This is a genomic window from Hoeflea sp. CAU 1731 (genome assembly GCF_039888615.1).
Classification (GTDB): domain Bacteria; phylum Pseudomonadota; class Alphaproteobacteria; order Rhizobiales; family Rhizobiaceae; genus Flavimaribacter.
In genome coordinates this window covers 171,861-229,007 of the sequence record NZ_JBDQQS010000005.1, presented here as the reverse complement: position 1 = coordinate 229,007, position 57,147 = coordinate 171,861, and the positions used below count along the sequence as shown (strand labels likewise).

The following is a 57,147-nucleotide window of genomic DNA, read 5'->3' as shown; positions in this document are numbered from 1 at the left end:
TTGAGACGATCATCTGGGCGACCGGCTTTCGCAGGGACTATTCCTGGATGCAGGTTCCGGTGCTCGGCCGCCACGGCGAAATCGAAAACGCCTCAGGCGCCACAGCCGCGCCCGGCCTGTTCGTGCTTGGCCTGCCCTTCATGCGCCGCAGGGCGTCGACATTCATCGACGGCGTCGGCCGCGACGCCGAATATCTGGCTCCGCTCATTGCGAAGCAACTCAACCATCCGGCCGGTTCACTGGCCGCGTGAGGGAAAGATCATGACCTTATTCGTTCCGCAGGGATTTGCCGCAATCCGTGAACTGCTTGCGGAAGGATGCCCGCTCATTTCCGGGCATCCGGACCGGACCCTTCGCATCGGACTTCTCAACCTGATGCCGAAGAAGAAGATCGCCGAGCGCCAGTTCGCCCGGCTGCTTTCGGCCGACAGTCGCAATATCGAACTGGCGCCTCTGCACATGGCAAGTCATCAGGCGCGCCATTGCCCGACCTTCTACCTGAACAGGGTGTACCGGCCGGCGACAATCGGAACGATCGCGAGACTGGACGGTCTGATCGTAACCGGCGCGCCAATCGAGCATCTGGAGTTTTGCGATGTCGACTACTGGCGACAGCTGGCCGCCATCCTGGACTTCGTGCGCGCCTCCCACATGCCGGCCCTGTTCATCTGCTGGGCAGCGCAGGCGGCACTCTACCGTTACCACGGGATCGCCAAGAAGCCGCTGGAGGAGAAGGCTTTCGGCGTATTTCCTCAACACATCATCGAATCAGGATCGGATATTGCCGCCGGTCTCGGCCCGGTGTTTCCAACACCGGTGTCGCGCCATACGACGGTCGAGCCTCTCGACATTCTGAAACATCCAAGATCCTTGAAACTGGTCGCTGGTTGCGACCAGACGGGCCCGGCGCTGGTGGAAGACCGGATGACCCGGTCCGTCTACATGTTCAATCATCTCGAGTATGAAACGGACACGCTTTACAAGGAATATCGTCGTGACCGGCTGTCGGGACAAAGTATTAGAGAGCCGTTGGACCACTGTAATGTTGCAAGCACCAGAAAAATCGGCGACAAGACATGGGGAACTACAGCACGCCGCTTTTTCACCAACTGGCTCGACAGAGTCGCGGAGCACGCCTGTCTCACGCACCGGATAAAGACAGACAGGAAGATTGCCTGACCAAGCGGTTGTGGTGGAAACTGTTGACGTGATTGGCGGATGTGCTTCCATCCGCAACGCGGCAACTGACTTTGGCCATCGAGCAAAGGCACCGGAAGAATGTCTGACAAAACGCTTTTTGAGAAGTACGGTGGATTCTCAAGCGTAAGCAAGGTGGTCCTGGCTTTTTACGACACTCTGCTCGACAGCGACGAGATCGGCCCGTTCTTCGACGATATCGACATGTCGCGCATGGTGGACCACCAGACCAAGTTCATATCGTCGCTGCTCGGCGGACCGGCGTCCTATTCGGACGTGCAGCTCCGCCAGTTCCACAGAAATCTGGACATCACCAACGCCCATTTCGACGAACTGAAAGCCGTATTGGAGGAGACGCTCGCCAATCACGGTTTTGAACCGGCGGATGTCCGGATTGCTCTCGAAGCTATCGAGGCGCGTAGAGAACTGATTGTGGATTAGTCAATGTCAATCGAAGCCATCAACGAACAGCTGCTGCGCGCCATCGGAGTCGGGGTCGCCCTGCTTGGCAGGAAAACCCTGCAGTTTCATTTCCACAACGACACATTCGAGGAATGGTTCGGCAACCCGAACGGCCCGGCGACTTTGCAGGACATATTCACCGATTTCGACGTCGAGGAACTGAACAAGAGCCTGAACGAGACGGGCCGCTACACGACCGAGGTCAAGTTCAAGAAGAAGCGGCGAACCATGGTGATCGCTCTGGATTTCACCGCGACCGAGGATCGCGAGCCTGAAATCGCCGTGCTCGTTTGCCAGAACATCACCCGCATACGGGAACTGGAATCGATGATCGATTCCTATTCGATGATGGTCGAGCGCAATACCCGCGAGATCAAGCGCGAGAAGGAGCAGGTCGAAAAGCTGCTGCTCAACCTGATGCCGCGCTCCGTCTACGAGGAATACAAGACCTTCGGGGTGGTCACGCCGCAGCTCTACGAACCCGTTTCGGTATTGATGCTGGATTTCGTCGGCTTTTCGGAAACCGTGACGACGCTCGACCCCAGCGTTACCGTGACCGAACTCAACGACATTTACAGCTCATTCGACCGGATCGGCGAGCAGTTCGGCTGCGAGCGCATCAAGACGATCGGCGACGCCTACATCACGGTCGCGGGACTGCCCGATCCGACGCCTGACCATGCCCGCGCCACGGCCAACGCCGCAATCCGTTTCGTGCGTTATCTGGAGCGGCGCAACGCCAGCCATCCGCACCAATGGCAATGCCGCATCGGGCTCGGCACCGGCTCCGTTGTCGGCTCCGTCGTCGGCATTCAGAAATATGTCTACGATATTTTCGGTCCGGCGGTGAATCACGCCACCATGCTTCAGAGTTTCTCCGACCCGATGCAGATTAGTGTCCAGGACGAAATGGCGCGCGCCCTCAGCGAGCAGTTCGAACTCGAGAATATCGGCGAAAAGTCGATTTCCGGCATGCCGGACCAGCCGGTATGGCGACTTTTGGACAACCGCAAGGGCATTTCAGCCGCGGGATGACGCGTTTTGGCTTTCTCAGACCAGATCGCTGCCGACGCCGTGATGCACCCGAAACACGTTTTCCGGATCGTATTTGCGCTTGATTGCAAGCAGTCGGCCGTAGTGCGGTCCGTATAGCGCCTGTTTCCAGCCCGCTTCGAAATAGTCGCATTCGTTGAGATATGCGCCGCCTCCCGGCGTGGCTTCGCGCAGCAATTCCATGGCGGATGAGATGCGGCGGGCCTTTTCGCGTCCACTGTCGATATCGGGTTCATGGTCCGGCATGTCCGGATAGCGCCCGGATTGGCGCGTGGCGGAAATGACCAGGGCGCCGGCTTCCAGCGCGGCCGGGTGAATGGCCGTCTCCCTCTCGCGCTCCATCACGTCCGCCGGAACGCCGGCCAGCCCCTTGTTGACATGCAGGCTCAGGCTTGCGAAGCGCGACGCCTGCAGGAACAGCGTCGCGAGTTTACTTGGATTATCGAAGAGCTTCAGAGGGATCCAGCGCGACTGGTAGGCGTCGATGAAAGCGGCCGCTTCTCCGCTGTTCGATTTCCACCAGAAATGACCGGGCACTGCGCCCGGCAGTTCGTCGATGACGATGAAATCCGGGTCTGTTTCTTTCCAGTAGTCGATATTCCAGAGATCCTTGAAGGGATGGCTTTGATAGGCCATTTCGCTTGTGAACAAGTCTGGATGGTGCGCGAGTTTGTCAAGCAGCGGCCGCCAGACGGCTTTCGCCTCCTCGACGCTCATATCGAGCCACGTCATGAAGATGTCGACGGAGTTGTCCGGATTGACCCTGATCTGTTCGCCCCAGTGGGGATTGTTCAGATGATCGGGAAAGAAGTCGAACAGCAGCTTCAAGAGCTGGTGAAAGGCAAGGTCTCCGTCAGCCTTCAGACTGCCCTGCACGAGACCCATGATTTCAGGCATGTCATGGGTGCGGTAGAACACCTTCGTGACGATGCCGAAGGTGGAGCCGCCTCCACCGCGCAGCGCCCAGAACAGATCCTCGTTCTGGTGGGCGTTCGCCGTCAGTATTTCACCGTCCGCGGTCACGACCTCATATTGCAGCACGCCGCCGGCGCCTGATCCAAATCGTTTGGAGAAACTGCCGTAACCGCCGCCCTGGACGAAGCCTCCGGCGGCGCCGACGCTGGTGCAGCCGCCGCCCTGAACATAGCGGCCGTTGGCGCTTGCCGCCTGGTAAACGTCGACCCAGAGCGCGCCGGCTTCGGCGCTGATCGCCGGCAGAGCCTCGACGTCTTTCGACGCGCCTTCCGGTTTGAAGCTCTTGATGAATGTCACGTCCCGCATGTGCACGGTCCAGACCAGCAGGGAATCGGGCGCGCAGTTGCGGCCTAGATAGTCATGTCCGGCGCCCTTGACGACCAGTTTGACCCCGTTGTCACGGGCGAAGTTGACCGCAGCTGCGATGTCCTTCGCCGAGTTCGCGGCGACCGCATAGGGACTGACGACCGTTTTCCATGCGTCGAGCCATCCGTTCGTCTGAGTGGCGCCGGCGTGACGCTGGGCGAAAAACGGATTCTTCAAATTTGCGAGCATTGTCGAACAGTCTTCGCCAGCGGGGTCGATCGCGCAGGCTTCATACGGCGACGGCACCGGCAGCAGCCGGCCGCCAACCGCCTTGGAAAGCGCGTCCCAGGCGTCCGGCTCCGGCCATTCGGACGCCATCGCCGGCAGGAGCCCGAGCGCTGAAGCGCCCGACAGGCTCGCAACGCAGTTCATGAGGGTTCTGCGTGTTAGGCGCATGGATTTTCCTTTCACGGGCGAACAGATTCCCGCAAGCTACCATGGTAACGCCTCGACACAATCAATATATCCGAAAGCACACATTCTTCGTTAATCGCGCAAAGCCCAACATAAGCTTGCACTTTCTCTCGCGATACACGTATAGTTTGAAGCGCATGGTAATTCTTGGGAGGAGTTTACATGTACGCGAAACTGTTGTGCAGCGTGGCGCTGGTCGCTACGCTTTCCGCGCCAGCTATGGCCACGGATACGGACTATTCGGGCGTTCTTTCGAAGATCAGGTTACCGGACGGATTCAAGATTTCGATCTTTGCCGAAATGCCCAAGCCACGCGAAATCGAAGTGGGTAAACCGAACGGCGTGATCTATGTCGGGTCGCGACACGGCCACATCTATTCCATGGTCGACAACAATCGCGACGGTGTCGCAGACGAAGTTCGCGAACGGGTCAACGGGCTTAATGTGCCCAACGGCGTCGCCATGCAGGATTCGATGCTCTATGTCGGCATGCAGGACAAGATCGCCATGTGGCCCGTGCCTGCGGAATTCGACACTGCGTTGCCGCTGGATCCGCTGATTCCGATCAATGAAAACATGACCAGCGAGTTTCTGCACGGCTGGCGCTACATCGGCTTCGGGCCAGATCGAAAGCTTTACGTATCCCTTGGCGCGCCCTGCAATATTTGCGAACTCACCGCCAATACCGGCAAGATCGTGCGGATGGACCCGGACGGATCCAACTGGGAAGTCGTCGCTGACGGCGTCCGAAATTCCGTCGGTTTCGACTGGCATCCGAAGACGGGCCAGCTCTGGTTTACAGACAATGGCGCCGACGGTATGGGCGACAATATTCCGGCGGACGAACTCAACGTCGTCACCGAAATCGGTCAGAATTTCGGCTTTCCCTATGTTGGCGGACAGGACACGAAACTTAGCGGGTTCGAAGACAAGGAGCCGCCAGTGCCTTTAACACCGCCCGTGATCGACTTCGGCGCGCACACCGCCAATCTCGGAATCGAATTCTATGAAGGCGACATGTTTCCGGGCGAGTACATGAATGACGCCTTCGTCGCCCAGCACGGTTCCTGGAACAGAACCGTGCCGGACGGCTATCGCATCATGCGCGTGAAATTCGATGATGACGGAAACGCGACTGGCACGGAGGTGTTCGCTGAAGGATGGCTCGATGGAGGCGCGGCCGTTGGCCGGCCGGTCGATATCGAGGAACTGCCCGACGGTTCCCTCATCGTCTCCGACGATTTCGCCAACGTCATCTACCGGATCACCTTTGGTGACTAGATCGTTTCAGGCAGGCCTGCTGTTGCTGGCCTGCCTATGTTCATCGGCGGAGGCGCAGGACGCCGCCGCCGGTCGTGACAAAGCAATGGCATGCACGCCATGCCACGGCCCGGACGGAATAGCCGTCGCCCCGAACGCTCCGCATATCGCGGGTGAAAACGCGGCCTATCTGACGTCCCAGCTCAAGGCATTCAGAAGCGGCGAACGACAGCATGAGCAGATGTCGATTATCGCCGCCGACCTCACCGACGAGGACATCGCGGACCTCGCGCGCTGGTTCTCGATGATAGAGATCACTGCGAAAGTCCCGGATCTTGACTGACCGGCTGAGCTAACGCTCAATGCCAAAGATCCCGTATGAGAAAGATGCGAGGTCGCGGCTTAAATTCCGGTCGGCCCGCAGGAAATGGAAAGCACGATCAGGAGTTACGCCTGTCGCCGCGGCGACTATGTCGACGCGCACCTCATGGCGCGACTTCGATCGCAGTATTCCTTAGCCTCCGGACCTATCCTTCCGATCTATTTCCGGTCAGATCGCCAGATATTCGTTGCGCAGTTCCTCATTGTCGAGAACCTCGCGCGCGCTGCCGGAAAAGACCACTTCTCCCATATCGACGATCACCGCCTTGTCGGCAAGCTTGAGGGCCGCCACGGCGTTCTGTTCGACGATGATGGTCGTGATGCCCAGTTCCTTGATCTGCCGCACGATGGATTCGATCTCCTGGACGATGACGGGAGCCAGACCTTCATAGGGTTCGTCGAGAAGAAGCAGCTTGACCTCGCGGGCCAGCGCGCGGGCGACGGCGAGCATCTGCTGCTCGCCACCGGACAGGGTGGTGCCGATCTGCGTGCGTCTTTCGGCCAGCCGAGGGAAATGCTCGTATATGCGTTCGAGCTCCCAGCCCTTTGGCTCTGCGACCTGTGAAAGGACCAGGTTTTCCTCGACCGTCAGACCGCCAATGATGCGCCGGTCCTCGGGAACGAGCTGGATGCCGAGCTGGGCCGCCTGCCAGGCCTTCTTGTCGTGAAGACTTACGCCGTTGAGATAGATTTCGCCGCGCTGCAAGGCCGGGTCGTCAACCCTGGCGATGGTGCGCAATGTCGAGGTTTTTCCGGCGCCGTTGCGGCCGAGCAATGCGAGAATCTCGCCCTCGTTCAGTTCAAGCGAAATGCCCTGAACGATGTAGGATTCGCCGTAGTAGGAATGTATGTCCCTGACGATGAAAAAAGACTGGCGGGTTTCCGACATTGAAACTTCCGTCCCCTGGAACTGGGTCTCATTGGTATCTGTTCTCGTCAACATGTCAATGCGCCCCGCCCAGATAGGCTTCCTGCACGACCGGGTTGCCCTTGATCTCCTCCGGCCTGCCGGAGGCAATGATCCGGCCCTGCGCGAGCACGGATATCCGGTCGGCGAGCGAGAAGACCACATGCATGTCGTGCTCGATGATGACCTTCGTCATGCCGCGCTGTTTGATCGTCTTCAGAAGATCGACCGTCCGGTTGGTGTCATGCCGTGACATGCCGGCTGTCGGCTCATCGAGCAGCAGAAGTTTCGGCTTCTGGATCAGGCACATGGCCAGCTCCAGCCTGCGCTTGTCGCCGCGCGACAAAGATCCGGCTTCCGCGTCCTTGAACGCGGCGAGGCCGACCTCTTCCAGGTTTTTCTCCGCATCGACGCGAATGTCCCCCTCAAGACGAAGCTTTCTGAAGGGGCGCAGCTTGAAGGCGCCGTCGCGGCTTGCAAAGGCCGGGATCATGACATTGTCGAGCAGCGACAGGTCCGGAAAGATCTCAGGCGTCTGGAACACGCGAGAAACGCCGAGCTGGTTGATCTCGTAAGGCGTATGGCTGTCGAGAACCTCTCCGTCGAAGACCACGTGTCCCTTGTCAGGCTTGATGCGCCCGACGCAGACGTTCAGCAGGGTCGACTTGCCGGCGCCGTTCGGCCCGATGATGGCGTGGGTCTCGCCCTCGTCGACCCGAAGATCGACATCGCTGAGCGCGCGCAAACCACCGAAATTCTTGTGGACGTCGGCGACGTGGAGAACTGCATTGGCGACCATGTCGATTCCTCCCTATTCCGCCGGTTGCGCCACGGCGGCGCTTTCGGTCTTGGCCTTGCCGCCGCCGCCCCCGCCGATCCAGCGCACCAGTCTGCGCCAGCCTTCCATGATGCCGCCTGGCAGGAAGATGACGATCAGCATGAAGAGCACGCCAAGCGTGAGGTGCCAGCCTTCGCCGACGAACAGTCCGGTAATGGCCACGGCCGCATTCGCCAGCGGCTCGGGCAGGAAAGAAAAGGTCTGCTCGAGCGTGGCGTCGTTGAAGGCGGAAAAGATATTTTCGAAATACTTGATCAGCCAGGCGCCCAGCATCGGGCCGATCAGCGTCCCTGCGCCGCCGAGGATCGTCATCAGAACGACCTCGCCGGAAGCCGTCCACTGCATGCGCTCAGCGCCGGCCAGCGGATCGGTCACCGCCAGCAGCGAGCCAGCGAGTCCGGCGAACATTCCGGAAATGACGAAGGCCGTCTGCGTATAGGGCCGCGTGTTGAATCCGGTGTAATTCATGCGGTTCTGGTTTGACTTGATGCCGAGCAGGGTCAGCCCGAAGGGAGACTTGAAGATGCGGCGGCTGATGTAGAAGCAGATGATCAGCATCACGGCGCAGAAATAGAAGCCGGGATAGCCGCTCATGGACAGACCGAAAACGTTCGTCGAGGGCAGGCCTGAACCCGCCGGTCCGAACATACGGTCGATGATGCGGGGATCCTGCAGGGTCAGTTGCAGACCGGTTTCGCCGTTGGTGATCGGCGTCAGCACCGAATAGGCCAGATTGTAGCACATTTGCGCAAAAGCCAGCGTCAGAATCGAGAAGTAGATTCCGGAACGGCGCAGGCTCACATAACCGATCAGGAACGCGAAGATGCCGGAGAAAAGGATGCCGAAGGCGATCGCGGGCAGCACGTTCATGGTGAAGAGCTTAAAGGACCATACAGCGGCGTATGAGCCGACGCCGAGAAACGCCGCATGCCCGAAGGAAAGGTATCCGGTCAGGCCGAACAGGATGTTGAAGCCCATGGCGAAAATCGCAAAGATTGCGAACTTCTGGAGCAAGTCAGGATAATTGGCGCCGAGCGGCGTCAGCCAGAGCGGCATCAGCAGGATGACGGCTGAAAAGACCAGGAGCGCGACGGGTTCTCTGTCTAGTAGCTTTGTCATGGTCTAGTCCTCCATCACGCCTTCGCGTCCCATCAGGCCGCGCGGCATGGTCAGCAAAATGATGACGGCGACGAGATAGATGATGATCTGATCGATACCGGGAAAGATGCTCTTGATCTCGTTCATCGAGGCGAAAGACTGCAGTATGCCAAGCAGGAAGCCTGCAAGAACAGCGCCAGGCAGAGATCCCATGCCGCCGACGACGACCACAACAAACGACAGGACGAGAAAATCCATGCCCATGTGATAGTCGGGCGGCAGGATTGGCGTGTACATCACGCCGGCGAGCCCCGCCACGACTGCGGCGAGACCGAAGACGACCGTGAACCGTTTCTGGATGTTGATGCCCAAAAGCCCAACCGTCTCGCTGTCGCGCATGCCGGCCCTGACGACCATGCCGTAGGTCGTGAATTGCAGGAAGGCGAAGACGGCGCCGATGACAACGACGGAAAAGCCGAAATAGACAAGACGCCACCAGGGATAGACGATCGTGCCGGCAAGTCCGAACCAGGCGCCGATATCGGCGCTGCCCGATACGATTTCGGGAGCGGCCTGGGGAATCGGATTGGCCCCGAAATAGTGCTTGATGATTTCCTGAATGACGATAGCGAGGCCGAAGGTGACCAGGATCTGGTCGGCGTGCGGCCGCTTGTAGAAGTACTTGATCAGGCCGCGTTCCATGACCACGCCAATCAAAAGCATGACGGGTATCGCGACAATGATCGAGACAGGCACCGAGTAGTTCAGCAGAAAGCCGCCGAAATCTCCGAGCCAGGCCTCGACGTAAGGCGTGCGAATTTCGAGCGGCGTGCCCCACGCTGTTTTCTGTTCCGGGTCGAGAACCACGCTTTCAAGCGTGAGGAACTTGTTGAAGGTGACGGCGCAGAACGCGCCCAGCATGAACAGGGCGCCATGGGCGAAATTCACCACGCCCAGCGTTCCAAAGACCAGCGTCAATCCGAGAGCGATCAGCGCGTAGGCTCCGCCCTTGTCAAGTCCGTTGAGGAATTGAAGTAATAGTGCGTCCATCTCGAAAGCCTGTGCTTACGTCCCCGAGGCGAAATAGCTCGCCATATGGACCGGCCGAACGTGCGGCCGGTCCGATGTCATTGTGCGCAGTTCAGCGCGTCAGCACTTCTTGACGTCTGCCGGGCCAAGCTCTCCGCCGAAGATTGACGGGTCGTAGGTCACCTGATCGCGCGGAACGATCTTGACCACTTCGAGCAAGTCGAATTGCGACGACGGATTTTCGTTGCCCTTCACGACGAGCACGTCCTTGAAGCACTGATGGTCGGCGGCGCGATAGAGCGTCGGACCGTTGCCCATGCCGTCGAACTCGAAGCCTTCGAGCGCTTCGATGACCTGCGGCGGCGTGAAGGCGCCGGCCCGCTCGCATGCGTCGGCGTAAAGCAGCGTCTGGACGTAGCAGGTGTGCGCAGCCTGGGACGGCGGGAAGCCGTATTCCTGGCCGAACGATTTGACGAACGCCTGGGAGGCGTCGTCCTGCAGCGACCAGTTCCAGTTGGTCGTGCCAAGAATGCCCTTGATGTTTTCGCCGGCGCCCTGCGCCATCAGGCGGGAGAACAGCGGAACGACGATCTCGAAGTTCTTGCCGTTAACCTGCTTTTCGCGCATGCCGAACTGAACGGCCTGGGTGAGCGAGTTAACCATGTCCTTGCCGTAGTGGTTCAGGATCAGAACATCCGCGCCCGAGTTCAGGACCGGCGTCAGGTACTGCGAGAAGTCGCCGGCGCCGAGCGGCGTGCGTACTGCGTTGGCGGTGTTCCAGCCGAGGTTTTCGGTCGCGTTCTTGATCGACTCTTCCTGCGTCCACCCCCAGGTGTAGTCGGCCGTCAGATGGTAGGCCGTGCGATCCTTGCCGAGCTGTTCGGCGAGGATCGGACCAAGCGCCTGACCGGACATGTAGGCGTTGAAGAAGTGACGGAAGCCGAAACGCTTCTTGTCCTTGCCGGTGGTGTCGTTGGAGTGGGTCAGACCGGCCATGAAAATGATGCCGTTTTCCTGACACAGGCCCTGCACGGCGACGGCGACGCCGGACGAGGATCCGCCGGTGATCATGATGGCGCCGTCTTTTTCGATCATGCGTTTCGCCGAAGCGCGCGCAGCGTCGGACTTGGTCTGGGTGTCGCCGGTTACATATTCGACCTTCTTGCCCAGGATCCCGTTGCCCTTGAGCGCCTTGGACGAAAAGGTGTTGAGCATTCCGCCGTCGCCTTCACCGTTCAGGTGCTTGACGGCCAGCTGGTAAGCGCGCAGCTCGTCCGCGCCTTCGTCGGCGTAGGGGCCCGACTGCGGAACGTTGAACCCGAGTGTCACGGTGCCGCCCGTGGGCATGTTGCAGAATTCTTCGGCATAGGCGCCGCGCACGAAACTCATTGGCGCTGCCAGGGCGACACCCGATGCTGCGCCTGCCTTGAGCAGGTTACGGCGTGTCAATGCGATCTTGGACATACTATTCCTCCCGAATATCACTGAAAGACTGTTCTGACTCCCGACCAGAACTGCCGGAATGCTAACGCAATGTTACGAACCCGCAATAAGCCATTCGGTTATAAGACTTTAGTTGCATAGCCTTTCGTCTAATCGCCGCCATCAATGACAGGCCTTCGACGGGGAGAAACGCGCGGGATTAATCAGGATCAAGGCTGCGTCATATTTGCATGTTTAGATTTAGTCTAATTTCTGCTAGCGGTCTTTTTGGTCGCGGTATAAGCTATGGAACTGCCTGGGGCAGGTCGATCACACCCGGCCCAGTAACGAACCGGAGTACTTTGGTTAATGGACTATCGCGGCATCTTCCAGAACGCAGTCGATCAGCTGCACGCGGAAAAGCGTTATCGCGTCTTTGCAAATCTCGAACGGATCGCAGGCAGGTTTCCACGCGCCATTCACCGCTCTGGCGACACGATGCGCGAAGTCACCGTATGGTGCTCCAACGACTATCTCGGCATGGGTCAGCATGACTACGTGATTTCAGCGCTGTGCAATGCGGCCGGCAAAATGGGATCCGGCGCCGGCGGCACGCGCAATATTTCCGGCACTAACCATCCGCTGGTCGAGCTCGAGCACGAACTGGCCGATCTGCACGGCAAGGAAGCTGCGCTCGTCTTCACCTCCGGCTTTATTTCCAATGAGGCGTCGATCTCGACGATTGCAAGACTTCTGCCGAACTGCCTGATCCTGTCCGACGAACTCAATCACGCCTCGATGATCGAAGGCGTCAAACGGTCCGGCGCGGAAAAGAAGATCTTCCGTCACAACGACCTCGAGCATCTGGAAGACCTGCTGGCCAGCGCCGATCCGTCGCGCGCCAAGCTGATTGTCTTTGAATCCGTATACTCGATGGACGGCGATATCGCACCGATCGAGGCGATCGCCGATCTGGCGGACAAATACAACGCCATGACCTATATCGACGAGGTCCACGCCGTTGGCATGTACGGTCTGCGCGGCGGCGGCATCACCGATCGCGACGGCCTTGCGTCACGCATCGACGTGATCGAGGGAACGCTCGCCAAGGCGTTCGGCGCGCTGGGCGGCTACATCACCGGTTCCCGCGCGCTGATCGACGCCGTGCGCTCCTATGCGCCCGGCTTCATCTTCACAACGGCTCTGCCGCCTTCGATCGCAGCGGCTGCGACCGCCTCAATCCGGCATCTCAAGACCTCGCAGACCGAGCGCGCGCAGCACCAGCTCCAGGCGCGCAAGACGAAGGACGCCTTGAGCGACGCCGGACTGCCGGTCATGCCATCGGACACCCATATCGTTCCGATTCTGGTTGGCGACCCGGAACTCTGCAAGACGGCGTCCGACCGCCTTATGGACGTGCACGGCATTTATATCCAGCCGATCAACTACCCGACCGTGCCGCGCGGCCTCGAGCGCTTGCGCATCACCCCGAGCCCGTTCCACGACGATGTTCTGATCGCGGATCTGGTCAGCGCACTGACCGAGGTTTGGAACACGCTCGGAATTCCCTTCGCCGGCGAGGAGCGCACGGAAGACGCCCGCGTCGACGGCGTGGTCCGTCTTCCTGTGTCGAAGGCAGGCGGTTAGACCAATCCTCTGATCGCGATGGTGGGCGAAAGCCCCTCACACGGATAGCCGCGCCGGTCGGCCTGCCTCTTTGGGCAGCCCGATCTCTTCTAAATTCTTGAAATGAACTCGGCGAGCCGGCTGGCCGCCTCCTCGACCTGATCCTGACGACGCAGGAAACAGGCCCGGAAGAACTGTTCGCCGCCCGGCCCGAAACCGGTCCCGGGCGCAAGACCGACATTGGCCTCGTCGATGATGCGGTAGCTCGCGCGAGCCGTGTCTTCCAGACCGTCGATCGCGAAGAACGCATAGAATGAGCCTTCGGGCCTGACCATCCGCACCCGGTTCGTGGCGAGAAGCGCGTCGCACAACGCGTCCCGGGCGCATCGCGCGCGCGCCTTCTGGTCCTCGACATACCCTTCGCCTTCTTCGAGCGCCGCGACGCAGCCTCGCTGCATGAACTGCGCTACGCCGGACGTCGAATACTGGATGAGGTTTTCGAAGACCTGCCCGAGTTCGGCCGAGGCCTTGATCCAACCGACCCGCCAGCCCGTCATCGACCAGTTCTTGGAGAATGAGTTGACGAAGATGATGCGGTCATCCGTGTCAGCCACGTCGAGGAAGGACGGCGCGCGATGTCCGGCGTAGTAGAAGCGCGAATAGATCTCGTCGGCGATGATCCACAGGCCGTGGCGACGCGCAATATCGAGAATATCGGCAAGATTCTCGCGGCTCGCGACCCAGGCGCAGGGATTCGACGGCGTGTTGAGAAAAATCGCACGGGTTTTCGGCGTGACGGCGTCCGCAATACGCTGCGTTTCTAGGGTCCATCCTGTTTCGCCGAATTCGAGCGGCACCGACACCGGCGTGGATCCCGAGATGGCGAGCGCCGCCGATATGTTCGGCCAGGACGGCGTCGCGTAGACCACTTCGCTTCCCGGCGGACAGACCGCGGTTACGGAGAGCACGATCGACTGCATTCCGGATCCGGTGACAAAAAACGTCTCCGGATCGTGGCTGCCGCCGAAATGCCGCTCGTAGTAGCTGGCAAGCGCTTCGCGCAACGGCGGAATGCCGCGCTGCCAGGTATAGAAAGTCTCGCCGTTCTCGAGACCCTGGTTGGCGGCGCGGGCTATGAAGTCGGGAGTCGGCCGGTCACCCTCTCCAACCCACAGGGGAATCAGTCCCTCGCGATCGCGCCCGTAGTTCAGCACGGCGACGATTTGGCTTTCAGGCGCGTTGCGGGCGGGCGGGCTGAGGTGTTCGATCAATGACATCGGTTGTCTCCTGGCTGTCAGGCGATAGCCTGTCCAGTATCAAAAAACACGCCAAAAACATTGATGCGTCCATCCCGCCTCCAGATGGAGGCGGAAGCAAACGCTTCTATTTTTTCAAAAGGTCGCGGATTTCCGTCAGAAGCTGGACGTCCGCCGGCGGCGCGGCCGGTTCGGCCGGAGCCTCGTCCTGCTTCCTGCGGATCGAGTTCACGCCCTTGATCATCAGGAAAATGATGAAGGCCAGGATGACGAAATTGACGAGCACGGTCAGGAAATTGCCATAGGCGAAGACGGCGCCCTGCTCGCGCGCGGCGGCAAGCGTCTGCGCCGTCACGTTGCCGCTAAGCGGAATGTAGTAGTCGGAAAAATCGAAACCGCCGAAGATCGTCCCGACGATCGGCATGATGATATCGTCCGTCAGTGATTTGACGATGAGGCCGAAAGCCCCGCCGATGATGACGCCCACCGCCAGATCCATGACGTTTCCGCGGGAGATGAATTCCTTGAACTCGTTGAGCATGTCGTCCCTCTTCTTGTCTGCAATACAGCCAGCATAGCTGTACTTATCTACTATGCTTCCCTTCTACTTGAAAAATCATCTTATTGCTAAAGTTCTGATTCAATTTACCACCAGATTGCGCTTAGCACTATGTGCGCATTTGCGCCGGCATTGATTGCCGCTATTCTGGCGCGGAACGGCGAACGGCCGTTCGTAGCTGGATGGATTGGCCGGGAGGACCCTTGTGCCGGGCTGGGTGATCGTCACATCGGCGCTGCTTTATCTGCTGCTTCTGTTCGCCATCGCAAGCTATGGCGACGGCAGGGGCGTCACTGCGCGCACCGTCAACAGGGGCAGACCTCTTATCTACGCCTTGAGCCTTGCCGTCTATTGCACGTCCTGGACCTATTTCGGCGGGGTTGGCCTTGCGGCCAATCGCGGCCTGGAATTCCTGACCATCTATATCGGACCAATCCTCGCCTTCACGATCGGATTGCCTGTAATCCGGCGCATCATCAACCTCGCCAAGGCCGAAAAACTCACATCCATCGCCGACTTCATCGCCGCGCGGTACGGCAAGAACCCGATGGTGGCCGGCCTGGTCGCGATCATCGCGATCGTCGGCACGATTCCCTATATCGCGCTGCAGCTCAAGGCTGTCTCATCCTCGGTGACCATCATCGTCACGGATGCGCCGCTCGCCGGCTCCCCCGGCGGCGTTTTTCTGACCGATATTTCGTTGTTCGTGGCAATGCTGCTCGCCACCTTCGCAATCATCTTCGGCACGCGCCACACCGACGCAACCGAACACCAGAACGGCCTGATCCTGGCGATCGCCACCGAATCGGTGGTCAAGCTGCTGGCCTTTACCGCGGTCGGGCTCTTCGCCACGTTCTTCCTGTTCGATGGGCCAGGACACCTGATAGAGGAAGCGCGGCAGCATCCGGACGTCGTCGCAGCGCTCAGCCATCAGACCAGCCCGTCGCGCTGGATCGTGCTGACTATGCTGTCCACCTTCGCGATCATCATGTTGCCGCGCCAATTCCACGTCACCGTCGTCGAAAACCGGACGGACGACGAGCTGCGCACCGCGCGCTATCTGTTCCCGCTCTATCTGATCGCGATCAATATCTTCGTTATCCCTGTCGCCGTTGCGGGACTTCTGGTTTTCGACGGCCAGGGAAACGCCGACCAGTTCGTGCTGTCCTTGCCGCTGGCGAACGATCTGCGCCTGCTGTCGCTCGTCACCTTCATCGGCGGCTTTTCCGCCGCGACCGCCATGGTCATCGTCGCCTCCGTGGCGATCGCCATCATGGTGTCCAACGACCTTGTCATGCCGATCCTGCTTCGACGCAACATCATACGCAGCGACGGCGACAGGAGCGATTTTTCGGGCACGATCCTGAAGGTCCGGCGCACCGCGATTTTTCTTATTCTCGCGCTCGGCTACGCCTATTACCGTTCGGCTGATATCAACGCCGGGCTGGCGTCGATTGGCCTGCTCTCCTTCGCGGCCATCGCGCAATTCGCGCCGCCGCTCTTCGGCGGGCTGATCTGGTGGCGCGCCAATGCGCGCGGCGCGATACTTGGACTGGGCGGCGGCATTCTGATCTGGACCTATCTCCTTTTCCTGCCAAGCTTCGGCGGGCCCGACAACTCGCATATCGCCACTGCGATCCTGCATTTCCTTATCCCCGGCCTCGACGCCTTCTCGCCCGCCGAGGCCGACCCGCTGGTCAACAGCGTGATCCTCAGCCTTCTCGTAAACATCGCGCTCTTCATCGGCGGCTCGCTCAGCCGACCCGCAAAACCGCTCGAGCGCATCCAGGCCGGCGTGTTCATCCCGCAGCGTTCGGTCATCCGGCCGGCCCAGGGCGACTGGCAGACGAACATCACGATCGCCGACCTGAAGAACACCACAGCGCGCTATCTTGGCTCCGAGCGAACCGAACGGTCCTTTCACAGCTACGAGACCCAGCACGGCAAATGGCTGGAGCCGTCGGCGCCGGCCGACATGGATGTGGTGCGTTATTCCGAACAATTGCTGGGCAGCGCCATCGGGTCGGCTTCCGCGCGGCTTGTGCTGTCGCTGCTCCTTCAGAAAGACGACACTTCTTCCGACACGGCGCGCCTGCTGGACGAAGCCTCGGAAGCGCTGCAATACAATCGCGACCTGCTTGAAACGGCGCTTGGACAGATGGACCAGGGCGTAACGGTGTTCGATGAGACCAATCGTCTGAGCATCTGGAACCGACGCTTCCGCGCGCTGCTGGATTTGCCCGAGACGGTGGGGCAGGTCGGTGTGGCGCTGCAGGATATCGTCGCCATTCTGGTCAAGCGCGGCGACGTCGCGCCGGACCAGGACCGGCAGACGATCGAGAATTTCCTGTCGATGGACAAGTCCTGGACGCTGAACCTCGCGGGGTCGGGACGCATTATCGAAATCCGGTCCAATCCGATGCCAGACAATGGCGTGGTCACGACCTATGCCGACATCACCGAAAGGGTCGCCTCCGCCAAGGCGCTGCGTCAGGCCAACGAAACCCTCGAACAGCGCGTCGCCGAGCGCACGGCTGAGCTCATGCGGGTTAACGCGGAACTGGCGCTCGCCCAGTCGCGCGCCGAGGAGGCCAATCTCGGCAAGACCCGTTTCCTGGCGGCCGCCGGCCACGACATCCTGCAGCCTCTGAATGCAGCGCGGCTCTATTCATCGTCTCTCGTGGAAAGGCTCGGACGGTCAAACGAGCAGAGCCTGGTCCGCAACATTGATTCGTCGCTGGAATCGGTGGAATCGATCCTCGGCGCAGTCCTCGACATATCCCGGCTCGACACGGGAGACATGCGGCCGCAGATTTCCAGCTTTCCTCTGAACGAGGTGCTCAGACGCATCGAAACCGACTTCCTGCCGATGGCGGCCGAAAAGAAGCTGCGCCTCCGGGTCGTGCGCACGTCGGCCATCGTGCGCAGCGACCCCAACCTTCTGCGTCGCCTGATCCAGAACCTGGTCTCAAACGCCATCAAGTACACCAGCGACGGTACTGTTCTCGTCGGCGTGCGTCACGCAGGCGACAATGTCGTGGTGCAGGTCATCGACACCGGAATCGGCATTCCGGCGCACAGTTTCAAGACGGTGTTCAAGGAATTCACTCGGCTCGACGAGGGAGCAAAGACAGCCGCAGGGCTCGGCCTTGGCCTGTCTATCGTGGACAGGATCGCGAAAGTGCTCGACCATCCGGTTCATCTCTACTCGGAGGCCGGGCGCGGGACCGATTTCCGCGTCAGGATTCCGCTCGAATCCTTCAGCAAGGCGACCCTGAAGGTTTCGCCGGCAAAGCCCGCTCCCGCGGCGTCCGTGCTCGACGATCTGGAGGTTGTGTGCATCGACAACGAGCCTAAGATTCTCGACGGGCTCGAACAGTTGCTGTCCGGCTGGGGTTGCCGCATCAGGAGCGTCGGATCAATCCGGGAGCTGAAAGCCCTGCTCGCCGCCTCGGACCTCTCGCCGGACACGATCATCGCCGACTACCATCTCGACGACGGCAACGGCATTGAGGCGATCGAAATGGTAAGAGCGCGCTGGGGCGTCGATTTTCCCGCCGTTCTCGCAACGGCCGACAGGACGCTCGACGTGCGCGTCGCCGCCGAAGCGCAGTCGATCACCATCCTGAACAAGCCGCTCAGGCCCGCGGCGCTTCGGGCATTCCTCAACCAGATCGCCGTGGCGCGAAAACTGGCGACGATATAGCGGGAACGATTGCTGCGCCTTGCCTGCTATGCCGCGTGGCGGGCCCTTCCAACTGCGGCGAGCGCCTGTTCGATATCGGCGACCAAATCCTCGACATCCTCCAGTCCGACAGAGAGACGCACGGTGGTGTCGGCGATGCCGAGTTCGGCGCGGGCTTCCTCCGACAGGTTCTTGTGCGTTGTCGTCGCCGGATGGGTGATCAGGCTCTTTGCATCGCCAAGATTGTTGGAGATCTTCACCACCTGCAGGGCATTGGTGAAATCAAAGGCGGCCTTCTTGTCGCCTTCAATATCGAAGGCGATCAGGGTCGAGCCCGCCGCCATCTGTCGCCGTACGACATCGGCCTGCGGATGGTCCGCGCGGCCGGGATAGATCACCCGTGACACGCTTGCCTGATCCGCCAGGAAATCGGCGATCACGCCGGCGTTCTGCGTTTGCTGTTTGACGCGCAACGGCAAGGTTTCCAGCCCCTTGAGCAGCGTCCAGGCGTTGAATGGCGAAAGCGACGGACCGGTATGACGGAAATAGTCGTGCAGGTTTTCGTCGATCCACTCCTTGGAGGAAAGAACGACGCCGCCAAGACAGCGGCCCTGGCCGTCAATATGCTTGGTCGCCGAATAGACCACCACGTCGGCGCCGAGTTCCAGCGGCTTCTGGTAGAGCGGCGTGGCGAACACGTTATCGACGACGACGCGCGCGCCGATCGCTTGCGCGATCCCGGCGACGCCGGCGATGTCGATGACCTCGAGCGTCGGATTTGTGGGGCTTTCCAGGAAAAACAGCTTCGTGTTCGGCTTTACCGCCCGTTGCCAGTTGTCCAGGTCAGTGCCGTCGATCAGCGTGGTTACAATGCCGTATTTCGGCATCAGCGTCTCGACCACCCAGCGGCAGGAACCGAACAGCGCGCGCGCCGCAACGACATGATCGCCGGCGTTGAGCTGACACAGAAGGGCCGCAGAAACCGCCGCCATGCCGGAAGCAGTGGCGCGCGCATCCTCGGCGCCTTCCAGCGCGCACATGCGCTTTTCGAACATGTCGACGGTCGGGTTGGCGTAGCGCGAATAGATAAAGCCGTCCTGTTCGCCCTTGAAGCGCGCTTCGGCCGCTTCTGCGCTCTCATAGACAAAGCCCTGCGTCAGATACATCGCCTCGGACGTTTCCCCGAATTGCGAGCGGCTCGTTCCCGAGTGGACCATCCGGGTCGCCGGCCGCCATTTATCGCGGTTCGATTGCGCGTCGTTCTTTCCAAAATCCGTCATTGCGTTCACCCAAACAAAAAAACCGGCTTCGCGTCGCGAGCCGGCTTTCACCCCGACCTTTTAGCGACTTGTTTAACGTGGCAGCAAGCCGGTCGGCCAAATCACCACGGGATAAGCATCCTTTACAGCCTCGCTCTGCTTGCGTCAATCATGCGCGGCTGCAATTGATAGCGCCATGACAGGAAGGGGGAGCGATGCGGGAAACCGGCATTCTCTGCGACGACGATATTTTCGGCTTGTTTCGTGACAGGCGGCTGATCACCGAGCGGCCGCTGGATTCCGACCAGATCCAGCCCGCGAGCCTGGATCTGCGGCTGGGCGCGAAAGCGTATCGCGTGCGCGCCAGTTTCCTTCCCGGCCCCCGCAGCACCGTTACAGACAAGCTGGAGCGGCTGAAGCTGCACGAGATCGACCTCGCAAATGGCGCCGTGCTCGAAACCGGCTGCGTCTATATCGTGTCGCTGATCGAGAGGCTGGATCTGCCGGACGGTGTATCTGCCTCTGCAAACCCCAAAAGTTCGACCGGCCGGCTCGACATCTTCACCCGCGTCATGGCCGACCGCGCCCAGGAATTCGACAAGATCGAGGCCGGCTACAGCGGGCCGCTATTCCTGGAAGTCAGTCCCCGCACCTTTCCGATCGTCGTGCGCAGCGGCTCGCGTCTGTCGCAGATCCGCTTCCGCGCCGGCGGCGCCGGCCTGAGCGAGATGGAGCTCGCCGACCTGCACGCCGCCGAACAGCTTGTCGCCGCCGATCATCCGAATATTTCCGGCGGAGGCATCGCGCTTTCCGTCGATCTCGCCGGGGGCCCGGACGGTCTTGCCGGCTACCGGGGCAAGCATCACACCGAAGTCGTCGACGTCGACGTCAAGGCGGCGCATGACGTCCTTGATTTCTGGGAGCCGATCTACATTCGCGGCGACCGGTCACTGATCCTCGATCCGGACGAGTTCTATATTCTTGTCTCGCGCGAAGCGGTGCATGTGCCGCCGCTTTACGCCGCCGAAATGACGCCTTTCGACCCGCTAGTCGGAGAATTCCGCGTCCACTACGCCGGTTTCTTCGATCCGGGATTCGGCCACAGCGGAGCTGGCGGCAAAGGCAGCCGCGCGGTGTTGGAGGTGCGGAGCCACGAAGTGCCCTTCATCCTCGAAGACGGCCAGATCGTCGGGCGCCTCGTCTACGAACATATGCTCAATCGCCCGCGCGCGCTCTACGGATCCGACCTCGGCTCCAACTATCAGGCCCAGGGCCTGAAGCTTTCAAAGCATTTCCGCCCGCCGGAAGGCTGAACGGAAATACGTCAGGATTTCTCGGCTTCCGCTTTCATGGCGCGCACCTCGGCCCTGAGCGCACGGATTTCCTTCAGGATCACTTCCTGCTCGCTGTGCATCGCCTCGCGGTCAGCGGACGCTTCGGCCTCGTGCTCGGACTGCATGGCCGACACGATGATGCCGATGAACAGATTGAGCACCGTGAACGAGGTGGCGACGATGAAAGGCACAAAGAATGCCCAGGCCATCGGATATTCCGCCATCACCGGTCGCACGATCCCCATCGACCAGCTTTCGAGCGTCATGATCTGGAACAGCGAATAGGCGGATTCGGGGATCGAGCCGAACCATTCGGGAAAGGCTGCGCCGTAGAGCTTGGTGGCCATCACGGAAAAGACGTAGAAGACGAGGCCAAGCAGCAGCACTATCGAGCCCATGCCGGGCAGCGCCGCAATCAGCCCGCCGACCACGCGTCTGAGCGACGGCACCATACTGACCAGCCGCAGCACCCGAAGGATGCGCAGGGCGCGGAGCACCGACAGGCTTCCGGTAGCCGGAAGCAGCGCGATGCCGACGACGATTAAGTCGAAGATCCGCCAAGGGTCGGAGAAAAACTTCAACCGGTAGACGGCCATCTTTGACAGCAATTCGACGACGAAGATCGCGAGAATCAGCTTGTCGAGAAAAAACAGCAGGCCCCCGAAATGCGCGACCGCCGCCGGAACCGTCTCGAGACCGAGCGTCACCGCGTTGATCACGATGATCACGGTGATGGTCCATTCGAATTTGCGGCTTTCGATGATCGATTGGAGCTGGTGCATTGCGGGCCGTTGGCTGGAGAGTGCGCCTTGCAGATGGCGCCGGGGCGCCCGGCTGTCAAGGCGTGAAACGGCGTTTGGGCAGGATCGGGTGATCCGGCGCGAAACATTCAGCGTAGAAAGATCATACAATTTAAAGATCAGGAGAAGTCCATGCCCGTTTCGCTTTATCCGGCCAGCTCCGCCAGCGCTTCAATCGGACAGGTCACGTTGCAAATCGCCTCTACATGGGCGAAGGCGCTCAATATCGACGAGGTCGGACCGGACGACGACTTTTTCGATCTCGGGGGCCACTCGATGATTGCCGCCGGAATTCTGGGAGACGTCGCGTCGCGGTTTGGCTGCCCGCTAGCCCTGCCCGACATGATTGACGCGAATACGCCCACCTTGATGGCGCGCCTGGTGATCGAGCGTCGAAGCGGCGCGTTCGAACGCGCGGCATGAATTTTTGCGTTGCTTGCTGCGCAGCCGGGGGCGGCGTCGCCGCCTCCGGCGTTTAAGTTATTCGACCGGTTCGATCTCGGTCGGCCTCCAGCTCTTGTCGAAAAAGGACGGCTTCGGACTGTACAGACGCAGGATCGTGAACCAGCCCTTGTCCGGATCAGTCTGAATCCAGTTGCCACGACCAATCCCGTCGGGTTGCTCCGGCGAAAACCACACAGTGGTCGTTCCATCGGCGGCGGCGGTTGCGGCGGGCGAAGGGAAACTCTGGCTTCCCGCCCGCGGATATTTTTGCGGCGTGGCGAGCATCGAGCGTGTCTGGTTGTCATAGAGCGTAAGCGACCAGAAGGCTTCCGCTGGAACGTCTTTCGGCAGCGTTACTTTGTAGGTTTTGGCTCCGTCAAAAGGGCTTCCCCCGGAATCGAGGAAATTCATCAAATATTGCGACCCAACGCCCGGAATGCGCATGATCATACCGGGTGAGTCCAGCGTGTAGCCATAGTAGAACGCGGCGCGCGAATCGAGCGTGCGCGCGCCTGTTGGCGGCAGCGGCTTGAATGCCCCGTCTTCAAACAAGGGCGGGGGCGTTTCGAAAAACGCGCCGCCCTGCCACAGCATGCTGCCCCAGTGCGATCCTTCGTAGTAGGCCCAATCCGGATGTTTCATCGCGTAGCGCCAGTTCAAGGACCGACCCGTCGCCTGTCCGAAGGCCGCGGCATCCGAAAGAATCTTCTTCATCCTTTGGTCCGGCTTGAACTCCTTGCCGTGGACGATGCCGATCGCTGCGAGTTGACCGGCCAGTTCCACATCGTAGCTGGTGGCCGGCTGGCTCTGGACAACCTCGTTGATCAATTCGAAAAAACCGAAATCGCTGGGCGGTATCGTGTTGTAGGCCAGTCCCGTTCCCTCGATGAACTTCGTCTCCGGGACCTCCGGTTCGCCGGCAATGCGCACGGCGCCCTCAAGGGCCTGAGCGATGCTGGAGCCGTATGCGCCGGGCTTGTAGGGGTAGATTTTTAAGTTCTTCTTCACATTCTCGACAGCCGGTTTGGGGTCGTTGTCGACGAGGTAGGCGCGCGCCGCATAAAGCGCGAGGTTGGTTTTCGAATGCCCGACGAAATAGCCTCCCTCGGGCAGCGGGCCGTCATAGTCGGGTCCCACGATAAGATATTTTCCGCCGAGCCCGCGGTCAGGTCCTGGCCCGCCGATATCGATGATCCAGGAGAACCACATGTCGTTGATGGTGCCCACGGCGTCGGACGGCTGTTCAATCACGATCGGACCCTGGCTCAGGTCGAGACCCGTCAGGTAGTAGACCGTATCCGCATTGGCCGTCAGGAAGAGCGAACTCGAGTCCATCAACTCGGAAAAAATGATGACGTCGCCCGGTTTCGCGCCGATGCTGTCGAACCCCTTGACGAGCGCCATGGCCGACGCGCCGCGGAAACTGTTGTTGTAGACGTTGAGCGCCCGGGTGAAATCCAGCGTGTCATAGACTTTCGAGGCGGTCGCTTCGGTTGGGACGCCATCCACGAACTCCAGGGTTCCGAGATGCGTTTCGATCGTGTCGGGCGCCGAGAGCGACCGCAGGGTCTCCGCCGATGTCTGGGCGAAGGCCAGACCACCCGTCACTGTCAACGCAATAGCCAGCGTCGCGCATTCAGTGATCTTTCGGCGAAGACCAGTACCGTTTCGTTCCATGATGTGCTCCCATGATACAGAACTGTTCGCGCGAAGAATTTCTGCTGCATAATCAAAGTGTCGATTGCAGAGTTCTTACAGGCGCATTTCAGTCCGGATGTAAAACCATATCTTGTTATTTGGATGACAAGCCAACCAAATATCTCTTTACGTGTATCACCATCACCACGAAATTAAACGCGCGAAAGTGCACAGCGTCAGATCCCGTCGGGATCATCGTCGCGCACGACGCCATAGTCGCTTGAACGCATCTTGGAATCCGTCGGCAACTTCGCCGCCTGCATGCCAAGACGCAGCTATTTCCGCACCGCCGCCGTCCGACTGGGCATTCGCTGCGAGAAGCGCCAGTCGTCAATTGCCGCCAGATCTTCTTCATCGAGCATGATCTGCAGCCCGGTTTCCCGGGTGTCGGAAGGCATCGGACAGTCCGGTAATTAAGGACTGCTGCGATTTAGGTATTTGTTGCATAGAGCGCAAGTTACTTAAGCAGCGTGAACGGCGGAACTCGCGAGGGTGGCGCAAGGAAAGCGAGTGGCGGATTTATTGTCCCGACGAAGTTTCATACTATGGGGAAAATACAAGATCGACGACAAAGGCGCTTTGATACGATGGAACTTTTTATGAAATGCGGAAACTGCGGGCAGCAGAACAGGATCGTCGCTGCCTCGGAGCTGAATTTGTCTTCGAAGCACCTGATTTTATGTTCGAAATGCCGCGCGCCTTTGGCCGACCGGCTGGATGACCGCTCTCGGTCTCTCGAAAGTGAAGGCGAACCGCGCGACTTTTAGCGCGCTATTTTGATGCGTAGACCCGGCAATTGCCATTGTGGTGGAATTTCCACCGTTTCATGGCGTTCTGGCATCGCAGGATCGCGTTCTTTTCGGCGTCCTCGGTTGATCGGCGATTGAGCGACACACCGCAGACATACACCCCATATTCATAATTGATCTTGCTTTGCGCATAGGCGGAATGACCGCCTGCGGCCTTGTATTCCTGGGCGGCCTCGGTGCATGGATCGTCCGGGTTTTTCGGCAACGCGCGCCGCAACTTGCCGTATTGGCCAGACAGATTTCCTGACGGTTTTTTGGAGGCGGTCTGACCCGGATAGGCGGAAATGCTCACAGCGAAGGCAATGGTAAATGCAAGCGAAAGGCGAAATAAAAAGCTGAAAAACATGTTTCTCCATCATCCCCTATGGATTTCTTCACAAATTATCTGTTCCTGAAATTTACCACCAAGGCAAGTATCCTTCGCGAAATCTTTTACTTTCAGTTGCAGTTTTCACAAGACTATGGTCTTTCCTGTTTCGCGACTGGAAAAGCAACAAAGTCAATGTTCGAATACATCAGTCTGCATAGCGGCGATCAATCGCCAAATCTTGGTTTCGATAAGCCGTTCAAATGCCTTGTTATGATCCGCGAAGACGTGACGGATACATGGCGGGACGAGGTGAGCCGCTGGCTGGTCGAGTCGGGATGCCTTTGGATGATGGCATGGGGCCGTGACTGCAGCCTGTGGGACGACAGCGTCGACTGCGCGAATATCGAAAAATTTTCCGGCGACATTCCGCACGACAAATTCGTCATAACGACGTGGCACAACGATGAAACGCTGGAAGACGTTGTGTGTTTTGCGACGTTCTCCGCCAATCATTCCAGTGTTCCACTGGAGAAGCTGGTCGTTCTCGATATCGGTCCTGACGCTGGCAAGAACGAAATCTCGGCGTTGATCGGGAAATGCCGGTTTGAGGCTCGGCAAGAGGCGGCCGTGAAACCTCGCCCAAGCCGGTTCAGACTGCGTTGGCTTGAGCGATTATTCAGGGTTTCTATTCAGTATGACGGTACGACAAGGAAGATGAACTTTCTCGAAACACCTGTAAATCTTATACAGTGAAATTGCAGGCGCTGCGATCTACCGCAGCGCCGCTTCGATATTGCCTCCGTCGACGGTCAGAACGCCGGCGGTCGTGCGCTCGGCCATCGCCAGATCCAGGAAGGCTTTCGCCACGTGGTCGGCGGTGACTTCCTGCTTCAACAGGTTGCCGGACATGTACTCCTTTTCCGAAACGCCACGGGCCTTCGAGCGGCTGGCGATCATGCTGTCGTCGAGCAGGCCGGAACGGATACGGTCGGCGTTGACTGCGCTCGAGCGCACGCCGATCTTGCCGTATTCCAGCGCATATTGCCGCGACAGGAACAGCGTCGCAGCCTTGGGCAGGCCGTAGGCGCCGAAATTCGCGCCCGGATTGATCGCCTGTTTCGACGTGTTGAACAGCAGCACGCCGCCGGTCTGCTGCAGCTTGAAGATCCGCACCGCGTTCTGCGCCACGGCCTGGTGAGCGAAGAAGTTGAGCTCGAAACTCGTGCGCAAAACAGCGTCATCCAGCGTTCCGATCTCGCCCTGGAAGGCGGCGCCGGCGTTGGAGATGACGATATCGACGCCGCCGAAGGCTTCCACCGCCGCATCGAAGGCGGCGCGCACGCTTTGCCTGTCGGTCACGTCGCAGGCGACGCCGATCGACTGGTTGCCGATGGATTTGGCGACCGTCGCAGCCGCCTCGCCGTCGAGATCGGCGACGACCACATGCGCGCCGGTTGCAGCGAAAAGCTTCGCCGTCGCAGCACCGATCCCGCCTGCGCCGCCGGTCACCAGCGCCACCTGGCCGGTCAGCGGCAGCACCTTGCGGCTTTTCAGCTTCGCCTGTTCAAGCGACCAGTATTCAAGCTTGAAGAGTTCCTCCGCCGGCAGCGGATAGAATTTGCCGATCGCTTCGGCGTCGGCGACATTGGCCGACCACACTTCCGCGACGTCGCCGGAAATGCTCGCGGTCTTCGCCGTGCGGCCGAAGCCGAATATGCCGAGCCCGGGCACGATCGCCATGCGCGGCATCGGGTCGAGGATCGTACGCTCGATATCGTCGCGGGCGTTGTTGGTCTCGAAATAGGCGCGATACATCTCCGTGTAGCGCTGCACCGCCTTGCGCGCCTCATCGGCCCAGGCCTCGACGTCGTCCGCAGGGCAAGGCGGCAGGATCACCGGCCAGTTCTTGACGTGGATCGTCAGGTCCGGCGTCGTCACGCCGCGCAGCGCATAATCTTCGAGATCGGCGCCGTTGATGAAATCGAGGATCGCCGGCGAGGTCCGGAAGTCGCAGACGAAACGGTTGTAGCCCCCCTCGCCCAGCACTTCCGCCACAGCGCCGCGCAACACCGGCGCGATCTGCAGCGCGCTCGCCGGATTGACAGGCAGATCTGTGCGCGGCGTGAAGGGTGGTTTGCCGTTTTCGGCGATATAGGCCTCGGCTTCGTTGATCGCGGCGATCATCCGGTCATAGGCCTGTTTGGCCGTATCGCCGAAGGTGAAGATGCCGTGCTTGTCGAGGATCAGACCCTCAACGTCCGGGTTCTCGTCGAACACGTCGGCGGCGGCCTTGGCGAGTTCGAAGCCCGGCGGAATGTAGGGCACGAAGCCCATGCGGTCGCCGAATACCTTGCCGATCAGTTCGCGGCTGTTTTCCTGGTCGACCAGCGCCAGGATCGCGGTCGAATGGGTGTGATCGACGAATTTGTGTGGCAGGAAGGCGTGCAGCAGCGTCTCGACGGAGGGGTTGGGCGAACCCGGATCGATCAGGCTGCTGCGCTGCAGCGCCACCATCGCCTCGTCGCTGAGCGCGTCAAGCGCGCGCGCCTTCAGGAGCGGCTCCATCTTGACGGCTGGAAGGCCAGGCGGCTCAATGAAGGCCATGTCCCAGCCGCTGCCCTTCACGCACAGCACCTCATACTCCTCGCCGAGCAGATCCGTAACCCGCGTCTTCACCGATGTGTTGCCGCCGCCATGCAGCACCAGTTGCGGAACCTTGCCAAGCAGCCGCGTCGTGTAGGTGCGCAGCGCAAGATCCTCGCCGGCGTGCCCGTAATCCTCGATCGCCTGCGCTGCCGCCGCGTCATTCCACTGATTGTCCATCGGCTCTCTCTCCCGACTTTATAATTTCCGGCCCTTTTATCGCAGGGCTGTATAATTGACAATAGTCATGGTAGTGTGACAATCGTCAGGTTGTGGTCGTCGGGAGGAGATTGACGGCCGGCACTATAGCGCAGAATGTCCAATATGACACACTTCGCGCAGCGTGTTTAAAATCAGCCAATGGGGAGTAGCCGGGATTTGGACGGAGAAAACACCAGGGGCCGCCGCCGTTACCGGCCGGACGAGCAAATCGAGGACATACTGCTGCGCGCCGCCTGGATGTATTATTACGAAAACAAGAACCAGAGCGACATAGCCCAGGAATTCGGCGTGTCGCGGGCGACCGTGGTCAATTACCTTCAGCAGGCGCGCGAGCGCGGGCTGGTCGAAATCCGGCTTGATCCCGTTGCCTTCAACCGTCAGCGTCTCTCGGTGGAGCTGTGCCGAAACTACGGTCTGCAGGAGGCCGTCGTTATTCCCGGCAGTGAGCTCGATCTCGGCGGCGTGGCGCTCGGCGCGGCAAAGCGCTTTCCCGACCTGCTCGACGAGGGCGACGTCGTCGGCGTCGCCTGGGGCATGACGATATTTTCCATGTCGGAAAAAATCACGCAGCGCCGCATCGACAACGTCACGATCGTGCAGATGGTGGGATCCATGGCGAGCCCTTATGTCTTCGCCGCCGAAAGCTGCTCCACCAACATCGCCAGACGCCTCGGCGCGCGGGTCGCCAATTTCTACGCGCCGGCCATCCTGTCGTCGGTGGAGGCCGCGCGCATCCTCAGACAGGAACCGGTGATCCAGTCGCAATTCGACGAACTCGACCGCATCAACAAGGCGGTCTTCGCCGTCGGCTCCTGCGAGGCCAGTAGCCACGTCGTCGAAAGCGGCATCGCCTCGCTGGATGATCTGCAAGACTATATCGCTCGCGGCGCCGTCGGCGTTGTCTGCGGCCGCTTCATCGACGGCAGGGGAAACCACGTCGTCGGCCGACTCGACGAGCGCATGATCGGCATTGCGCCCGACGCGCTGCGCGGCCTCACCGTCGGCATGCTGGTCTCAAACGGTTTCGACAAGGTCGCCGGGATGCACGCCGCCATGCTCGGCGGCTACGTCACCCACCTGGTCACCGACGCGCCCACCGCCCAGGCGATCCTGAACGAGAATTTGTAGGGCTCTCATCGGTGTTTCCTGATCTCGCCGCCCGCCAACAGACCTCGGTCTGTCCTACCTCCCTCGCAAGACCGGGATCAGAAAAACCAGGCAGGCAAGCAGAAAGAACACGCTGCCGAACATCGGCCAGAATTCCCCCCAGCTTGCGATAATGAAGCCGATAGCCGATACGATGAACAGCAGCCAGCCGGTCAGAATGCAGTTGCTGTCTCTCAATCAGGCCTCCCAACGTTGTCAGTGGCCTGAACTGTCAGATTTCAGTCTCCGGCGCCAGTCTCGGCAAACAGGACTGTTTCGTCATTTGTTGCGGAGTTGACGCGGGAGGCTCCGAAAAAAAGCCTTGCGGTTTTGTTCGCACAAACACGAATTGCCCGGCGCGGTTGATTTCCTCTTAACCGGCGGCGGGTTAAACTCGGTCTCCAACGATCTCATTCGGATGGAAAGTGATGCTGTCGCACGAAGACGTCTGGGCCGCAATCGACGCACTTGCCCGCATCAACGGGATGTCGGTTTCGGCGCTCGCCAGAGGCGCGGGGCTCGATCCGACTGCTTTCAACAAGTCGAAGCGGCGGAGCGCCGACGGCCGTCCGCGCTGGCCATCGACGGAATCGCTGTCGCGCATTCTGGCGGCGACCGGCTGCACCCTTGGAGAATTCGAGGCGCTCGCTTCCGGCAGCGGCAAGGATGCGACCGGATCGAACGATGCGCGCACCGTGCCGCTGATCGGTTTCGCCCAGGCCGGCGACGGCGGCTATTTCGACGACGCCGGGTATCCGGCCGGCTTCGGCTGGGACACGGTCGAGCTGCCAGCCCGCGCCAGCGGACAGTCCTATGCGCTGAAGGTGCAGGGCGATTCCATGCTGCCGCTCTATCGCGACGGCGACACGCTGATCGTCGAACCGCAGGCAAGCTTGCGCGCGGGCGATCGTGTCGTCGTGCGAACATGCGAGGGTGAGATCATGGCGAAGATTCTCAAGCGCCTCGGCCCGGACAGGGTGGAGCTGCTGTCGCTCAATCCGGAGCATCCGGATCGCGCGTTCAGCCGCGCCGAAATCGAATGGGCGGCGCGCATCGTCTGGGCGAGCCAGTAGAAGAGGAGAAGGAAGGCCACATGCGCACGCTTGTCATCTGCCTTGTCCTGCTGATCGCCGGGCTTGCCGCGCTGATCCTCTATGAGCCGCCAAAGCCTGAGGCGAACCACGCGCCGCAGGCGCGGATGGAAAGCGGAAGCTTTCGCTGGGACGCCGCGGAACCGCCCGCGCCTGGCGCGGAAGCGAACGAAGCCGGCATACGTCCGATCTCGCCGGACCAGTTCGCGGCGCCCTTTACCAAAAACGCGTCCAACATGGAGCGCATTGCGCCGCGCGCGCCTGTCACAATCGCAGCCGAAAGCGAAACGCAGGACGCCGGCCCCGGACGCACGCCGCTGTTCCGGCCCAAGGTCGTGGCGGCCGGGTTGATCCGTTACGACCAGGGCACGCTGCAACTCCAGGGCATCGACCTCGTCCTGCCCGGCGACATGTGCACGGCCCCGGACGGATCGCACTGGCCCTGCGGCGTCATCGCGCGCACCGCGTTCCGCAATTTCCTGCGCGGCCGGGCGCTTTCGTGCATGACGCCGGGCGACAGTTGGGACGACACGCTGGTGACCGACTGCGTGATCAACAACCAGGATCCGGCCGCATGGCTTGCCGGCCACGGCTGGGCGAAGCCGAAACCCGGCGCCGGCGCCGCATATGAAGAGATGGCGCGCCTGGCCCAGCAGCAGAAAAGAGGCATCTACGGCGCCGATCCGCGCAAGGAGATGCCGGATATCGACAGCCGGGTGAGCGTCACCCTCGTGCCGGGCGAAACGCCCGAGGCGGTTGAATTCGTGGAGTAAAGCCAGTTGATCAGCGCGATCCGGGGCGGCGCCTGCTTTCCCACTCAATCGGGTGAAATCGCATCGATGACGCCGCAATCGGAAATCGTCCCGTTACCGGAGCAGGAAGTGGAAATGCGGCGCAGGCGTTCCGCCAGGGCCTGCAGATCGGCTATCTTGCGCTCGACTTCGGCCAGATGCGTGGAGGCGATGCCGTCCACCTCGGCGCAGGGCCGCTCGACTTCCGACGAAAGCTCAAGGAGGTCGCGGATCTGCTCCAGCGTGAAGCCGAGATCGCGACAGCGCCTGATGAAGCGCAGGCGACCGAGAGCCGCGTCGTCATAGGCGCGATAATTGCCGGCGGTGCGGTGCGGTGAAGCGAGCAGACCAATCTTTTCATAATAGCGGATCGTCACCACCTTGGTTTTCGTCTGGCGCGACAGATCGCCGATTTTCAAATGTGTTGCGGACATGGCTTGACCCTATAGCGACTATAGACTGCATATAGGACGAAGACATCACCAATGCGAGTCCCGACATGCCCTGCTGCTCGTCTGACGCCTGCTCTTCGACCGCTGCTTCCAATGGCCGCTATCGCCGTGTCCTGTGGATCGTTCTCGCGATCAACGCGATCATGTTTGCGGTGGAAATCGGCGCGGGTCTCGCCGCCGGCTCCGTGGCGCTGCAGGCCGACGCGCTGGATTTCCTCGCCGACGCTTCCAATTATGCGATCAGCCTGTTCGTGCTCGGCATGGGCCTGCGCTGGCGCGCAAGCGCGGCCTTGATCAAGGGCGGCTCGATGGGGCTGTTCGGCCTGTGGGTAATTGGCAATCTCGCCTGGAACGCCATTCACGGCACGACGCCTCACTGGGGGACAATGGGCGCTGTGGGGCTCGCCGCCCTGATCGCCAACGCCGCCTGCCTCGCCCTCCTCTACGCCTGGCGCGAGGGCGACGCCAATATGCGTTCGGTCTGGGTCTGCTCGCGCAACGACGTGCTGTCAAACATCGCCGTTCTGGCCGCCGCCATGGGCGTATTCGGAACGGGGACGGGATGGCCGGACATCATCGTCGCGGCGATCATGGCCGCCCTTGCGCTGCAGGGCGCGGTCACCATCATCCGCCATGCCTCGGCGGAACTGGCGACGGCGAGGTTGGACGAAGCCGGACAGCGGGCGTTCTAGAAAACTGCATCGAGCCTTGGGGATAGTGGACCTGAAGGTTCCGACATTTGCTGCAGGACAACTCGCATCGGGACGCAAATATCGGAAGCGGACCAAAACGTCTTCAGCACGGCTTGGTGAAAACGATCTCACAGAAAATCAGCGAAGACCGTACAGACGAATATGGGGCTTTGGCTGGCCTTCGCTTCCCGGCAAAGGCGATGATCGGCGCGCTCGGTCTGCTTGCCCGGGCGCTGAACCTAGTCGAGCCGTTCAGGGAAGGCTTCAGAAAGATCTACGCCGACAGCCCGCCGGATCTGGCGATCCTGAATACGCAGGACCGGGTCGAGAAGTCATCCGCACCGCCACGCGGAGCTTTTCAGGCCTTGCCAACGACCATGCGCTGATGCAGGCCGAATGGATCCCGCTCGTTCCGAATGACGCCGTCAACATCAAGATCGTATTCGGCGCCCATGATCCGCACTGCGATTTCAAGAGCGCGATGTCGCGGATCGAAATCGTCTTTGTGCGCTCCGCGGTGGTCGAGGGTTTTGGGCAGGTCTCGGCCATGTTCGAGCCGGAATTCACCACGGTGCAGGCGCTCGTCAGATAAACCGCGCAATCGGGCCTGCGGGCGTGACATATCCGATGACCAAAGCCACAAAAATGATCATTTTCCGGTTTTCATGACTTCGATCGCCTGAGGCCGGTTGTCTGAACCGATCGGATTTCGGATGATATGATTCCTTTTCATCCGACCCCGCCATAATCCAAAAGGCAAACCCCATGTTCATCGAGCACGCCCAGCACCTTCTGCTCGTCTACGCCGCCTATCTCGTTGCGATCGCCAGCCCTGGCCCCAGCACCATGGCGATCATGGGGGTCGCCATGAACCAGGGCCGCCCGCCGGCGATTGCGCTTGCGCTGGGCGTCGTAACAGGCAGCCTGTTCTGGGCCTTGCTGGCGGCGACCGGGATTTCCACGATCCTGACGGCCTACGCCGAGGCGCTCACCGCGATCAAGATCGCGGGCGGCCTCTATCTGCTCTATCTCGCCTGGAAATCCGCGCGTTCAGCGCTGACCGCCGACCCGCAGCAGAAGAAATCCTTCACGCCCGGGAAAACGGCTGCGCACTACCGGCGCGGCCTGTTGCTGCATCTCTCCAACCCGAAGGCCGTTTTCGGATGGATGGCGATCATGGCGCTTGGATTGCAGCCCGATTCCCCCGCCTATACGTTGCCGGCGATCTTCGCCGGTTGCGCGGTGCTGGGACTGACGGTCAATGTCGGCTACGCCTTCATGTTTTCAACCGCGCTGATGGGCCAGGTCTACCGGAAATCCCGGCGCTATGTGGAAGGCGCGCTCGCCGCGATCTTCGGCTATGCCGGCCTGCGGCTGCTTTTCTCGAGACCCTAGCGCAGCTGCGTCGGGCATTGTTTATACTTCTGCGAAACAGAGATGGAAGAGGCCCTCTCGCAGATAAATAGAGACAAAACCAACTGAATGGAGACCCGAAATGCCGCATGTGCTCGTCAAACTCTGGCCCGGAAAATCCGAGGCGCAGAAAAAGGAACTCGCCGAGGAGATCACCCAGGCGTTGATGCGGACGCTCGAAAGCAGCGAGGCGTCAGTGTCGGTCTCGTTCGAGGAGGTCGACAGGGAGCAGTGGCGCGAGACCGTCTATCTGCCGGAGATCATGGGCGAGCCCGAGAAGCTTTACAAAGAACCTGGATACACGATGTGAGGAGCAAACCGCGATGACGAACCGCCCGAGCCTTGGAGAAATCCTGCTTGGCACAGAGGGTCTGGCCCTGCTTCGGCTCGCCTTCACGGACGACGCCGACGCCCGCCGCGCGCGCATCGACGAGATCCGGTCCCTCATAAAGGACTATGACGCCGAGCCGGATCTGGCGGCGCCGCTCGCCAGTCCCGAATATAACCGGTCGGAAGGCTATGCGCTGTGGTCGAAAACCTACGATCAGCGGCTGCGGCTTTTCCCGGTCGAAGAGCCCGTCATGCATGAGCTCATCGGCCGCCTGCGACCATCGACCGTACTGGACGCCGCCTGCGGCACGGGACGCTACAGCGAAGCGCTTGCGCAAAACGGGCACAGCGTCATCGGCGTCGACGCCTCGGCGGACATGCTCGCCAGGGCGCGGCCGAAGGCGCCTGACGCCGAGTTTCTCGAGGGCGACCTGACAGCGCTGCCGGTAGAGGACGCATCCGTCGACGCCGTTGTCTGCGCGCTGGCGCTCGTCCACCTTGAGGACCTCGACAAAGCCATGCAGGAGTTTGCGCGGGTGCTTCGACCGGGCGGACGGCTGATCATTAGCGACGTCCATCCGTTTCCGATCATGCTCGGCTGGCAGGCGCAGTTTCGAACCAGCGACGGCGGCGCCGGGTTCATGCGCATCCATCCGCACCTGTTGTCCGAATACAGCGCTTCCGGCCTGGCCGCAGGCTTGCGCATTACGGCCTGTCACGAACCGCGCCTCACGCCTGAATCCGTGGTTACGCCGGCCGCCGAACGCCTGCCCGAGGCAAATCGGGCGGCGTGGGTCGGCCTGCCGGGCGTGGTCGTCTGGGAAATGGAAAAGCCGTAAGGCGAGAGGCAAAGCCTCACGCCGCGGCAAGTTCTCCGGCCAGCGCCTTGGCGATCAGCGCACGCGTCTCGTCGACGCCGTAAAGCGCGACGAAAGAGCCGAAGCGCGGTCCGCGCTCCTGGCCGAGCAGCACCTGATAGAGCATCTGGAAGAAGCTACCCGACACGCCGACGCCGCCGTCCGGCCCCTTCTTCGAGGCGTCCTGATAGCGCTCGATGGCGCGCGCCACATCGAGAACAGCGTTCTGGATCTCCTGACCATCGGCGCCGGCCGACAGGGCGGCCAGTTTTCCGTCGATACCGCGCAAGGCGTTCAACTCGACATCGTCCGCCGCGCGAAAAACCTTGGTCGGTTTGACGAAATCGTTGAAATAGCGGATCGCATAGGCGACGAGCTGGTCGAGATGCGGGTGGCTTTGCGCCGTCACGCCCGGCGCATAGCGGGTGATATAGCCCCACAGCACGTCGCTGTTTTCGGCGTTCGAAGCGCTGACGAGATTCAGCAACATCGCGAAAGGCACCGGATTGTCGATTGCCGGCGGAGTGCCTTCATGCATGTGCCAGACCGGATTGTTGAGACGCGTCCTCCAGTCCTGCCGCCCATAGGCGGAAAGGAAGGTGAAATACTCGTCCACGGCCTTCGGGATGACGTCGAAATAGAGCTTCTTGGCCGTCTTCGGCTTCTGGAACATGTAGAGCGCGAGGCTCTCCTCGGAGGCGTATGTCAGCCAGTCGTCGATGGTGAGCCCGTTGCCCTTGGACTTCGATATCTTCTGGCCGTTCTCGTCGAGGAAGAGTTCATAGTTGAAGCCCTCCGGCGGCGGACCGCCAAGCGCGCGGCAAACCTTCGATGACAACGTCACGCTGTCGATCAGATCCTTGCCCGCCATCTCGTAGTCGACGCCGAGCGCAAACCAGCGCAGCGCCCAGTCGGCCTTCCACTGGCACTTCACCTTGCCGCCGGTGACGGCGGTCTCGACTTCTTCGCCGGTCTCCGGGTCGACATAGGTGACCGTGCCGGCTTCCGGATTGCGCGCGATCATCGGCACCTGCAGCACAACGCCGGTCCGCGGACAGATCGGCAGGAAGGGCGAGTAGGTGGCGCGGCGCTCCTCGCCAAGCGTCGGCGCGATGATCGCCATCACCTCGTCGTAGACAGCGAGCATGCGCATGAGCGCCTCGTCGAATCGGCCCGACGTATAGTAGTCGGTCGCGGACGCGAATTCGTAATCGAAGCCGAAACGGTCAAGAAAGGCGCGCAGCCGCGCGTTGTTCGCGGCGCCGAAGGATACGCCGTCATCTGAAAACGGATCGGGCACGCGGCTCAGCGGCTTGCCAAGCCAGGTTTCCATCATCTCGCGGTTCGGCACATTGTCCGGCACCTTGCGCAGGCCGTCCATGTCGTCGGAGAAACACAGGATCTTCGTCGGCACGGCGTCGCGCGTCAGCACGCGAAAGGCGTGGCGCACCATTGAGGTGCGCGCCACCTCGCCGAAGGTGCCGATATGCGGCAATCCCGAAGGGCCGTATCCGGTCTCGAACAGGATCGGCTCCGGGTAGCCGGATTTCTCGTAGCGTTTGACGAGTTTGCGCGCCTCCTCGAACGGCCAGGCTTTTGATTCAGCCGCTGCCGCAATCATATCTTCGTCAAGATCGATCTCGGTGAGACGGTTTTCACTCATCTTTCTGCTTTCCGGTTATTTCAGTGAACATCGCCCGACCCGCCGCAATCTCGGGGCTCTGGCCAGGCGCGCGGACCCTAGTCCCGATGCTTCGCAAGGTCAATGTGAGGCGCGGAATTTGGAAGCGCCGGAAAGGCGCTTGCACTCGGACACCGCGATACATAGGTTAGCGGCAACCAATCGATTCTGCTGCAAGAGATCCTTTATGTCCGCACCCATCACCACCCAGGATGCCCTCATCTACATCATGGTCACCATGTCAGCCGTGGATTCCACCATGACCGACCGCGAACTTGCCCAGATCGGCAACATCACGCGGACGCTGCCGATCTTCGATGATTTCGACGAGGAGCGGCTGGTCCGCATTTCGCGCGATTGCGGCGCGATCCTGAGCGAGGACGACGGTCTCGATACGGTGATGCTGATCGTCCACGACGCCCTGCCGCACCATCTCTACGACACGGCTTATGCGCTGGCGGTTGAAGTGGCCGCCGCCGACCTGCATGTCGAGCAGGAGGAACTGCGGCTGTTGCAGATCCTGCGCGACCGGCTCAGCCTCGACAAGCTGACCTGCGCCGCCATCGAGCGCGGCGCGCGCGCCCGCTTCCGCACAATCGAGCATTAAGTCGCCAGACAGGCTCTCAGTAAAGACCGTAGGGGAAGGCGCGCCGGTAGATTTCGGTCATCCGGCCGTTGCGCGTCATGGCCAACAGCGCGTGGTCGAGCGCCTGAACAAGTTCGGGATCCTGCGGGTTGACGGCGATCGCCAGGCCTTCTCCCAGAAAGCTGCGCGACATATAAGGCCCGTCGAAAAAGGCGCAGCAGCCATCGGCGTCCTGGCTGCCAAGCCAGAAAGATAATTGCACGCCGTCAGCAAAGACGGCGTCGACGTCGCCCTTCTTCAAACCATCATACATCCATTGCTGTTTATCGAAGATAACCGGCTGGACCTCCGGGAAGAACGCGCGCAACATCGCTTCATGGGCGGTTCCGGCGATAACGCCAACCCTGTGGCCAGCAAGCGCCGCCGCTGTGTCGCCCTCGATGGCGACGGCTTCGTTGCGGGCAAACCGGGCCGGTAGCTTCAGGAAAGGCCGGGTGAAGTCGTATTTTTCGCGAGCTTCCGCTGTAATGGCGACGCCGGCGACAATGGCGTCGGCCTTGCCGTCAGCGATCGCCTGCTCCAGCTCCTCCCAGGGCAGAAGCTGGATCTGGCAGCGGTCGAGCACCTTCAGTTCCTCGCAAATTGCGCGCACCAGTTCAACGTGAAAGCCCGCGAGCCGGTTCTGCTGGTCGAGAAAATTGAAGGGTGGAAAATCGGCCGTGGTGACGAAGAGGATCCGCCCGCGCGCCGACAGGTCCGGAACGCCGATGCGCTCGTTCGGGTCCCAATAGGAGGGCGCTGTGACCTGCTGCGTCGCCGCCGGAGAGAGCGTGGCGAAGGCCAACAGCAAAAACAGGAACGCGGAGATGCTGCCAGTCCATGCGCGCCGCAGACGCGGCGCTGCCGGATTGCGGATCAAGACCTCGTTGAGGGGGGGCGGGAGCAGGTTCAAGTAACTTCCCTCATTCCAGACCTGATTTGGAATCCGGTACCCGCGCGTCCACGCGGGTGAGCGATAATCCTATCGGGATTCTTGACAAGCCTCATCCCACTGTCCCTTCAGCCTTGCTCCGAACCTACCGATAGAGTCGCAGAGCTTCGCCTGTCAATGAAAAGGGGCGGCCAATGGCCGCCCCCGGGAGGTTTTCAATTGCCCGCGCGATCAACGCTCGGGAAGCGGCATCCAGGCCGGAACCGCCACATCGGCATGGGCGAATTGCGGCAGCTTGGCCGAAAGCTGTTCCATGTTCTCGATGTCGAGATCCATCAGCATGTCGCGGGTGATCAGGGTCGGCGGCACGATGACGCTCTGGCCCGGATCCTCGCCAGCAAGCAGCATGGCGAGCGCACGTACGGACACTTCGCCCACGACGGCCGGGTTGGTGGCGGCGGTCGCGACCCAGGCGCTGTCGTCTTCACGCATGGCCTGAATATCGGCCGAAGACACGTCGGCGCTGTAGATCTTGATGTCGTTGTTCAGGCCGGCCTCGTCAACCGCGATCTTCACGCCCTTCGCGAACTCGTCATAGGGAGCGAACATGACGTTGATCGTCGGGTTGGCGCGCAGGACGGCGGACGCCTGATTGGCGACCGAATTGGCGATCGGATTGTCGAGCGTGCCGAACTGGGCGACCTCGTTGATGCCGGAATACTTGTCCTTGAACTCGCGCCACTTTTCGTCGCGGCGATCGAGCGGGGCGATGCCCGGCACATAGACATAGCCGGCCGTGAAGCTCTCGCCATTGTCCTTGATCGCCTGTTCGAGGGCGAGCTGGGCGAGAAGCTGGTCGCTCTGCTCGATCTGCGGAACGGCGGCGTTTTCGACATTGACGTCGAAGGCGACGACCTTGATGCCGGCGTCAACCGCGCGCTGAACGGCTTCCGTCATCGATTCCGTCAGGCCGTGCTGGACCACGATGCCGTCGACGCCGAGCGCGATCGCCTGGTCGACCATATCGGCCTGCAAGGCTGCGTCCTGGCGGGAGTCAAAGACGCGCAGGTCGACGCCAAGGGCTTCGGCCTGGCGTTCGACGCCGGAAAGATACGCCTGGAAGAAGTCGCCGGTGGACAGATAGCGCACCAGCGCGATCTTCACGTCGCCCGGATTGTCGAACGGCGCCGGTTTGTCCTGCGCCAGCGCGCCGGTGATGGTTGCGCCGGCGGCCAGCGCGGCGACGCCGAGCTTGACTGCCATGCGTCGTGTCAGATGATTCAGCATTCCAAAATTCCTCCATTGTTGTCCGGCGCCGTCGGCTCCGGTTGTCTTTCTGACGCTCATCTGCGTCAGTTGCGTGCAGCCTTTGTAAGGCTGAAAGTGAACACTAGCGCGATGACGAGCACCGCTCCCTTGACGAAATCCTGCGTGTAGTAGGGCGCATTCATCATCGTCATTCCCTGCAATAGAACACCGACGAAGATCGCGCCGACAAGCGTGCCAAAAGCGTTTGGCTTCGCGGCGCCCAGAACGGCGAAGCCGATCAGCGCCGCGGCGACCGCATCCAGCAGCAGGTTGTTGCCGGAGCTGACGTCGCCGCGTCCAACACGCGCCGCCAGCAGAATGCCGCCGATCGAGGCGGAAAAACCCGAAATCATGTAGGCGGCTATCTTGTAGCGATTGACCGGAGCTCCGGCAAGGCGGCTGGCCAGTTCGTTGCTGCCGATCGCATACATGACGCGGCCCCAGCGCGTGAATTCGAGGAAGAACCAGATGACGAGCGCCAGCACCAACATGATCAACACGGAAACCGGCAGAATGTCGTACAACCGGTGACGGCCGAGAAACAGAAATCCCGGATCGAATGCGCCTTCGGCGGTCGATCCGTCCGGCAGCATCATGCCCTTGGCGATGGAACGCCCGGCGGTCGGGATAAGCTGAAGACCAAGAAGCAGGAACATGGTGCCGAGCGTCGCCAGCAGATCCGGCACGCGGGCGTAGACGACAAGGACGCCGTTGAAGAAGCCGACAGCGAGACCGACCGCCAGGCACAGCGCCACCGCCTCGACCGAACCGGCGCCCCAGATGACCATGGCGTAGGACGCCGCCATCATTGAGGAGGCGGCGACAGACCCGATCGACAGATCGAAGCCGCCGACAACCAGCGTCGCGGTGACGCCGAGCGCCAGAATCGCGGTGATCGACACCGACTGGAAGACGAAAACCATCGAGCGCAGCGACATGAAGGCGGGCTCCATGACCGAGAAAAAGACGATGATCGCCAGAAGCAACAGCAGAAATCCGTAGCGGATTGCAAAATTACGCATGGTTACTGTATTCCGTCCTTTCCGAAGTATCCGGCTGCAGCGTTCGGTGAGACGACGGCGCCGGAAATCTGCGACAGAAGCAGATCCATATCGACGCTGTCGGTGCGGTGTTCGCCGACGATGGTGTGATTGCTCATGACGAGGATGCGGTCGGAGACTTCAAGCGCCTCGTCGAGCTCCGCCGTCATCAACAGCGTGGCGCGGTCGCCTGCGGTCTCGCGAAGCTTGTTGCCGATATCGCCACGTGCGCGGATGTCGACACCCTGGAAAGGCTCGTCCAGCACGAGAAGTCGGCAGGCCTTGGAAAGCCAGCGGCCGATAACGACCTTCTGCTGATTGCCGCCGGAAAGCGAACTCAGCATATCCTGGTCCGACTGGCAGACGACGCCCAGCCAGTCGATCATCTCTTTCGCCTTGTTGCGTTCTTTGCGTCGCAGGAGCGTCCCAAGCGCCGTGAAATCAGGCAGGAAAGGCAGCGTCAGGTTCTGCGATATGTCAAAGCCCGGAATCATCGAGGAATTGGCCCGGTCCTTGGCCGCCATGAAAACGCCCTGTCGCACGGCGTCGCGATTGTTCAGCGGCTGATAGGGTTTGCCGTCAAGCTGGAATGTTCCCGTCGGCGGCTGGCGCAAGCCGAACAGACATTCCGCAAGTTCGCTTTTTCCGGTGCCGACCAAGCCGGTGATCACCACGATCTCCCCGCCGGAAAGTGAAAACGTAAACGGATCGCAACTGGTTTTGAGGACAACGTCGCGCGCCTCGAAGATCTTTGCGCCGCGGGAGACAGCGATCTTCTTCGACACCTCCATTCCATGGCCGAGCATGGCGTTGACGGCGGCCTCGTAATTGAGCGGTTGTTCGAATACGCCGGTGATCTTGCCGTCGCGCAAGGCGATGATGCGATCGGCCAGGCGACGGATGTCCGACATGCGGTGCGATATATAGAGGATCGCGACTCCGCTCTGGCGCAACCGGTCGATGATGCCGAACAGGCGCTCCGCCTCGCGTTGCGACAGCGACGAAGTCGGCTCATCGAGGATCAGGAGTTTGGGGTTCTGGGCGAGCGCGCGTGATATGCCGACAAGCTGCCGGTCGGCGAGGTCGAGTTCGCGCACCGGTTTGTTCATGTCGAGCTCGAGGTCAAGCGCGCCGGCGATTTTACCGGCTTCGCGCGCGGCGCGGCCACGGCCGAAGAAAAAGCCCGTTTCACCGTTGCACAGCCGGTCTAGAAGCAGGTTCTGGGCGACCGAAAGATCGGGCGCCACACAATCGTTGATCGCCTGATGCACGATGCACACGCCGGCGCGTAGGGCGTCGGCCGGCGTGGCGGGCATAAAGGGTTTGCCGTCAAGGGTCAGCGAGCCGGAATCCGCGCTGTGAACGCCGGCGATAATCTTGACGAGGGTCGATTTTCCGGCGCCGTTCGCGCCCATCAGAACGACCACTTCGCCCGCCGAAATGGAGAGATTGACGCCTTGCAAAACACGATTGGAGCCAAAGGATTTTTCAACATCCTTCAGGTCCAGAACGTTATCTTTCGACGCCTGATTGTTCGACGTTTCCGCCATATCTCCTCTCCCCCGGGGCATGGATGGTTGCAAGTAAATTGTCAAATGTCAATATACCTTGACATTATTCAAATTGACGCCTTAACCTGAATGTCGAACAATAGCGCGCAGTGCGAAAACCGGTCGGGTGCGGAGAGACTGATGGCCGGATTTGCGGGGAGAGGCAATGACGATTGAGACACCGCCAGGCTATACAGCCTTTTCCGTCGACACGATTGCGGACTATATCGCAGACAAACCGGAACTGATGAACAGGCTCGGCGGCGATGCGTCGCAGTTGAGAGCGACGGAGGTGGGCGACGGCAACCTGAACCTGGTCTTCATCGTCGAGGGACCGGACGATACGGTCATCATCAAGCAGGCCCTGCCCTATGTGCGCCTCGTCGGCGAATCCTGGCCATTGCCGCTGAAGCGCTCCTTCTTCGAATACAATGCGCTCGTACGGCAGGCAAAAGCCTGCAGCGTGACGGCGCGGGTGCCGGAGATCTTTCTGTACGACGACGCGCATGCGCTGGTGGCGATGGAGTATCTCTCCCACCACATCATTCTGCGCAAGGGGCTGATCGCCGGTACAATCTACCCGAAGATCGCCCGCGATATCGGTCTCTTCATGGCGGAAACGTTGTTCCGCACGTCAGACCTGCATATGGACGCGGGCGAGAAGAAGAAAGACGTGGCGCTGTTCAGCGACAATGTCGAACTGTGCGACATTACCGAAAGTCTCGTCTTTACCGATCCCTATCACGATGCGGAACTCAACAGCTGGACAACGCCGCAACTCGACAAGCTGGCGCTCGGATTGCGCAGCGACCGCGACCTGAAGATCGCTGTCTCGGAAATGAAGCAGCGCTTCGTCACGCATACGGAAGCGCTCGTTCACGGCGACCTGCATTCCGGATCGGTGATGGTGAACGCGGACGACACACGGGTTATCGACCCGGAATTCGCCTTCTACGGACCGATGGGCTTCGATGTCGGCGCGCTGATCGCCAACTACTTCCTGGCCTATTTCTCCCAGGCAGGGCATGAACCGGAGCCCGGCGCGCGCGACGAATACCGCGCATGGATTCTTGAGACGATCATCGAAACCTGGGACGTGTTCGAGGCGCGCTTCCGCGAATTATGGATGAGTGAACGCACTGGCGTCCTCTATCCTCGCTCGATCTTTGAAGATCAGGGAGACGTGATCGGAGCCGAGGAAGCGCTGAACGGCTTCCTGAAGCAATTGCAGGAAGACACCATCGGCTTCGCCGGCGCGAAGATGATCCGTCGCCTGGTGGGTCTCGCCCATGTCGAGGACATGCAGTCGATCGAGGATCCGGACCGGCGCGCGTCCTGCGAGGCAAAAGCGCTGACCATGGGCCGGGAACTGCTCATAGACCGTGCTAAATTAATCGGCATGAAGCAGCTCTGCGAACTGGCCAAGCGCATTGAAACGACTGGAGCAAGCGCATGAAAATCGACGGAATCCCCTACCGATCGATCTGGGCGGAAGATGACGGCCTCACCGTCGGAATTATCGACCAGACTCGGCTGCCGCACGCCTTCGTAACGCGCCCGCTAAAGACGCTGGACGATGCGGCGGTCGCCATCCGCGACATGTGGGTGCGCGGCGCGCCGCTGATTGGCGCTACGGCCGCCTACGGCATGGCGATCGCGCTGCGCAAGGACGCTTCCGACGCCGCAATGGACGAGGCCTACAGCATTCTCCACGCAACCCGGCCGACGGCTATCAATCTGAAATGGGCGCTCGACGAAGTGGTGCGCAAGATCCGGCCGGTGGAAACGGGAAGTCGCGCCGACGCCGCCTGGACGCTCGCAGCCGAGATCTGCGACAGCGACGTCGAGACGAACCGCGCAATAGGCGCACACGGGCTGGAGCTGATCAAGGCGATCGCCGCGCGCAAGCCTGACGGCGAGACCATCAACGTGCTCACCCACTGCAACGCCGGATGGCTTGCGACCGTCGACTGGGGCACCGCGACCTCGCCCATCTATCAGGCGCATGAACTCGGAATTCCCATCCATGTCTGGGTGGACGAAACGCGTCCGCGTAACCAGGGCGCCTCGCTGACCTCCTGGGAACTCGGCCGGCACGGCGTGCCGCATACGCTGGTCGTCGACAACGCCGGCGGCCACCTGATGCAGCACGGCAAGGTCGATCTGTGTTTCGTCGGCAGCGATCGCACGACGGCGAGCGGCGACGTCTGCAACAAGATCGGCACCTATCTCAAAGCGCTCGCGGCCCGCGACAATGGCGTGCCCTTCTACGTGACCCTGCCCTCCTCCACCGTCGACTGGACGATCCATGACGGACTGAAGGAGATCCCGATCGAGGAACGCAACGGCGAGGAAGTTTCCTGGCTCGCCGGCGTGGATGCGGACGGCAAGGATACGATGGTGTTGATCTGTCCAGAAACGACGCCGGTATCGAATTTCGCCTTCGACGTCACGCCGTCACGGCTCGTCACCGGACTGGTGACCGAACGCGGCGTATGCAGCGCCAGCCGCGCCGGACTCGCCAAGCTGTTTCCGGAGATGGCCAATCAGTCAAGGCAGGCGGTATAGCTGGGGCGCCGCGTGACGTCCGACAGCGCGATATCTCGCAATTGATCGACCGTCGTTCCTGCCTATAATCGCTGATGTTTCGCGCCTGTCGATTGATGCTTTCGGGCTGAAAACATCGAAATCCCGAAACGAACCCAGATTTACCGAAAACGCAGAATCCCGAAACAAAGCCAAATTGTGAAACACCCCCCCACCACCATCCCTCCTGCCGGACTTGATCCAGCAGCCACGCGTCTGCGTGGCGGAAGATGAAGCAGCAAACGCCCGAAACCCGGATTCCCGAAACAAACCCAGATGCGCCAAACGGCGATTTCCCGAAACAAAGCCAAATTTCTTTTTATTTATATAATTCAATAACTTAGATAATTTCACGGCTGTCCGTAAGGCTCCCGCCCGGTGACAATCGCGCTTTCCAGCAAGTCAATGCGATCCTGCCCCCAGAACACTTCGCCATTGAGCACATAGGCCGGCACGCCGATGGCGTCCGCCTCCACCGCCTCACGGCTGTATTGGTCACGCAGGGCCAACGCCTCGTCCGACCCGGCGCGTTCAAGGATCGCCTCCGCGTCGAAACCCGTCGCCGTCAGATAGCCGGCCACCGTGTCGCGGTCGGAGACGTCGGCGTCCTCGGCCCACACGCCGGAAAACACGCGCTCCATGAAATCCGCCGGATCATCGCCCTGCTCGACGATCGCGATGACTGAAAGTTCCGCCAGCGAGGCGTCCACGGGAAAATGCTTCGGTTGCAGGTTGAGCGGCAGCCCGCGGGCTTCGGCGTGGCGCTGTAATTCGAGAAAACGATACCGACGGCGCACCGGCGGCCGTTCCGCAAGCGGCGTGGAGCCGGACTTCGCCCAGAGCTGCTTCAGAGTCACGGGCTTGTAGTTGACCGTAGCGCCATGGCGTTTCGCCATATCCACGAGCGCCCTGTGTCCGAGATAGACATACGGCGATATGCCGACGAAATAATAGTCGATGACCGCCATGAGTACCCTCCCTTAACAAGTGAAAGGAGGTGTATCACCTGCGTGGCGGCTGACAAGCATCTCGCAAAAGAAAACGGGCCCGAAGGCCCGTTCTGCAGTCGGTAATGACGAGCGTCTTACGCGGCCATCTGTGTCTTCTCGCCGAAGCGGCCATAGAAGCTCTCGCCCTTCGCGGCCATCTCCTTGAGCAGCGGCGTCGGCTCGAAATGGCTGCCATGCTCGACCGCCAGGCCCTCGCACATGGCGACGAATTCGGCAACGCCCATGGAGTCGATATAGGAGATCGCCCCGCCCGTGTAGGGCGCGAAACCGAAGCCGAGGATCGAGCCGATATCGGCCTCGCGCGGATCGGTGACGATGCCTTCTTCCATGGTGCGGGCGGCTTCCAGCGCAATCGTCGCCAGGAACCGGTTCTTGAGTTCCTGCACCGAGATGTCATCGGCGACCTGCTGCGGATAAAGATCCTTCAGGCCCGGCCACAGATGCTTCTTCGCCGGCTTTTCGGGGTAGTCGTAGAAGCCCTTGCCGTTCTTGCGGCCATGACGGCCATGCGCATCGACCATGGTGTCGATCAGTTCGACATGACGCGGATCGACGGCCCCCTCGCCGAGATCCGCGATCGTTGCGCGATTGATCTTCTGCGACAGGTCGATCGCCACTTCGTCGTTCAGCGCCAGCGGTCCGACCGGCATGCCTGCCATCTTGGCGACGTTCTCGATCATCGCCGGCGGAATGCCTTCGACGAGCATGCTGTAAGCTTCGCTCATATAACGCATGACGCAGCGATTGACATAGAAGCCGCGTGTGTCGTTGACGACGATCGGCGTCTTCTTGATCGCCCGCGCATAGTCGAGCGCGACCGCCAGCGCCTTGTCGCCGGTCTCCTCGCCGAGAATGATCTCGACCAGCATCATCTTGTCGACGGGCGAAAAGAAGTGAATGCCGACGAAATCGTTCGGGCGCTTGGAGTTTTTCGCAAGACCCGTGATCGGCAGCGTCGAGGTGTTGGAGGCGAAGATCGCGCCTTCCTTCAGTTCGGCTTCGGCTGCTTCCGTCACCGCCTTCTTGATGCCCTGGTCCTCGAACACGGCTTCCACGACGAGTTCCGCGCCGTCAAGCGCCGCGTAATCGGTGGTCGGCGTGATAAGCGAGAGAACCTTGTCGGCGTCCTCCTGCTTCATCCGGCCCTTCTTGACCGCGGCGGCGACGAGCCCTTCAGAATGGGCCTTGCCCTTGTCGGCGGCTTCCTGGTCGCGGTCGATAAGGATCACGGGAATGCCGGCCTTCGCCGTCACAAAGGCGATGCCTGCGCCCATGAAGCCCGCGCCGACGACGCCGACCTTGGAGAAGCTGGTCTTCTCCACGCCTGCCGGACGCCGCGCGCCCTTGCCGAGTTCCTGCAGCGACACGAACAGCGAGCGCACCATGGCGAAGGCTTCCGGCGTCTGAAGGATTTCCGTGAAGTAGCGCTGCTCGATCCTGAGGCCGGTGTCGAAAGGCACCTGAAGGCCTTCAAAAACGCATTTCAGGATGGCGTAAGCGGCCGGATAGTTGCCGTAGCTCTGCTTGCGCAGCGTCGCCGAAACCGCCGGCCAGAGCTGGGCGCCCTGCGGGCTCCAGATCGCGCCGCCTGGCAGCTTGAAGCCCTTTTCATCCCAGGGCTGAACCGGCTTCAGGCCGTCGAGGATCATTTTCTTGGCGGCGGCGATCAGCTCGTCCGGCGGGGCGATCTCGTGGATCAGGCCCAAGGACTTCGCTTTTTTCGGGCTGAGGCTCTGACCGGTGGTCATCATCATCAGCGCTTCCTGCTGATTGGTGAGCCGCGGCACGCGCTGTGTTCCGCCAGCGCCCGGGAACAGGCCGACCTTAACTTCCGGCAGGGCCATTTTCACAGCGTCGCTGTCGGCGGCCACGCGGCCGTGGCAGGCGAGCGACAGCTCGAAAGCGCCGCCCATGCAGACGCCGTTGATCGCCGAGACCCACGGCTTGCCGCTGGTTTCCAGCTTCCGGTAGAGCCAGCTCATGCGGCCCACCTGGTCGAAGATCATCTTCGCCGCGCCTTCGGGGTTCGTGGCCTTTTCCTGGCGGATCAGATCGAACATGCCGTTGATCATGGTCAGGTCCGCGCCGCCCGAGAAGGTCGACTTGCCGGAGGTGACGACCGCGCCCTTGACGGCGTCGTCAGCGGTCACGGAGTCCAGGATTGCTTCCAGTTCGTCCATCACTTCCTGGGTGAAGACGTTCATGGATTTGTCAGACATGTCCCAGGTGACGAGAGCGATGCCGTCGCCGTCGGTTTCGACGGTGAAATTCTTGTAGGTTGTCATGTCCGTCTCCCTCAGACCCGTTCGATGATGGTGGCCGTGCCCATGCCGGCGCCGATGCACAGCGTGACGAGGGCGGTGTTGAGGTCGCGACGCTCCAGTTCGTCGAGCACCGTGCCGAGGATCATCGCGCCGGTGGCGCCCAGCGGATGGCCCATGGCGATCGCGCCGCCATTGACGTTCATCTTGTCATGCGGAATGTCGAAGGCCTGCATGTAGCGCAAGACGACCGAGGCGAAGGCCTCGTTGAGCTCGAACAGGTCGATGTCGTCGATCGTCATGTTGTTGCGCTCGAGCAGCTTCCTCGTCACGTCTACCGGGCCGGTCAGCATCAGCGCCGGGTCGGAACCGATATTGGTAAAGGCCCTGATCTTCGCGCGCGGCGTCAGACCCATGGCCTCGCCGCCCTTCTTCGACCCCATCAGCACAGCAGCTGCGCCGTCGACGATGCCGGACGAGTTGCCGGCGTGGTGCACATGGTTGACGGCTTCGACTTCCGGATGCGCCTGCACGGCCACGGCGTTGAAGCCGCCCATCTCGCCGATGATGGCGAAGGAGGCGTTGAGGGAAGCCAGGCTCTGCATATCCGTTCCCGGACGCATGTGCTCGTCATGGTCGAGGATTGTCAGACCGTTCTGGTCGTTGACCGGCACGACCGATTTCTTGAAGTAGCCCTTCTCCCAGGAATGCGCCGCGCGCTTCTGGCTTTCCACCGCATAGGCGTCGACGTCGTCGCGCGAGAAACCGTACTTGGTGGCGATCAGGTCGGCCGACACGCCCTGCGGCATGAAATAGGCCGGCATGTTGACGGACGGATCCATGAACCAGGCGCCGCCGGACATGCCGATACCAACACGCGACATCGATTCTACGCCGCCGGCGATGACGACGTCGTCGGCGCCCTGCGCAATCTTGCCGGCGCTCAGGTTGATGGCGTCAAGGCCGGATGCGCAGAAGCGGTTGATCTGGATGCCCGGGGCTTCGGTCTCGTAGCCTGCCTCGAAGATGGATGCGCGGGCGATGTCGCCGCCGGCTTCCATCACCGCGTCGACGCAGCCGAAGACCACGTCGTCAACTGTCTTGGTGTCGAGGCCGTTGCGGTCGCGCACGGCTTCCAGAACGGTCGCGCCGAGACGCACCGAAGGCACCTCGTGCAGGCTGCCGTCCTTCTTTCCCCGTCCGCGCGGCGTGCGGACATGATCGTAAATATAGGCTTCGGCCATATCGGTCTCCCTTAAAGACTGCGTGCGATCAGCAGTTTCATGATTTCGTTGGTCCCGCCGTAGATGCGCTGGATGCGGGCATCACGGTACATCCGGGCGATAGGATATTCGTTCATATATCCGTAGCCGCCGTGCAACTGCAGGCATTCGTCAATAAGCTTGCACTGCAAGTCGGTGATCAGATACTTCGCCATAGAGGCGGTTGTCGGCGTGAGCTGGCCTTTCAGATGCTCGGCCACGCAATGATTGACGAAGACGCGCGCCATCGTCGCTTCCGATTTCAGTTCGGCCAGCTTGAACTGTGTGTTCTGGAACTCGATCACCGACTTGCCGAAAGCCTTGCGTTGCTTCACGTAATCGATTGTGACCGCAAGCGCCCGCTCGGCCATGGCGATGCCCTGGTTGGCGATCAGCAGGCGTTCCTGCGGCAGTTCCGTCATGAGCTGAATGAAACCCAGACCTTCTTCCGCCCCGATCAGGTTCGAGGTCGGAATGCGTACGTCGTTGAAGAACAGCTCCGACGTGTCATTCGCCTTCAGCCCGACCTTGTCGAGGTTGCGGCCGCGCTCGAAGCCTTCCACCTCGTCGGTCTCCACAACCATCAGCGACGTGCCCTTGGCGCCGGCCGAAGGATCGGTCTTGGTGACCACAATAATCAGATTGGCGTTCTGGCCGTTGGTGATGAAGGTCTTCGATCCGTTGATCACATAGTGGTTGCCATCCTTGCGGGCGGATGTCTTGACGCCTTGCAGGTCGGACCCGGCGCCCGGCTCCGTCATGGCGATGGCGCCGATCATTTCGCCGGTCGCGAGCTTCGGAAGCCACTTCTTCTTCTGTTCTTCCGATCCGTGATGGAGGATGTAAGGCGCGACGATTGCATTATGCAGAGCGATGCCGAAACCGTCGACGCCGACGTGGCCGAGCGCCTCTGCGATCACCGCCTCGTAGGCATAGGTGCCGCCGGAACCGCCATACTCCTCTGGCATGGAAGCGCAGAGCAGTCCCGTTGCGCCGGCCTTTTCCCAGGCTTCCCGGTCGACGATTTCCTGCTTCTCGTAGCGCTCGTAATTCGGCGCGACTTCGTTTTCGAGAAAGCGGGAGGCCATGTCCTGAAGCATGACCAGTTCGTCGTCCATCCATTCGGGAGCGGGAACGCCGAGAACCCCGGCAGGCGCTTCACTCATTCTGGTTCCTCCATGAAGCCTTACAACGCGGCTTCTAAACCACTATGTGTCGATCGGATATTCCGTTGCAAGACCGCCGTCAGAAACTGGCGGCCTCCATCGACATCATCGTCTCGGATCCGGCCTCGACACGCTGTCGGCGCATCAGCGTTTCCGGCATGATCCGCTCCATATAGAAGCGGGCGAGCAGGAGCTTGTCCTCGTAGAACTCCTTATCGTCGGCGCCTTCGTCCAGCTTTTGTGTAGCGATTTTCGCCATCTGCGCCCACATGTAGCCAAGCGCCACGACGCCGAAGAGATGCATGTAGTCGGTAGAGGCGGCGCCCGCATTGTTGGGATTGGTCATAGCGTTCTGCATCAACCACATGGTCGAAGCCTGCAGTTCGTTCAGTCCCTTCTTCAGATGCTTGGTGAAGAAGGAAAGCGCCTCGTCCTCGCGGTTTTCCTCGCAGAAATCGCCGACTTCCTTGAAATAGGCCATGATCGCGCGGCCGTTGTTGGCCGGCAGCTTGCGGCCGACAAGGTCGAGCGCCTGGATGCCGTTTGCGCCTTCGTAGATCATGGCGATGCGGGCGTCGCGCACGAACTGGCTCATGCCCCATTCCTCGATATAGCCGTGGCCGCCATACATCTGCTGGGCGGCGACTGCATTGTCGAAGCCACGATCCGTCAGCACGCCCTTGAGCACTGGCGTCATCAGGCCGAGCATGTCTTCGGCCGCTTCCCGGTCGGATTCGATTTCGGAGCGGCGGCGGATGTCGGCCTGGAGGGCCGTCCACAGAACCAGCGCACGGCTTGCCTCGTTGAAGGCGCGGATGGTCAACAGCGTGCGGCGGACATCCGGATGCACGATGATCGGATCGGCTTTCTTGTCCGGTTCCTGGGCGCCGGTAAGCGCGCGCCCCTGGATGCGCTCCCGCGCATAGTCGGCTGCGTTCTGGTAGGCGACTTCCGACTGGCAGAGACCCTGCATGGCAACGCCCAGGCGTGCTTCGTTCATCATCACGAACATGGCCTTCAGGCCCTTGTTCTCTCCGCCAATGAGATAGCCCTCGGCGTCGTCGTAATTGAGAACGCAGGTAGCGTTGCCATGGATGCCCATCTTCTCCTCGATGGAGCCGCAGGACACGCCGTTGGCCTCGCCGACATTGTCGTCCTTGTCGACCTTGTATTTCGGCACGATGAACAGCGAGATGCCTTTGACGCCTTCCGGCGCGCCCTCGATGCGGGCAAGCACCAGATGGACGATGTTTTCAGACATGTCGTGTTCGCCGGCGGAAATGAAAATCTTCTGGCCGGAGATCTTGTAGGAACCATCTTCCTGGGGAACCGCCTTGGTGCGAAGCAGGCCGAGATCGGTGCCGCAATGCGGTTCCGTCAGGTTCATTGTGCCGGTCCACACGCCCTCGATCATGCGCGGCAGCCACTTGGCTTTCTGCTCGTCATCGCCATGTTCGACAATCGCCGCCACGGCGCCCAGCGTCAGGCCCGGATACATCATCAGGGCCATGTTGGCGGAGGAGAAATACTCGCCGACGGCGGAGTGCAGCAGCATGGGCAATCCCTGTCCGCCATATTCCGGATCGGCCGCAAGACCCATCCAACCACCTTCGCGGTACTGGTCGTAGGCTTCCTTGAATCCCTTCGGCGTCGTCACCGAAGCATCGTCGTGGCGAACGCAGCCTTCCTGGTCGCCAACCTGGTTCAGAGGCAGAAGCACCTCTTCGGCGAGCTTCGAACCTTCCTGCAGAATGGCTTCCACAATGTCTGGCGAAGCGTCGGCGAAGCCGGGCAAATTATTGTAGCGCTCGTAGCCGAGCACGTCCTTGAGAATGAAAAGAGTGTCTTTGATGGGGGCTTGATAGCTTGGCATGGAGATACTCGCATATGTCCTGCTGGTTTGCGTGTTGCCGCTCTATACAAATAATTGACGTTTCCGTAAACGTCAAAATTTTCGTCACCTATTGCTTTCATGCATTTTGCCTCCGAAAAGCCCGGCGACCAAACAAAATCGAGGCAGGTTAACGGGTTGTTTACCATGTTTGGAAAAGGTGTTCTCAGACATCGGGCGCTGATTTGCCAAATGTCCGGCGCCAGACGCGGCTTCTTGCAGGCGTGTCTCCGCCGGGCGGAACATGCCGACAGTCGAATATTTCATTCGGCCTGGCGTCAGGATGCTCGGCGATGGGAACAATGCGGGCAATCACATGAACAGGTCACGATCCTCCGGGAACAGAACCGACTATCAGGAGCGGGATCCGCTCGATTCCCTCAGTCGGACAATTGCCGATCTCGAAGCGAGGATCGAGGGCCTGAACGCGCGCAATCGCCGCTCGCCCCAATATCAGTCGCAGACGCCGCGTCCCGAACGCCAACAGGAACGGGTACGCTCGCCGGAGAGAAGTACAGATTTCTCTCAACCGCAGCGCTTCCAGCAGCCGGAGGCGCCAGTCAACGCCCGCGACTACTGGACGGCGCAAGACAGCCGCCAGCGGTCGTTCGATCGTGATCGCAGAATTCAACCGGCCACGGTAGAACCAGACGCCGGCGCAAGGGACATCGCCGAAGCTCTTGTCGCCCTGCGCGAGGATTTGCGCAGGGATCTTTCCGAAAGCATCAGCCGCGGCCTTGGATCGCACACGCAGGACCGGGATATCGCCGCAGGCCTGCTAGCCGAGCTGAACGAATTGCGCAGCATGGTGCGTGAACTGCCGGGAGAAGATTCCATGCGCCGCCTCGAGCAGCGCTGGGACGGCTTTGAAAACCGCCTCGCCGGCATGGACGCGACGGCGCTGAGGGAAGAGTTGTCGATGCTGTCTCACCGCCTCGACGATATCAGGTCGTCGATCGGACAGCTTCCATCGGCTCTGCCGCTGAACGCGCTTGAAGACAAGATCAAGATGCTCGTGGGCGCGATCGATGCGATCTGCCGCCAGACCGGCTCGAACGATCCCGAATTGAACCAGCGTTTCGCGGGTATAGAAGACCGACTTGACGAAATCAGCCGCGCAATCGTCGCAACGAACGCTACCCGCGACGGAGAGCCGGACCGACGCCTCGTCGAGGGGTTAGAGCGGCGCTTCGATACGCTGCTCGACCAACTCGACGCCATCAGCCAGACCCATTCTTACAATGAAGTCACCGGACGGCTGGACGCGCTGTCGGGCAAGATCGATGAACTCTCGGGCGACCGAGACACTGTGACCTTGATGGAGCGGCTCGACGACCTGTCCCGAATGCTTGAAGCCCAGCCGGCGCCGGCCGTCGACGAACGCCTTTACGAGCATCTCGAAATGCTCGCCCACAAGGTCGGCTCTCTCGATCTGAACGGCGTGAATGACGCGCTGGCCGACAAGCTGGACGATCTGTCGCGCCGTATCGATACGATGACGAGCAATCTGACCACGGCAACCGGCGCCCAGGACATGCTCCAAGGCCGCCTGGAAGACCTTGCTGGTCTGATGGGAAATCAGGAGCAGGAAAGACAAGCCGTCGACCTGTCCCGCATCGAAACGGGCCTCGCCAATATCGCGGCCCGACTGGACGAGGTCACGACGCCTCAGGGCGGCGATGGCGAAGCGCTGAGGGCGCTTGAGGAACAGGTGTCCGATTTTTCGCGCCTTCTTACGGAAACCGCCAACGCTCCGGCGGATCCAGGCGATCTCGCGCCACGTCTTGCCGCGATCGAAGAGCGTCTGAGTGAAAGTCAGGCCGATCATCAGAACATGATGATCGAGGCTGCCCGCAGGGCCGCCGAGGCTGCGATCGATTCCTGGCGCGAGTCCGGAGCCACCGCGTCGGATATCTCTATGGTCGAGAACCTCGTGTCGGACCTGCGGTCGCTGGAAGAACTGAGCCGCCGTAGCGAAGAAAAGAATACGCGCAGCTTCGACGCCGTGCATGACACGCTCGTCAAGATTGCCGATCGCCTTGAAGCCATGGAGTACGGCAATCCAGTCGAAACAGCCCACGCTGCCCTGAATGCGAGTGACTATGCTGTGGATGCATCGGCTGAGCTGACGTCGGATGCAGAATTGCTGCGCAAGGAATCCAGCCAGCGTGACGTCGAGACGAATCACGACGTGATCGTTTTGCCGAATGATCGCTACGATGAAGGTTCATACGCCACACCCTCCATCGACCCGGCTGATCATATGGACGGGGATGAAGACGACACCCCGCTGGAGCCTGGTTCAGGCGCCCCCGACATCGAAAGCATCATGGCGAAGGTGCGTGAGGCCCAGAAACATGGCCAGATACAGGGGCGGCATGCGCATCCCGACAGCGATGCGGGCGAAGACAAACCCGGCAAAGCCGATTTCATCGCCGCAGCGCGCCGGGCTGCCCGAGCCGCAGCAAGCGACACCATGCTTGCTGGAGACGCGGCTGTTCCGGCGGAGGACGTTTCCGACAAACGCAAGCAGCGCGCGGCGAAAGGCGCCGGCAAACGCAGCAAGCGCCCCTTCTTCCTCGCTGCAGGCGCCATTTTGCTAGCGGTGGTAAGTTATCCGCTTCTGATGGATTTCTTCGCAGGACCGTCTCCGATCGAGACCGCCTCGGTCGAACCCGAGACGCAAGTGTCGGAGTCCGTGACCGTCGAAACCGAAAAAACCGAAAAGGATGATCAAGGCGCAGGGCTAACGCAGGATTTAAGCGGCGCCCAGCCGGTGACGGAAGAAATGGCGGCGGATTCCGCGACAACTTTACCCGGAGCGTCGACATCCCCGACAACGCCCGAAATGACGCCGCAATCCGGTATTACCGTTGATCAAAACAGCGGCGAATGGCAGATGTCGCGTGACAACAGCGTACAGCCCGTCGGCGGTTTCTATTCCTATCCGACTGAAGGCGCCGTCGACGACCAGGCTGCAGCCGGCGTCGATGCGATGACGGTCACCGCCACCACGCAAGCGGCCGCGCCGGCGATCGAGACGCCGCCGGAAGAGGTTGGCCCCCTGGCTCTGCGCAAGGCCGCCGCCGATGGCGACAGCCTCGCCCTTTTCGAGATCGGCGCGCGCTATACCGATGGACGCGGCGTTGACGTCGATCATGCTGAAGCAGCCAAGTGGTATCAACTCTCTGCAGATCTCGGATTTGCTCCGGCTCAATACAGGCTCGCCAATTTCTATGAAAAAGGTAACGGGGTCGAACGTGACCTGAAGAAAGCCCAGACCTGGTACCAGATGGCGGCCGAGCAGGGCAATGCGAGCGCGATGCATAATCTCGCCGTTCTTTTCGCCATGAAACACGACGGCGTATCCGACTACGATTCTTCGGCCCCCTGGTTCAAGAAAGCCGCTGAATTCGGGGTCAGAGACAGCCAGTACAACCTCGCCATTCTGCACGCCCGTGGAAACGGCGTTCCCCAGGACCTGATCGAATCCTACAAATGGTTCGCCATTGTCGCCCAGTCCGGCGACAAGGACGCCGCGCGCAAGCGCGACGAGGTGGCGAACGCATTGCGTCCCGAACAGCTTGAGGAAGCCCGCAAACGCGTCGAAGACTGGGAGCCCGCGCCGCTGGACGAGGCCACAAACTCAACAGCCATTCCCGACGAATGGAAGGGCGACGAAACCACCACTGCTTCCATTGATATGAAAAAAGCGGTGCAGAATATCCAGGCGATCCTGACGAAGAACGGCTTTGACACCGGCGGCGTCGACGGCATTATGGGCGACCGGACGATCATGGCGATCAGGGATTTCCAGAGTTCGATCGGCATGGAGCCGACGGGTGAAGTCACCGAGCAGTTGGTCAAGGAGTTGCTCGCTCGCAACGGATAGAAACAGGGTCGCCGGGCTACGGAACGCATTCCGGGGCGAACCCGGCGCCGGTTTCAAAAACTTATGATTTCTGCGCCGGTTGTGCGGAATTGACTCACGATTGGTAAAGGAGCATGACAGGGCTGCGTCTCGCCGCGCCTGTCCATTCCGTGAAACCGTAGCCGTCCGCTTATGACAATCTATCTTCCCATAGCGGAGATTTCCGTAAATGCCTTCGTCATTTTGGGAATGGGCGCTGCGGTCGGGTTTCTTTCGGGCATTTTCGGCGTAGGCGGCGGCTTTCTGATCACGCCGCTGCTGATTTTCTACAACATTCCTCCGGCCGTCGCCGTGGCGACAGGCGCAAACCAGGTTGTCGCGTCTTCCTTCTCCGGCGCGCTGTCGCATTTCCGCCGCGGCACGCTCGACATCAAGCTGGGTCTTGTCCTGCTTGTCGGGGGTATTGCAGGCGCCGCAGTAGGCGTCTTCATCTTCAGTTTCCTGCGAACCATCGGTCAGCTCGATCTCATTATCTCGTTGATGTATGTGACATTTCTCAGCGCAATCGGCGGATTGATGCTGTGGGAGAGCATCAGATCGCTTCTGAGGGCGCGGGCCAACCAGCCCGTTTCGCTGCGAAGACCCGGCCAGCACAATTGGGTTCATCGCCTGCCCCTGAAAATGCGGTTCAAGAAATCGAAAATTTACCTCAGCGCGATACCGGTCGTCGCGCTCGGATTTGCGATCGGCATTCTGACATCGGTCATGGGCGTCGGCGGCGGATTCATCATGGTTCCGGCCATGATCTATCTTCTGCGTATTCCGACCAATGTGGTTATCGGCACATCCCTGTTTCAGATCATTTTCGTGACCGCCTTCACCACCGTTATACAGGCGACGACCAATCAGTCAGTCGACGTTTTTCTAGCCGGGCTTTTGATGATCGCAGGCGTTATCGGCGCGCAATACGGCGTAAGAGCAGGCCGCAAGCTGCGCGGCGAACAATTGCGCGCTGGCCTGGCGCTTCTGGTGCTCGGCACCGGCGTTCGGCTGGGCTACGATCTGGTTGCTACTCCACAGGAACTCTACTCCGTGGCGGCGACCATGGTTGGTTTCCAGTGAGGGCGTTGTTTACCATTGTCGTCGCGGCGCTGATAGCCGCGGGCTTACTGGCTTCGCCGGCGT

52 protein-coding genes and 1 riboswitch (2 of these 53 running past the window's edge) are annotated in these 57,147 nt (G+C 60.8%); of the genes, 26 read left to right on the top strand and 26 right to left on the bottom strand.

The window, feature by feature from the left end; all coding sequences use genetic code 11:
• The 4 genes from AAFN47_RS10660 to AAFN47_RS10645 all read left to right on the top strand — a co-directional run.
• Window positions 1–251: the final stretch of an NAD(P)-binding domain-containing protein gene (locus AAFN47_RS10660; RefSeq protein ID WP_499809204.1), read on the top strand. 1,003 nt of this gene lie to the left of the window's left edge; the window shows 251 of its 1,254 coding nt (coding positions 1,004–1,254); the start codon falls outside the window, past its left edge; the stop codon is at window positions 249–251.
• A gap of 10 nt (window positions 252–261) precedes the next feature.
• Window positions 262–1,179: a homoserine O-acetyltransferase/O-succinyltransferase family protein gene (locus tag AAFN47_RS10655; protein WP_499809203.1), complete on the top strand. Its 918-nt coding sequence runs from the start codon at window positions 262–264 to the stop codon at window positions 1,177–1,179.
• A 99-nt stretch (window positions 1,180–1,278) separates the two neighbouring features.
• Entirely contained in the window at window positions 1,279–1,638 is a 360-nt protein-coding gene (locus AAFN47_RS10650; protein ID WP_499809202.1) for a group I truncated hemoglobin, read from the top strand.
• A 3-nt stretch (window positions 1,639–1,641) separates the two neighbouring features.
• Window positions 1,642–2,694, top strand: a complete 1,053-nt coding sequence (locus AAFN47_RS10645; RefSeq protein WP_499809201.1) for an adenylate/guanylate cyclase domain-containing protein — start codon at window positions 1,642–1,644, stop codon at window positions 2,692–2,694.
• 15 nt (window positions 2,695–2,709) lie between these two features.
• Here the strand turns inward: AAFN47_RS10645 and AAFN47_RS10640 are convergent, their stop codons facing one another.
• Entirely contained in the window at window positions 2,710–4,449 is a 1,740-nt protein-coding gene (locus AAFN47_RS10640; protein WP_499809200.1) for an FAD-binding oxidoreductase, read from the bottom strand.
• A 180-nt stretch (window positions 4,450–4,629) separates the two neighbouring features.
• Here AAFN47_RS10640 and AAFN47_RS10635 point away from each other — a divergent pair, with 180 nt between their 5' ends.
• On the top strand, window positions 4,630–5,748 hold the full coding sequence (locus AAFN47_RS10635; RefSeq protein ID WP_499809199.1) for a PQQ-dependent sugar dehydrogenase: 1,119 nt from the start codon (window positions 4,630–4,632) through the stop codon (window positions 5,746–5,748).
• A complete protein-coding gene (locus AAFN47_RS10630) occupies window positions 5,741–6,070 on the top strand; it encodes a c-type cytochrome (protein ID WP_499809198.1) in 330 nt (109 codons plus the stop codon). Before AAFN47_RS10635 ends, AAFN47_RS10630 begins: the two co-directional genes overlap by 8 nt.
• Before the next feature lie 207 nt (window positions 6,071–6,277).
• Here AAFN47_RS10630 and AAFN47_RS10625 read toward each other — a convergent pair whose 3' ends face one another.
• From AAFN47_RS10625 to AAFN47_RS10605, 5 genes are all read right to left on the bottom strand, one after another.
• Window positions 6,278–6,997, bottom strand: coding sequence for an ABC transporter ATP-binding protein (locus AAFN47_RS10625; protein ID WP_499809197.1), 720 nt, complete (start codon window positions 6,995–6,997; stop codon window positions 6,278–6,280).
• A gap of 55 nt (window positions 6,998–7,052) precedes the next feature.
• Window positions 7,053–7,814, bottom strand: a complete 762-nt coding sequence (locus tag AAFN47_RS10620) for an ABC transporter ATP-binding protein (protein WP_499809196.1) — start codon at window positions 7,812–7,814, stop codon at window positions 7,053–7,055.
• 12 nt (window positions 7,815–7,826) lie between these two features.
• Window positions 7,827–8,972 carry a branched-chain amino acid ABC transporter permease gene (locus AAFN47_RS10615; RefSeq protein WP_499809195.1) on the bottom strand — a complete coding sequence of 382 codons (1,146 nt, stop codon included), beginning with the start codon at window positions 8,970–8,972 and terminating at the stop codon, window positions 7,827–7,829.
• 3 nt (window positions 8,973–8,975) lie between these two features.
• Entirely contained in the window at window positions 8,976–10,001 is a 1,026-nt protein-coding gene (locus AAFN47_RS10610) for a branched-chain amino acid ABC transporter permease (protein WP_499809194.1), read from the bottom strand.
• 99 nt (window positions 10,002–10,100) lie between these two features.
• Entirely contained in the window at window positions 10,101–11,444 is a 1,344-nt protein-coding gene (locus tag AAFN47_RS10605; RefSeq protein WP_499809193.1) for a substrate-binding protein, read from the bottom strand.
• A gap of 327 nt (window positions 11,445–11,771) precedes the next feature.
• On the opposite strand from AAFN47_RS10605, the gene hemA reads away from it, so the two are divergent.
• Window positions 11,772–13,049, top strand: coding sequence for a 5-aminolevulinate synthase (hemA, locus tag AAFN47_RS10600; protein ID WP_499809192.1), 1,278 nt, complete (start codon window positions 11,772–11,774; stop codon window positions 13,047–13,049).
• A gap of 89 nt (window positions 13,050–13,138) precedes the next feature.
• Here hemA and AAFN47_RS10595 read toward each other — a convergent pair whose 3' ends face one another.
• A complete protein-coding gene (locus AAFN47_RS10595) occupies window positions 13,139–14,305 on the bottom strand; it encodes a pyridoxal phosphate-dependent aminotransferase (protein ID WP_499809191.1) in 1,167 nt (388 codons plus the stop codon).
• 106 nt (window positions 14,306–14,411) lie between these two features.
• Entirely contained in the window at window positions 14,412–14,825 is a 414-nt protein-coding gene (gene mscL / locus AAFN47_RS10590; RefSeq protein ID WP_499809190.1) for a large conductance mechanosensitive channel protein MscL, read from the bottom strand.
• 223 nt (window positions 14,826–15,048) lie between these two features.
• On the opposite strand from mscL, the gene AAFN47_RS10585 reads away from it, so the two are divergent.
• A complete protein-coding gene (locus tag AAFN47_RS10585; RefSeq protein WP_499809189.1) occupies window positions 15,049–18,549 on the top strand; it encodes a hybrid sensor histidine kinase/response regulator in 3,501 nt (1,166 codons plus the stop codon).
• A 26-nt stretch (window positions 18,550–18,575) separates the two neighbouring features.
• On the opposite strand, the gene AAFN47_RS10580 is transcribed toward AAFN47_RS10585, so the two are convergent.
• Window positions 18,576–19,808, bottom strand: coding sequence for an O-succinylhomoserine sulfhydrylase (locus tag AAFN47_RS10580; protein ID WP_499809188.1), 1,233 nt, complete (start codon window positions 19,806–19,808; stop codon window positions 18,576–18,578).
• 40 nt (window positions 19,809–19,848) lie between these two features.
• Window positions 19,849–19,926, bottom strand: a riboswitch (SAM riboswitch).
• Window positions 19,927–20,002: 76 nt separating this feature from the next.
• On the opposite strand from AAFN47_RS10580, the gene AAFN47_RS10575 reads away from it, so the two are divergent.
• Window positions 20,003–21,100, top strand: coding sequence for a 2'-deoxycytidine 5'-triphosphate deaminase (locus AAFN47_RS10575; RefSeq protein WP_499809187.1), 1,098 nt, complete (start codon window positions 20,003–20,005; stop codon window positions 21,098–21,100).
• An 11-nt stretch (window positions 21,101–21,111) separates the two neighbouring features.
• Here AAFN47_RS10575 and AAFN47_RS10570 read toward each other — a convergent pair whose 3' ends face one another.
• On the bottom strand, window positions 21,112–21,903 hold the full coding sequence (locus tag AAFN47_RS10570; RefSeq protein ID WP_499809186.1) for an ion transporter: 792 nt from the start codon (window positions 21,901–21,903) through the stop codon (window positions 21,112–21,114).
• Between the two features lie 150 nt (window positions 21,904–22,053).
• Here AAFN47_RS10570 and AAFN47_RS10565 point away from each other — a divergent pair, with 150 nt between their 5' ends.
• Window positions 22,054–22,344, top strand: coding sequence for an acyl carrier protein (locus AAFN47_RS10565; RefSeq protein WP_499809185.1), 291 nt, complete (start codon window positions 22,054–22,056; stop codon window positions 22,342–22,344).
• Window positions 22,345–22,401: 57 nt separating this feature from the next.
• On the opposite strand, the gene AAFN47_RS10560 is transcribed toward AAFN47_RS10565, so the two are convergent.
• From AAFN47_RS10560 to AAFN47_RS10550, 3 genes are all read right to left on the bottom strand, one after another.
• Window positions 22,402–24,042 carry a DUF1254 domain-containing protein gene (locus AAFN47_RS10560; RefSeq protein WP_499809184.1) on the bottom strand — a complete coding sequence of 547 codons (1,641 nt, stop codon included), beginning with the start codon at window positions 24,040–24,042 and terminating at the stop codon, window positions 22,402–22,404.
• 296 nt (window positions 24,043–24,338) lie between these two features.
• The gene (locus tag AAFN47_RS10555; RefSeq protein ID WP_499809183.1) at window positions 24,339–24,461 is read right to left on the bottom strand and encodes a hypothetical protein; all 123 of its coding nucleotides are present in this window, start codon (window positions 24,459–24,461) and stop codon (window positions 24,339–24,341) included.
• 373 nt (window positions 24,462–24,834) lie between these two features.
• Complete coding sequence (locus AAFN47_RS10550) at window positions 24,835–25,218, bottom strand: hypothetical protein (protein ID WP_499809182.1); 384 nt, start codon at window positions 25,216–25,218, stop codon at window positions 24,835–24,837.
• Window positions 25,219–25,236: 18 nt separating this feature from the next.
• Between AAFN47_RS10550 and AAFN47_RS10545 the strand changes: the two genes are divergently transcribed.
• A complete protein-coding gene (locus AAFN47_RS10545) occupies window positions 25,237–25,935 on the top strand; it encodes a DUF7684 family protein (RefSeq protein ID WP_499809181.1) in 699 nt (232 codons plus the stop codon).
• 18 nt (window positions 25,936–25,953) lie between these two features.
• Here the strand turns inward: AAFN47_RS10545 and AAFN47_RS10540 are convergent, their stop codons facing one another.
• Window positions 25,954–28,005, bottom strand: a complete 2,052-nt coding sequence (locus AAFN47_RS10540; protein ID WP_499809180.1) for a bifunctional aldolase/short-chain dehydrogenase — start codon at window positions 28,003–28,005, stop codon at window positions 25,954–25,956.
• 198 nt (window positions 28,006–28,203) lie between these two features.
• On the opposite strand from AAFN47_RS10540, the gene AAFN47_RS10535 reads away from it, so the two are divergent.
• On the top strand, window positions 28,204–29,175 hold the full coding sequence (locus tag AAFN47_RS10535; protein ID WP_499809179.1) for a sugar-binding transcriptional regulator: 972 nt from the start codon (window positions 28,204–28,206) through the stop codon (window positions 29,173–29,175).
• Window positions 29,176–29,229: 54 nt separating this feature from the next.
• Here the strand turns inward: AAFN47_RS10535 and AAFN47_RS10530 are convergent, their stop codons facing one another.
• Window positions 29,230–29,391: a cytochrome oxidase subunit III gene (locus tag AAFN47_RS10530; protein ID WP_499809178.1), complete on the bottom strand. Its 162-nt coding sequence runs from the start codon at window positions 29,389–29,391 to the stop codon at window positions 29,230–29,232.
• Window positions 29,392–29,621: 230 nt separating this feature from the next.
• On the opposite strand from AAFN47_RS10530, the gene AAFN47_RS10525 reads away from it, so the two are divergent.
• Window positions 29,622–30,266: a S24 family peptidase gene (locus AAFN47_RS10525; protein ID WP_499809177.1), complete on the top strand. Its 645-nt coding sequence runs from the start codon at window positions 29,622–29,624 to the stop codon at window positions 30,264–30,266.
• Entirely contained in the window at window positions 30,233–31,057 is an 825-nt protein-coding gene (locus tag AAFN47_RS10520) for a hypothetical protein (protein WP_499809176.1), read from the top strand. Before AAFN47_RS10525 ends, AAFN47_RS10520 begins: the two co-directional genes overlap by 34 nt.
• Window positions 31,058–31,101: 44 nt before the next feature.
• On the opposite strand, the gene AAFN47_RS10515 is transcribed toward AAFN47_RS10520, so the two are convergent.
• Window positions 31,102–31,509, bottom strand: coding sequence for a MerR family transcriptional regulator (locus AAFN47_RS10515; protein WP_499809175.1), 408 nt, complete (start codon window positions 31,507–31,509; stop codon window positions 31,102–31,104).
• A 65-nt stretch (window positions 31,510–31,574) separates the two neighbouring features.
• On the opposite strand from AAFN47_RS10515, the gene AAFN47_RS10510 reads away from it, so the two are divergent.
• The 6 genes from AAFN47_RS10510 to AAFN47_RS10485 all read left to right on the top strand — a co-directional run bounded on the left by AAFN47_RS10510 (window position 31,575) and on the right by AAFN47_RS10485 (window position 34,801).
• Window positions 31,575–32,219 carry a cation efflux transmembrane domain-containing protein gene (locus AAFN47_RS10510; RefSeq protein WP_499809174.1) on the top strand — a complete coding sequence of 215 codons (645 nt, stop codon included), beginning with the start codon at window positions 31,575–31,577 and terminating at the stop codon, window positions 32,217–32,219.
• Window positions 32,220–32,335: 116 nt separating this feature from the next.
• Window positions 32,336–32,605, top strand: a complete 270-nt coding sequence (locus tag AAFN47_RS10505; RefSeq protein WP_499809173.1) for a hypothetical protein — start codon at window positions 32,336–32,338, stop codon at window positions 32,603–32,605.
• Window positions 32,605–32,811 (top strand): hypothetical protein, encoded by a 207-nt coding sequence (locus AAFN47_RS10500; RefSeq protein ID WP_499809172.1) that lies wholly within the window; start codon window positions 32,605–32,607, stop codon window positions 32,809–32,811. Before AAFN47_RS10505 ends, AAFN47_RS10500 begins: the two co-directional genes overlap by 1 nt.
• Before the next feature lie 173 nt (window positions 32,812–32,984).
• The gene (locus AAFN47_RS10495; protein ID WP_499809171.1) at window positions 32,985–33,614 is read left to right on the top strand and encodes a LysE family translocator; all 630 of its coding nucleotides are present in this window, start codon (window positions 32,985–32,987) and stop codon (window positions 33,612–33,614) included.
• A gap of 100 nt (window positions 33,615–33,714) precedes the next feature.
• Entirely contained in the window at window positions 33,715–33,942 is a 228-nt protein-coding gene (locus tag AAFN47_RS10490) for a tautomerase family protein (protein ID WP_499809170.1), read from the top strand.
• 13 nt (window positions 33,943–33,955) lie between these two features.
• Window positions 33,956–34,801 (top strand): class I SAM-dependent methyltransferase, encoded by an 846-nt coding sequence (locus AAFN47_RS10485; RefSeq protein WP_499809169.1) that lies wholly within the window; start codon window positions 33,956–33,958, stop codon window positions 34,799–34,801.
• Between the two features lie 16 nt (window positions 34,802–34,817).
• Here AAFN47_RS10485 and AAFN47_RS10480 read toward each other — a convergent pair whose 3' ends face one another.
• On the bottom strand, window positions 34,818–36,482 hold the full coding sequence (locus tag AAFN47_RS10480; RefSeq protein WP_499809168.1) for a lysine--tRNA ligase: 1,665 nt from the start codon (window positions 36,480–36,482) through the stop codon (window positions 34,818–34,820).
• Window positions 36,483–36,687: 205 nt separating this feature from the next.
• Between AAFN47_RS10480 and AAFN47_RS10475 the strand changes: the two genes are divergently transcribed.
• A complete protein-coding gene (locus AAFN47_RS10475) occupies window positions 36,688–37,107 on the top strand; it encodes a tellurite resistance TerB family protein (protein WP_220228390.1) in 420 nt (139 codons plus the stop codon).
• Window positions 37,108–37,123: 16 nt separating this feature from the next.
• On the opposite strand, the gene AAFN47_RS10470 is transcribed toward AAFN47_RS10475, so the two are convergent.
• From AAFN47_RS10470 to AAFN47_RS10455, 4 genes are all read right to left on the bottom strand, one after another.
• A complete protein-coding gene (locus tag AAFN47_RS10470) occupies window positions 37,124–38,038 on the bottom strand; it encodes a transporter substrate-binding domain-containing protein (RefSeq protein ID WP_499809167.1) in 915 nt (304 codons plus the stop codon).
• A gap of 210 nt (window positions 38,039–38,248) precedes the next feature.
• On the bottom strand, window positions 38,249–39,280 hold the full coding sequence (locus tag AAFN47_RS10465; protein WP_499809287.1) for a substrate-binding domain-containing protein: 1,032 nt from the start codon (window positions 39,278–39,280) through the stop codon (window positions 38,249–38,251).
• An 89-nt stretch (window positions 39,281–39,369) separates the two neighbouring features.
• Window positions 39,370–40,347 carry an ABC transporter permease gene (locus tag AAFN47_RS10460; protein ID WP_499809166.1) on the bottom strand — a complete coding sequence of 326 codons (978 nt, stop codon included), beginning with the start codon at window positions 40,345–40,347 and terminating at the stop codon, window positions 39,370–39,372.
• A gap of 2 nt (window positions 40,348–40,349) precedes the next feature.
• Complete coding sequence (locus AAFN47_RS10455; protein WP_499809165.1) at window positions 40,350–41,915, bottom strand: sugar ABC transporter ATP-binding protein; 1,566 nt, start codon at window positions 41,913–41,915, stop codon at window positions 40,350–40,352.
• A gap of 166 nt (window positions 41,916–42,081) precedes the next feature.
• Here AAFN47_RS10455 and mtnK point away from each other — a divergent pair, with 166 nt between their 5' ends.
• Together mtnK and mtnA are read left to right on the top strand one after the other, a co-directional pair.
• On the top strand, window positions 42,082–43,371 hold the full coding sequence (gene mtnK / locus AAFN47_RS10450; RefSeq protein ID WP_499809164.1) for an S-methyl-5-thioribose kinase: 1,290 nt from the start codon (window positions 42,082–42,084) through the stop codon (window positions 43,369–43,371).
• On the top strand, window positions 43,368–44,483 hold the full coding sequence (gene mtnA, locus AAFN47_RS10445; RefSeq protein WP_499809163.1) for an S-methyl-5-thioribose-1-phosphate isomerase: 1,116 nt from the start codon (window positions 43,368–43,370) through the stop codon (window positions 44,481–44,483). Before mtnK ends, mtnA begins: the two co-directional genes overlap by 4 nt.
• A 368-nt stretch (window positions 44,484–44,851) precedes the next feature.
• On the opposite strand, the gene AAFN47_RS10440 is transcribed toward mtnA, so the two are convergent.
• The 5 genes from AAFN47_RS10440 to AAFN47_RS10420 form a co-directional block, all read right to left on the bottom strand.
• The gene (locus tag AAFN47_RS10440) at window positions 44,852–45,469 is read right to left on the bottom strand and encodes a 2-hydroxychromene-2-carboxylate isomerase (RefSeq protein ID WP_499809162.1); all 618 of its coding nucleotides are present in this window, start codon (window positions 45,467–45,469) and stop codon (window positions 44,852–44,854) included.
• A gap of 116 nt (window positions 45,470–45,585) precedes the next feature.
• Window positions 45,586–47,796, bottom strand: a complete 2,211-nt coding sequence (locus AAFN47_RS10435; protein ID WP_499809161.1) for a 3-hydroxyacyl-CoA dehydrogenase NAD-binding domain-containing protein — start codon at window positions 47,794–47,796, stop codon at window positions 45,586–45,588.
• An 11-nt stretch (window positions 47,797–47,807) separates the two neighbouring features.
• Window positions 47,808–49,016 carry an acetyl-CoA C-acetyltransferase gene (locus tag AAFN47_RS10430; protein WP_499809160.1) on the bottom strand — a complete coding sequence of 403 codons (1,209 nt, stop codon included), beginning with the start codon at window positions 49,014–49,016 and terminating at the stop codon, window positions 47,808–47,810.
• An 11-nt stretch (window positions 49,017–49,027) separates the two neighbouring features.
• Window positions 49,028–50,200 carry an acyl-CoA dehydrogenase family protein gene (locus tag AAFN47_RS10425; RefSeq protein WP_499809159.1) on the bottom strand — a complete coding sequence of 391 codons (1,173 nt, stop codon included), beginning with the start codon at window positions 50,198–50,200 and terminating at the stop codon, window positions 49,028–49,030.
• A 79-nt stretch (window positions 50,201–50,279) separates the two neighbouring features.
• Window positions 50,280–52,073 carry an acyl-CoA dehydrogenase C-terminal domain-containing protein gene (locus tag AAFN47_RS10420; RefSeq protein WP_499809158.1) on the bottom strand — a complete coding sequence of 598 codons (1,794 nt, stop codon included), beginning with the start codon at window positions 52,071–52,073 and terminating at the stop codon, window positions 50,280–50,282.
• Window positions 52,074–52,335: 262 nt separating this feature from the next.
• Between AAFN47_RS10420 and AAFN47_RS10415 the strand changes: the two genes are divergently transcribed.
• From AAFN47_RS10415 to AAFN47_RS10405, 3 genes are all read left to right on the top strand, one after another.
• The gene (locus tag AAFN47_RS10415) at window positions 52,336–55,983 is read left to right on the top strand and encodes a peptidoglycan-binding protein (protein ID WP_499809157.1); all 3,648 of its coding nucleotides are present in this window, start codon (window positions 52,336–52,338) and stop codon (window positions 55,981–55,983) included.
• Between the two features lie 171 nt (window positions 55,984–56,154).
• Window positions 56,155–57,084, top strand: coding sequence for a sulfite exporter TauE/SafE family protein (locus tag AAFN47_RS10410; RefSeq protein WP_499809156.1), 930 nt, complete (start codon window positions 56,155–56,157; stop codon window positions 57,082–57,084).
• Window positions 57,081–57,147, top strand: partial view of a TIGR02186 family protein gene (locus AAFN47_RS10405; RefSeq protein WP_499809155.1) — the 5' end (the start) only. 722 nt of this gene lie beyond the right edge of the window; the window shows 67 of its 789 coding nt (coding positions 1–67); the start codon lies at window positions 57,081–57,083; its stop codon lies off the right edge, out of view. The genes AAFN47_RS10410 and AAFN47_RS10405 overlap by 4 nt, the downstream gene beginning before the upstream one ends.

Coding starts and splice junctions, on each gene's coding strand:
- AAFN47_RS10545 (WP_499809181.1), top strand. CDS start 25,237: ATGGATTTCTTCACAAATTATCTGTTCCTGAAATTTACCACCAAGGCA.
- AAFN47_RS10610 (WP_499809194.1), bottom strand. CDS start 10,001: ATGGACGCACTATTACTTCAATTCCTCAACGGACTTGACAAGGGCGGA.
- AAFN47_RS10640 (WP_499809200.1), bottom strand. CDS start 4,449: ATGCGCCTAACACGCAGAACCCTCATGAACTGCGTTGCGAGCCTGTCG.
- mscL (WP_499809190.1), bottom strand. CDS start 14,825: ATGCTCAACGAGTTCAAGGAATTCATCTCCCGCGGAAACGTCATGGAT.
- AAFN47_RS10475 (WP_220228390.1), top strand. CDS start 36,688: ATGTCCGCACCCATCACCACCCAGGATGCCCTCATCTACATCATGGTC.
- AAFN47_RS10595 (WP_499809191.1), bottom strand. CDS start 14,305: ATGTCATTGATCGAACACCTCAGCCCGCCCGCCCGCAACGCGCCTGAA.
- AAFN47_RS10565 (WP_499809185.1), top strand. CDS start 22,054: ATGCCCGTTTCGCTTTATCCGGCCAGCTCCGCCAGCGCTTCAATCGGA.
- AAFN47_RS10460 (WP_499809166.1), bottom strand. CDS start 40,347: ATGCGTAATTTTGCAATCCGCTACGGATTTCTGCTGTTGCTTCTGGCG.
- AAFN47_RS10420 (WP_499809158.1), bottom strand. CDS start 52,073: ATGCCAAGCTATCAAGCCCCCATCAAAGACACTCTTTTCATTCTCAAG.
- AAFN47_RS10625 (WP_499809197.1), bottom strand. CDS start 6,997: ATGTCGGAAACCCGCCAGTCTTTTTTCATCGTCAGGGACATACATTCC.
- AAFN47_RS10645 (WP_499809201.1), top strand. CDS start 1,642: ATGTCAATCGAAGCCATCAACGAACAGCTGCTGCGCGCCATCGGAGTC.
- AAFN47_RS10455 (WP_499809165.1), bottom strand. CDS start 41,915: ATGGCGGAAACGTCGAACAATCAGGCGTCGAAAGATAACGTTCTGGAC.
- AAFN47_RS10615 (WP_499809195.1), bottom strand. CDS start 8,972: ATGACAAAGCTACTAGACAGAGAACCCGTCGCGCTCCTGGTCTTTTCA.
- AAFN47_RS10410 (WP_499809156.1), top strand. CDS start 56,155: ATGACAATCTATCTTCCCATAGCGGAGATTTCCGTAAATGCCTTCGTC.
- AAFN47_RS10435 (WP_499809161.1), bottom strand. CDS start 47,796: ATGACAACCTACAAGAATTTCACCGTCGAAACCGACGGCGACGGCATC.
- AAFN47_RS10440 (WP_499809162.1), bottom strand. CDS start 45,469: ATGGCGGTCATCGACTATTATTTCGTCGGCATATCGCCGTATGTCTAT.
- AAFN47_RS10510 (WP_499809174.1), top strand. CDS start 31,575: ATGCCCTGCTGCTCGTCTGACGCCTGCTCTTCGACCGCTGCTTCCAAT.
- AAFN47_RS10500 (WP_499809172.1), top strand. CDS start 32,605: ATGCAGGCCGAATGGATCCCGCTCGTTCCGAATGACGCCGTCAACATC.
- AAFN47_RS10515 (WP_499809175.1), bottom strand. CDS start 31,509: ATGTCCGCAACACATTTGAAAATCGGCGATCTGTCGCGCCAGACGAAA.
- AAFN47_RS10430 (WP_499809160.1), bottom strand. CDS start 49,016: ATGGCCGAAGCCTATATTTACGATCATGTCCGCACGCCGCGCGGACGG.
- AAFN47_RS10480 (WP_499809168.1), bottom strand. CDS start 36,482: ATGAGTGAAAACCGTCTCACCGAGATCGATCTTGACGAAGATATGATT.
- AAFN47_RS10520 (WP_499809176.1), top strand. CDS start 30,233: ATGGGCGGCGCGCATCGTCTGGGCGAGCCAGTAGAAGAGGAGAAGGAA.
- AAFN47_RS10570 (WP_499809186.1), bottom strand. CDS start 21,903: ATGCACCAGCTCCAATCGATCATCGAAAGCCGCAAATTCGAATGGACC.
- mtnA (WP_499809163.1), top strand. CDS start 43,368: ATGAAAATCGACGGAATCCCCTACCGATCGATCTGGGCGGAAGATGAC.
- AAFN47_RS10495 (WP_499809171.1), top strand. CDS start 32,985: ATGTTCATCGAGCACGCCCAGCACCTTCTGCTCGTCTACGCCGCCTAT.
- AAFN47_RS10580 (WP_499809188.1), bottom strand. CDS start 19,808: ATGACGGATTTTGGAAAGAACGACGCGCAATCGAACCGCGATAAATGG.
- AAFN47_RS10635 (WP_499809199.1), top strand. CDS start 4,630: ATGTACGCGAAACTGTTGTGCAGCGTGGCGCTGGTCGCTACGCTTTCC.
- AAFN47_RS10560 (WP_499809184.1), bottom strand. CDS start 24,042: ATGGAACGAAACGGTACTGGTCTTCGCCGAAAGATCACTGAATGCGCG.
- AAFN47_RS10650 (WP_499809202.1), top strand. CDS start 1,279: ATGTCTGACAAAACGCTTTTTGAGAAGTACGGTGGATTCTCAAGCGTA.
- AAFN47_RS10425 (WP_499809159.1), bottom strand. CDS start 50,200: ATGAGTGAAGCGCCTGCCGGGGTTCTCGGCGTTCCCGCTCCCGAATGG.
- AAFN47_RS10415 (WP_499809157.1), top strand. CDS start 52,336: ATGCCGACAGTCGAATATTTCATTCGGCCTGGCGTCAGGATGCTCGGC.
- AAFN47_RS10555 (WP_499809183.1), bottom strand. CDS start 24,461: ATGCCTTCCGACACCCGGGAAACCGGGCTGCAGATCATGCTCGATGAA.
- AAFN47_RS10620 (WP_499809196.1), bottom strand. CDS start 7,814: ATGGTCGCCAATGCAGTTCTCCACGTCGCCGACGTCCACAAGAATTTC.
- AAFN47_RS10490 (WP_499809170.1), top strand. CDS start 33,715: ATGCCGCATGTGCTCGTCAAACTCTGGCCCGGAAAATCCGAGGCGCAG.
- AAFN47_RS10485 (WP_499809169.1), top strand. CDS start 33,956: ATGACGAACCGCCCGAGCCTTGGAGAAATCCTGCTTGGCACAGAGGGT.
- AAFN47_RS10540 (WP_499809180.1), bottom strand. CDS start 28,005: ATGGACAATCAGTGGAATGACGCGGCGGCAGCGCAGGCGATCGAGGAT.
- AAFN47_RS10550 (WP_499809182.1), bottom strand. CDS start 25,218: ATGTTTTTCAGCTTTTTATTTCGCCTTTCGCTTGCATTTACCATTGCC.
- AAFN47_RS10525 (WP_499809177.1), top strand. CDS start 29,622: ATGCTGTCGCACGAAGACGTCTGGGCCGCAATCGACGCACTTGCCCGC.
- AAFN47_RS10605 (WP_499809193.1), bottom strand. CDS start 11,444: ATGTCCAAGATCGCATTGACACGCCGTAACCTGCTCAAGGCAGGCGCA.
- AAFN47_RS10575 (WP_499809187.1), top strand. CDS start 20,003: ATGCGGGAAACCGGCATTCTCTGCGACGACGATATTTTCGGCTTGTTT.
- AAFN47_RS10655 (WP_499809203.1), top strand. CDS start 262: ATGACCTTATTCGTTCCGCAGGGATTTGCCGCAATCCGTGAACTGCTT.
- hemA (WP_499809192.1), top strand. CDS start 11,772: ATGGACTATCGCGGCATCTTCCAGAACGCAGTCGATCAGCTGCACGCG.
- AAFN47_RS10465 (WP_499809287.1), bottom strand. CDS start 39,280: ATGGCAGTCAAGCTCGGCGTCGCCGCGCTGGCCGCCGGCGCAACCATC.
- mtnK (WP_499809164.1), top strand. CDS start 42,082: ATGACGATTGAGACACCGCCAGGCTATACAGCCTTTTCCGTCGACACG.